This window comes from Serratia sp. TMDUHS_CL, from assembly GCF_037137105.1.
GTDB lineage: Bacteria > Pseudomonadota > Gammaproteobacteria > Enterobacterales > Enterobacteriaceae > Serratia > Serratia nevei.
Map to the genome: position 1 here is coordinate 511782 of NZ_JBBBDV010000003.1, position 56449 is coordinate 568230.

At 61.5% G+C, this 56449-nt stretch carries 50 protein-coding genes and 1 pseudogene (1 of these 51 running past the window's edge); 16 read left to right on the top strand and 35 right to left on the bottom strand.

Annotated features, from left to right (window positions below; all coding sequences use genetic code 11):
* Positions 1–2 precede the first annotated feature (2 nt).
* Together WCL58_RS09490 and pqqU are read right to left on the bottom strand one after the other, a co-directional pair.
* Complete coding sequence (locus WCL58_RS09490; RefSeq protein ID WP_336850978.1) at positions 3–2375, bottom strand: glucose/quinate/shikimate family membrane-bound PQQ-dependent dehydrogenase; 2373 nt, start codon at positions 2373–2375, stop codon at positions 3–5.
* Between the two features lie 147 nt (positions 2376–2522).
* A complete protein-coding gene (pqqU, locus tag WCL58_RS09495; RefSeq protein WP_336850979.1) occupies positions 2523–4667 on the bottom strand; it encodes a TonB-dependent receptor PqqU in 2145 nt (714 codons plus the stop codon).
* Between the two features lie 527 nt (positions 4668–5194).
* On the opposite strand from pqqU, the gene WCL58_RS09500 reads away from it, so the two are divergent.
* Both WCL58_RS09500 and WCL58_RS09505 read left to right on the top strand, forming a co-directional pair.
* Positions 5195–15211: a non-ribosomal peptide synthetase gene (locus tag WCL58_RS09500; RefSeq protein ID WP_336850981.1), complete on the top strand. Its 10017-nt coding sequence runs from the start codon at positions 5195–5197 to the stop codon at positions 15209–15211.
* A gap of 130 nt (positions 15212–15341) precedes the next feature.
* Positions 15342–16331 carry an aldo/keto reductase gene (locus WCL58_RS09505; protein ID WP_070914598.1) on the top strand — a complete coding sequence of 330 codons (990 nt, stop codon included), beginning with the start codon at positions 15342–15344 and terminating at the stop codon, positions 16329–16331.
* Here WCL58_RS09505 and WCL58_RS09510 read toward each other — a convergent pair.
* Positions 16328–17221 carry a LysR family transcriptional regulator gene (locus WCL58_RS09510; RefSeq protein WP_070914715.1) on the bottom strand — a complete coding sequence of 298 codons (894 nt, stop codon included), beginning with the start codon at positions 17219–17221 and terminating at the stop codon, positions 16328–16330. The genes WCL58_RS09505 and WCL58_RS09510 overlap by 4 nt on opposite strands.
* 167 nt (positions 17222–17388) lie before the next feature.
* Here WCL58_RS09510 and WCL58_RS09515 point away from each other — a divergent pair, with 167 nt between their 5' ends.
* Complete coding sequence (locus WCL58_RS09515) at positions 17389–17784, top strand: (R)-mandelonitrile lyase (protein WP_336850982.1); 396 nt, start codon at positions 17389–17391, stop codon at positions 17782–17784.
* A gap of 6 nt (positions 17785–17790) precedes the next feature.
* Here the strand turns inward: WCL58_RS09515 and WCL58_RS09520 are convergent, their stop codons facing one another.
* The 3 genes from WCL58_RS09520 to gabD form a co-directional block, all read right to left on the bottom strand.
* Complete coding sequence (locus WCL58_RS09520) at positions 17791–18159, bottom strand: glyoxalase superfamily protein (protein WP_164550840.1); 369 nt, start codon at positions 18157–18159, stop codon at positions 17791–17793.
* Positions 18160–18181: 22 nt separating this feature from the next.
* On the bottom strand, positions 18182–18595 hold the full coding sequence (locus WCL58_RS09525; protein WP_336850983.1) for a GyrI-like domain-containing protein: 414 nt from the start codon (positions 18593–18595) through the stop codon (positions 18182–18184).
* A 101-nt stretch (positions 18596–18696) separates the two neighbouring features.
* Complete coding sequence (gene gabD, locus WCL58_RS09530; RefSeq protein WP_193159244.1) at positions 18697–20172, bottom strand: NADP-dependent succinate-semialdehyde dehydrogenase; 1476 nt, start codon at positions 20170–20172, stop codon at positions 18697–18699.
* Positions 20173–20383: 211 nt separating this feature from the next.
* Here gabD and WCL58_RS09535 point away from each other — a divergent pair, with 211 nt between their 5' ends.
* Entirely contained in the window at positions 20384–20599 is a 216-nt protein-coding gene (locus WCL58_RS09535) for a glycogen synthesis protein (protein WP_049201387.1), read from the top strand.
* 38 nt (positions 20600–20637) lie between these two features.
* Here the strand turns inward: WCL58_RS09535 and WCL58_RS09540 are convergent, their stop codons facing one another.
* Together WCL58_RS09540 and WCL58_RS09545 are read right to left on the bottom strand one after the other, a co-directional pair.
* On the bottom strand, positions 20638–21552 hold the full coding sequence (locus WCL58_RS09540; protein WP_336850986.1) for a pyridoxamine 5'-phosphate oxidase family protein: 915 nt from the start codon (positions 21550–21552) through the stop codon (positions 20638–20640).
* 4 nt (positions 21553–21556) lie between these two features.
* Positions 21557–22174 carry a glutathione S-transferase family protein gene (locus WCL58_RS09545; RefSeq protein ID WP_336850988.1) on the bottom strand — a complete coding sequence of 206 codons (618 nt, stop codon included), beginning with the start codon at positions 22172–22174 and terminating at the stop codon, positions 21557–21559.
* Between the two features lie 98 nt (positions 22175–22272).
* Here WCL58_RS09545 and WCL58_RS09550 point away from each other — a divergent pair, with 98 nt between their 5' ends.
* The 5 genes from WCL58_RS09550 (at position 22273) to WCL58_RS09570 (ending at position 27165) form a co-directional block, all read left to right on the top strand.
* A complete protein-coding gene (locus WCL58_RS09550) occupies positions 22273–23184 on the top strand; it encodes a LysR family transcriptional regulator (protein WP_047730355.1) in 912 nt (303 codons plus the stop codon).
* Positions 23185–23331: 147 nt separating this feature from the next.
* Positions 23332–24129 carry an alpha/beta hydrolase gene (locus WCL58_RS09555; protein WP_336850989.1) on the top strand — a complete coding sequence of 266 codons (798 nt, stop codon included), beginning with the start codon at positions 23332–23334 and terminating at the stop codon, positions 24127–24129.
* Between the two features lies 1 nt (position 24130).
* Positions 24131–24502 carry a RidA family protein gene (locus tag WCL58_RS09560; RefSeq protein WP_060420560.1) on the top strand — a complete coding sequence of 124 codons (372 nt, stop codon included), beginning with the start codon at positions 24131–24133 and terminating at the stop codon, positions 24500–24502.
* Positions 24503–24559: 57 nt separating this feature from the next.
* Entirely contained in the window at positions 24560–25747 is a 1188-nt protein-coding gene (locus WCL58_RS09565) for an amino acid aminotransferase (protein WP_180547416.1), read from the top strand.
* 20 nt (positions 25748–25767) lie between these two features.
* Complete coding sequence (locus tag WCL58_RS09570) at positions 25768–27165, top strand: amino acid permease (protein ID WP_087763114.1); 1398 nt, start codon at positions 25768–25770, stop codon at positions 27163–27165.
* Positions 27166–27202: 37 nt separating this feature from the next.
* On the opposite strand, the gene paaY is transcribed toward WCL58_RS09570, so the two are convergent.
* The 13 genes from paaY to paaA form a co-directional block, all read right to left on the bottom strand.
* On the bottom strand, positions 27203–27799 hold the full coding sequence (gene paaY / locus WCL58_RS09575) for a phenylacetic acid degradation protein PaaY (protein WP_336850991.1): 597 nt from the start codon (positions 27797–27799) through the stop codon (positions 27203–27205).
* Positions 27800–27811: 12 nt separating this feature from the next.
* Entirely contained in the window at positions 27812–28750 is a 939-nt protein-coding gene (gene paaX, locus WCL58_RS09580; protein WP_060439657.1) for a phenylacetic acid degradation operon negative regulatory protein PaaX, read from the bottom strand.
* 79 nt (positions 28751–28829) lie between these two features.
* Positions 28830–30137, bottom strand: coding sequence for a phenylacetate--CoA ligase PaaK (gene paaK / locus WCL58_RS09585; RefSeq protein WP_049201370.1), 1308 nt, complete (start codon positions 30135–30137; stop codon positions 28830–28832).
* A gap of 15 nt (positions 30138–30152) precedes the next feature.
* Complete coding sequence (gene pcaF / locus WCL58_RS09590) at positions 30153–31358, bottom strand: 3-oxoadipyl-CoA thiolase (protein ID WP_060439659.1); 1206 nt, start codon at positions 31356–31358, stop codon at positions 30153–30155.
* Positions 31355–31795 (bottom strand): hydroxyphenylacetyl-CoA thioesterase PaaI, encoded by a 441-nt coding sequence (gene paaI, locus WCL58_RS09595; protein WP_060439661.1) that lies wholly within the window; start codon positions 31793–31795, stop codon positions 31355–31357. Before paaI ends, pcaF begins: the two co-directional genes overlap by 4 nt.
* Positions 31792–33321, bottom strand: coding sequence for a 3-hydroxyacyl-CoA dehydrogenase (locus tag WCL58_RS09600; protein ID WP_336850996.1), 1530 nt, complete (start codon positions 33319–33321; stop codon positions 31792–31794). The genes paaI and WCL58_RS09600 overlap by 4 nt, the downstream gene beginning before the upstream one ends.
* Positions 33322–33323: 2 nt before the next feature.
* Entirely contained in the window at positions 33324–34115 is a 792-nt protein-coding gene (paaG, locus tag WCL58_RS09605; protein WP_033635102.1) for a 2-(1,2-epoxy-1,2-dihydrophenyl)acetyl-CoA isomerase PaaG, read from the bottom strand.
* A 3-nt stretch (positions 34116–34118) separates the two neighbouring features.
* Positions 34119–34892, bottom strand: a complete 774-nt coding sequence (paaF, locus tag WCL58_RS09610; RefSeq protein WP_060439667.1) for a 2,3-dehydroadipyl-CoA hydratase PaaF — start codon at positions 34890–34892, stop codon at positions 34119–34121.
* A gap of 8 nt (positions 34893–34900) precedes the next feature.
* Complete coding sequence (gene paaE, locus WCL58_RS09615; protein ID WP_336850998.1) at positions 34901–35959, bottom strand: 1,2-phenylacetyl-CoA epoxidase subunit PaaE; 1059 nt, start codon at positions 35957–35959, stop codon at positions 34901–34903.
* 13 nt (positions 35960–35972) lie between these two features.
* Positions 35973–36470, bottom strand: a complete 498-nt coding sequence (gene paaD / locus WCL58_RS09620) for a 1,2-phenylacetyl-CoA epoxidase subunit PaaD (protein WP_033653577.1) — start codon at positions 36468–36470, stop codon at positions 35973–35975.
* A 9-nt stretch (positions 36471–36479) separates the two neighbouring features.
* Entirely contained in the window at positions 36480–37238 is a 759-nt protein-coding gene (gene paaC, locus WCL58_RS09625) for a 1,2-phenylacetyl-CoA epoxidase subunit PaaC (RefSeq protein WP_197756353.1), read from the bottom strand.
* 8 nt (positions 37239–37246) lie between these two features.
* Positions 37247–37534 carry a 1,2-phenylacetyl-CoA epoxidase subunit PaaB gene (paaB, locus tag WCL58_RS09630; RefSeq protein WP_004935173.1) on the bottom strand — a complete coding sequence of 96 codons (288 nt, stop codon included), beginning with the start codon at positions 37532–37534 and terminating at the stop codon, positions 37247–37249.
* Positions 37535–37555: 21 nt separating this feature from the next.
* Positions 37556–38494: a 1,2-phenylacetyl-CoA epoxidase subunit PaaA gene (gene paaA / locus WCL58_RS09635; protein ID WP_336851000.1), complete on the bottom strand. Its 939-nt coding sequence runs from the start codon at positions 38492–38494 to the stop codon at positions 37556–37558.
* Positions 38495–38811: 317 nt separating this feature from the next.
* Here paaA and paaZ point away from each other — a divergent pair, with 317 nt between their 5' ends.
* The gene (gene paaZ / locus WCL58_RS09640) at positions 38812–40878 is read left to right on the top strand and encodes a phenylacetic acid degradation bifunctional protein PaaZ (protein WP_070914604.1); all 2067 of its coding nucleotides are present in this window, start codon (positions 38812–38814) and stop codon (positions 40876–40878) included.
* Between the two features lie 43 nt (positions 40879–40921).
* On the opposite strand, the gene WCL58_RS09645 is transcribed toward paaZ, so the two are convergent.
* Both WCL58_RS09645 and WCL58_RS09650 read right to left on the bottom strand, forming a co-directional pair.
* Entirely contained in the window at positions 40922–41815 is an 894-nt protein-coding gene (locus WCL58_RS09645; protein ID WP_060420598.1) for a Kdo hydroxylase family protein, read from the bottom strand.
* A 494-nt stretch (positions 41816–42309) separates the two neighbouring features.
* On the bottom strand, positions 42310–43863 hold the full coding sequence (locus WCL58_RS09650; RefSeq protein ID WP_060420601.1) for a sensor domain-containing diguanylate cyclase: 1554 nt from the start codon (positions 43861–43863) through the stop codon (positions 42310–42312).
* Positions 43864–44023: 160 nt separating this feature from the next.
* Here WCL58_RS09650 and WCL58_RS09655 point away from each other — a divergent pair, with 160 nt between their 5' ends.
* Positions 44024–44218, top strand: a complete 195-nt coding sequence (locus WCL58_RS09655; protein ID WP_159318155.1) for a hypothetical protein — start codon at positions 44024–44026, stop codon at positions 44216–44218.
* A gap of 15 nt (positions 44219–44233) precedes the next feature.
* On the opposite strand, the gene yjdN is transcribed toward WCL58_RS09655, so the two are convergent.
* Both yjdN and WCL58_RS09665 read right to left on the bottom strand, forming a co-directional pair.
* Positions 44234–44653: a VOC family metalloprotein YjdN gene (yjdN, locus tag WCL58_RS09660; protein WP_336851001.1), complete on the bottom strand. Its 420-nt coding sequence runs from the start codon at positions 44651–44653 to the stop codon at positions 44234–44236.
* A gap of 177 nt (positions 44654–44830) precedes the next feature.
* Positions 44831–45751, bottom strand: a complete 921-nt coding sequence (locus tag WCL58_RS09665) for a Kdo(2)-lipid IV(A) acyltransferase (protein WP_336851002.1) — start codon at positions 45749–45751, stop codon at positions 44831–44833.
* A gap of 627 nt (positions 45752–46378) precedes the next feature.
* Here WCL58_RS09665 and WCL58_RS09670 point away from each other — a divergent pair.
* The 3 genes from WCL58_RS09670 to WCL58_RS09680 all read left to right on the top strand — a co-directional run bounded on the left by WCL58_RS09670 (position 46379) and on the right by WCL58_RS09680 (position 47327).
* Positions 46379–46576 carry a DUF883 family protein gene (locus WCL58_RS09670; protein ID WP_033635087.1) on the top strand — a complete coding sequence of 66 codons (198 nt, stop codon included), beginning with the start codon at positions 46379–46381 and terminating at the stop codon, positions 46574–46576.
* A gap of 14 nt (positions 46577–46590) precedes the next feature.
* Positions 46591–46839: a GlsB/YeaQ/YmgE family stress response membrane protein gene (locus WCL58_RS09675; RefSeq protein WP_019453501.1), complete on the top strand. Its 249-nt coding sequence runs from the start codon at positions 46591–46593 to the stop codon at positions 46837–46839.
* Positions 46840–46934: 95 nt separating this feature from the next.
* Positions 46935–47327 (top strand): YidB family protein, encoded by a 393-nt coding sequence (locus WCL58_RS09680; RefSeq protein WP_049201337.1) that lies wholly within the window; start codon positions 46935–46937, stop codon positions 47325–47327.
* A gap of 3 nt (positions 47328–47330) precedes the next feature.
* On the opposite strand, the gene WCL58_RS09685 is transcribed toward WCL58_RS09680, so the two are convergent.
* On the bottom strand, positions 47331–48263 hold the full coding sequence (locus WCL58_RS09685) for a LysR family transcriptional regulator (RefSeq protein ID WP_336851003.1): 933 nt from the start codon (positions 48261–48263) through the stop codon (positions 47331–47333).
* A gap of 110 nt (positions 48264–48373) precedes the next feature.
* On the opposite strand from WCL58_RS09685, the pseudogene WCL58_RS09690 reads away from it, so the two are divergent.
* Positions 48374–48718 (top strand): annotated as a pseudogene (locus tag WCL58_RS09690) (NAD-dependent epimerase/dehydratase family protein); the annotation flags it as partial.
* A gap of 30 nt (positions 48719–48748) precedes the next feature.
* Here the strand turns inward: WCL58_RS09690 and WCL58_RS09695 are convergent.
* From WCL58_RS09695 to WCL58_RS09735, 9 genes are all read right to left on the bottom strand, one after another.
* A complete protein-coding gene (locus tag WCL58_RS09695) occupies positions 48749–50020 on the bottom strand; it encodes a site-specific integrase (RefSeq protein ID WP_336851004.1) in 1272 nt (423 codons plus the stop codon).
* The gene (locus tag WCL58_RS09700) at positions 49993–50178 is read right to left on the bottom strand and encodes an excisionase (RefSeq protein ID WP_202669732.1); all 186 of its coding nucleotides are present in this window, start codon (positions 50176–50178) and stop codon (positions 49993–49995) included. The genes WCL58_RS09695 and WCL58_RS09700 overlap by 28 nt, the downstream gene beginning before the upstream one ends.
* A gap of 70 nt (positions 50179–50248) precedes the next feature.
* On the bottom strand, positions 50249–50434 hold the full coding sequence (locus WCL58_RS09705) for a hypothetical protein (RefSeq protein ID WP_336851006.1): 186 nt from the start codon (positions 50432–50434) through the stop codon (positions 50249–50251).
* Positions 50428–51546 (bottom strand): recombinase RecT, encoded by a 1119-nt coding sequence (locus tag WCL58_RS09710; RefSeq protein ID WP_060432085.1) that lies wholly within the window; start codon positions 51544–51546, stop codon positions 50428–50430. Before WCL58_RS09710 ends, WCL58_RS09705 begins: the two co-directional genes overlap by 7 nt.
* Positions 51547–51557: 11 nt before the next feature.
* Positions 51558–54779, bottom strand: a complete 3222-nt coding sequence (locus tag WCL58_RS09715) for a PD-(D/E)XK nuclease-like domain-containing protein (protein WP_336851009.1) — start codon at positions 54777–54779, stop codon at positions 51558–51560.
* A gap of 160 nt (positions 54780–54939) precedes the next feature.
* Complete coding sequence (locus WCL58_RS09720; RefSeq protein WP_336851011.1) at positions 54940–55167, bottom strand: hypothetical protein; 228 nt, start codon at positions 55165–55167, stop codon at positions 54940–54942.
* Positions 55168–55297: 130 nt separating this feature from the next.
* Positions 55298–55603 carry a hypothetical protein gene (locus WCL58_RS09725; protein ID WP_336851012.1) on the bottom strand — a complete coding sequence of 102 codons (306 nt, stop codon included), beginning with the start codon at positions 55601–55603 and terminating at the stop codon, positions 55298–55300.
* A gap of 77 nt (positions 55604–55680) precedes the next feature.
* Complete coding sequence (gene kil / locus WCL58_RS09730) at positions 55681–55815, bottom strand: host cell division inhibitory peptide Kil (RefSeq protein WP_197790940.1); 135 nt, start codon at positions 55813–55815, stop codon at positions 55681–55683.
* Positions 55816–55840: 25 nt separating this feature from the next.
* Positions 55841–56170, bottom strand: a complete 330-nt coding sequence (locus WCL58_RS09735) for a hypothetical protein (protein WP_336851014.1) — start codon at positions 56168–56170, stop codon at positions 55841–55843.
* A gap of 248 nt (positions 56171–56418) precedes the next feature.
* Between WCL58_RS09735 and WCL58_RS09740 the strand changes: the two genes are divergently transcribed.
* Positions 56419–56449: the 5' portion of a DUF2622 domain-containing protein gene (locus WCL58_RS09740; protein ID WP_180554871.1), read on the top strand. The gene runs 254 nt beyond the window's last position; the window shows 31 of its 285 coding nt (coding positions 1–31); its start codon is at positions 56419–56421; the stop codon falls past the right edge of the window.

Here is a 56449-nt window from a genome sequence, read left to right on the forward strand (position 1 = left end):
GGTTACTTCTGATCGGGCAGCGCGTAAGCGACCACATAGTCGCCCAGCTTGGTGCCGAAGGAACCGTGGCCGCCGGCGTAGATCAGGACGTACTGCTTACCGTTGACCTCATAGGTCATCGGCGTCGCCTGGCCGCCGGCCGGCAAGCGCGCTTCCCACAGTTTCTCACCGTTGGTCACGCTGAAGGCGCGCAGGTAGTTGTCTGCGGTGGCGCCGATGAAGAACACGTTACCGGCGGTGGTCACCGGGCCGCCCAGCATCGGCATGCCCATTTTGAACGGCAGTGGCAGCGGGGAGCTGTCGCGCACGGTGCCGATGCGTTTTTTCCACACGATGTCGTTGGTTTTCAGATCAACGGCGGAAATGTAACCCCAGGCCGGCTGTTTGCACGGCAGGCCGAACGGTGACAGGAACGGGTTCAGGGTAACGCCGAACGGCACGCCATACTGCGGCTGGATACCGGTTTCGGTACCGCTGCCGCCCTTGTCGCCTTCCGGCGGCTCAATCGGGTTGCCTGGGCCGCGTGGGATCAGTTTGGACACGAACGGCAGCGCGATTGGGTTGGCGATGGCGATTTCGCGATCGGTATCGACGGCCAGGCCGCCCCACTCGAACATGCCGAGGTTACCCGGGAACACCAGCGTGCCCTGCTCGGAAGGCGGGGTGAAGGTGCCTTCATAACGCAGGCTGTGGAACATCACGCGGCAGACCAGCTGGTCATAGATGGTCGCGCCCCACATGTCTGCACCGGTCAGTTTCTTCTCAGGACGGAAGGTCAGCTCGGAGAACGGCTGGGTCGGTGACAGGCGATCGCCTTTGGCCGGCCCCTGCGGTACCGGTTTCTCCGGCGCCGGCACCACCAGTTCGCCGTTGGTGCGGTTCAGCACGAAGATGTTGCCGGTTTTGGTCGGCACGTAGATGACCGGCACTTTTTTACCGCTCTTGTCGGTAATGTCCGCCAGGGTCGGCTGCGCCGGCACGTCCATGTCCCACAGGTCATGGTGAACCGTCTGATAGAACCAGACCAGCTTGCCGGTGGAGGCGTTCAGCGCCAACAGGCCGCTGGCGTAGCGCTCCATTTCCGGGGTGCGGTTGCCGCCCCAGATGTCCGGCGTGGCGACGCCCATCGGCAGATAGACGATATCCAGCTTGGCGTCATAGGCGGCCGGTGCCCAGGAGTTCGGCGAGTTCGGCACGAAGTGATGCTCGTCCGCCGGGATGGCGTTCGGATCTTTCGCGCCCGGATCGAAGGCCCACAGCAGCTTGCCGCTGTTGACGTCGAAGCCGCGGATCACGCCGGAAGGCTCACGGGTGGAGTAGTTGTCGGTCACGGCGCCGGCGACGACGATCACTTTATCGGTGATCACCGGCGGCGAAGTCGGCTCGTAGTGGCCCGGCGTCGCATACGGCATGTTGCTCTGCAGGTTTAGTTCGCCGTTGTTGGCGAAGTCCGGGCACGGTTTGCCGGTTTCGGCGTCCAGCGCGAACAGGCGGCCGTCGTTGACCGGCAGAATGATGCGGCGTGCGCACATCGCCGGTGCGGCGTTGCCGGCAGCGTCTGCGGCGGCAGCGGTTTCGTGGTAAGACACGCCACGGCAGGTGATGTGCTGGAAGGTCGGGTTGTACTTCAGCTGCGGATCAAACTTCCATTTTTCTTTACCGGTGGCGGCATCCAGCGCAAACAGCTTCTGGTGCGGCGTACACATGTAAAGGGTATCGCGGATCTTGATCGGCGTGACTTCGTTGGTGATTTCACCCGGATCGTTGGCGGTCTTCAGATCGCCGGTCTGGAAACGCCAAACCTCTTGCAGCTGGCCAACGTTTTTGTCGTTGATCTGGCTCAGCGGCGAGTAACGGGTGCCTTCCTGGGTGCGGCCATAGGCCGGCCAGTCGGCGCCGGTGGTGTCTTTAGGCTGTACCTGCGCGGCGTCGAGGGTGCCGTTGATCTCTTGCGGATCGTTGAACACGGCATAGGCCAGCGCAATGACGGTGATGACCAGCGCCGCGCTCAGCGCACCGTAGGCGAACTTGCCGTTGGCCACCAGCTTACGGTAGATAAACGGCAGTACCAGCCACAGGCCGAAGAAGAAGGTGACGTCCAGACGCGGCGTCAACGCCCAGAAGTCCGGGCCGACTTCCCACAAGGCCCAAACGGTGGTGCCCAACAGGAACACGGCATACAGCAGCAGCGCGGTGGCGCGGCGGCGGAACAGCAGCCAAGAGGTCGCCAGCAGCACCAGCCCGGCGATGATGTAATACAGCGAACCGCCCAACTTGGCCAGCCAAATGCCGCCGCCGAGCAGATAAAGCCCGCTCAGGGCGGCAAACAGCGCCGTTATGACGATAAGCGGCGATAGTGACGCTTTATTTTGCATAGCAATACCCTTACCAAAAATGAAAGTCCCCGATTTAGAGATTAAGCCAAATCGGAAAAAACACGCGGTTTCTCCCTAATATTTCAGCGGGAAGCCGCTAGGGTGACGTAAAACCCATCCCGTCTTTTAACCTTAAGGTGCTTTGCCTTATTCAAAGCGGTAAGACAAGGTGGCGCCGCCACCCCAGTTGCGACCCGGCGCCGGCTCGAAATAGCGGCCGTTGCCTTCGTTGACGATCACCGAACCGACGTAACGGCGATCGAACACGTTATCTACCCGGCTGAACACGTCCAGCGCCCAGCGGTTCCAGGTAAAGCGATAGCCGGCGTTTACGCCGGCCACGGTGTAAGAGGGGGCCTGCGCGCTGTTGGCGTCGTTGGCCTGAATGTCGCTCATGTAGCGCAGCTCCGCGCCGGCGTGCCAGCCTTCCGGCGGCGCAAAGGCCAGCGAAGCGTAGCCCATGTTGCGCGCGATGCCCGGCAGGCGATTGCCGGCGGGAATGGTCTGGGCCGGGGTACAAACGGCTTTGCCGCACATATCGCTGCGGTAGGTGGCGTCCAGCAGCGTCCAGGCCATATGCAGGCGCCAGTCCAGCGCAAACTCTTGATCCAGCGCCAGCTCCAGGCCGCGCCGCCGGGTTTTGCCGGCGTTGGCATAGCTGGTGCGTCCGCCGCTGCTTTCCGCTACCACCAGCTCGTTATCGGTATCGGTCTGGAACAGGGCCGCGCTCACCAGGCCGTTGCCGAGGCGCAGTTTGCTGCCCAGTTCGACGGTATCGCTGGTGGAAGGCTGTAGGCCGATGTTGAGGCCTGACTGGCCGTCGGGACGGTAGGAGAGCTCGTTGATGGTGGGGGTTTCAAAGCCGCGGCCGGCGGAGAGATAGACGTTCCACGCCGGATTGATCTTGTAGTTGAGCGAGCCCATCGGCAGCCACTGGTGGTAGCGTTTGCTGCCGCTGTCGTCGCCGTTGCGCGGCGTGATGTAGTAGTCGGTCGAGTCGAAGCTGACCGTGCTGTAGCGCAGGCCGGCGTCCAGCGTCCAGTGCGGCGTCAGTTGCCAGGAGGTTTGCAGGTAAGGATCCAGGTTCCAGATGCGGTTCTTCTCGTTGCGCCGCTGGTCGCCTTTCTCGCCGTAGTCCACTGTGCCGTCTCGCAGAATAAAGTTTTCGAACCCCTGGCGGCGTTCGGTCATGGTTTCATAATCCAGACCGCCGATCAGTGTTACCGGTAACGATGCGAGAGTATCCTCATGCTTCCAGCGAGTGTCAATGCCCTGATATTTTCTTTCCAGCACGATCACCCCGCCGGCGTGGGTGGGGTTGAGCTGCGGCCCCATCGGGATTGATTGGTATTGCGTGGTGTGGCGCTCGCCGTGGTAGGCGGTCAGGGTCAGTTCATCGCGCTCGCTCATCTGGCGTTGATAGCGCAGGCCGGCCTGGGTCTGGTCGAGCGATTTGCGGGTGTTGTATTGATCCGCGCGCGGCGCCTGGCGCGGGTTGGCCTTCCATTCCGCCTCGGTCAGGCCGCCCGGATCGCCGGCGTCAATCGAGACGCTGTTGAACATCAGCGTCAGGGTGCTGACGTCGTCCAGCCGCACGCCGAGCTTGCCGTTGCCGAGGTTTTTCCGCGCGGCGCTGTGATCGCGGTAGCCCTGGGTGGTAAAGCGGGTGCCGGAGATGGCGTAGTTGACGTCGCCGGCCTGGGTACCGTCGCCGGTAGCGCCGGTCGCTTTCACCCCGTAGCGCCAGGTGTTGTCGCTGCCGAAATAGCCGCCGGCTTCCAGCGTCGGCGGCTGGGTGCCGGTTATCGTATCAACATTGATAACCCCGCCCGAGGCGTTGCCGTACAGCGCGGAATAAGGGCCGCGCAGCACCTCGATGCGTTCGACGGAATTGATGTCGATATTGGAGGTTTGCCCCTGGCCGTCGGGCATGGTGGCGGGAATGCCGTCGACGTACATGCGCACCCCGCGCACGCCGAACATCGAACGGCTGCCGAACCCGCGTATCGACATCTGCAGATCCTGCGCATAGTTTTGCCGATTTTGGATCTGCAGGCCCGGCACGCTGCCGAGGTTTTCCGACAGGTTAATCTGCGGCGCGGCGTTGCGCAGGGTTTCGCCGTCGATCACGCTAACGGAGACCGGCGACCCCAGCTCGGTCAATCCGGCGGGTTGCGCCATCACCACCAGGGTGTCGCTGTCTTTTTGCTCCGCCGCCAGGGCCGAGCCGATACAGATCGGCTGCAGCAATAACAGGGTTGCCGGGGTCAAGGCGGGACGTTTTTTATTCATCAGATAATTCTGCCAATAATGCTGAAAGAGTTGCCCGCAAAGGGGCGAAAATAGCCATTTTTGACTCCCTGTACTGGCATTCAATGGGAAGGAAACTGCATCCTGCAAAGAGTATAGGATATTCCGACATCGTGCGCTTTGGAATAGCGCAGCAGAAAGAGGTGTGTTTTTAATTAAGAAAATTCTCTATTCAATAGTGATTTTCTGGGCGTTTTTAAATTACCATCACTTATCTTAAATATAATCCTATTTGTTTTTTTAATTTGTTTATTTCATTTATTTTATTAATGAATGTAATGTAGTCAATCCATTGGTAGAAAATAAAAATAAATCCTACTTGGTTGTTTTTTATGATGTTTATTTATTTGTATTTTTGTGGCTTTATTTTTTATAAAAATAAAATAATATTCGCACTTATGTTTTTAGCTTTTCAGCTAACAGCTCAATCGCATAACGACCACGCTATTTATTTAATGCATAAGTAGTGGTTGATATATTTTTGGAATATATTAAAAGGGAATTGCTTTATGAACGTGCTCATCGCTTCACCTTATACCCACACGTTTTGGAATGAGTACGTGCTCAATCCACACTCCTGCGAGTACAACCTGGTGCTGGATCAGACGATTGAGGGAGAGCTGGACGTCGGACGATTGCGCGCGGCGATCGACGGGGTTTGCCGGGACTATATTCTGTTTCACCACGTTTTGGATGACAGTTCCTCGCCACTGCGCTGGGTAAAGACGGCGAAAAAAATTGCGTTGGAAACGCTCGATGCCGATTGTGATATCGGTAAGTTAATCAACACGCCGTTCGATCTCCGGGAAGGGCCGCTGTGCCGCTTCTACCTGATTGAGCTGGCCCCTCAGCGCTATAACCTGATCATTGTCGTTCATCACATCCTGATCGACGGCCTGTCGGGGCAGGAGTTCTACAGCGCCGTTTCCGCCTATTACAATCGCGGCGCGGCGGTGGCGCCGCCGCAGGCGGATGAAACGGACATCTGCACATTGTACGAGCGTTATGAGGCGGATGTCGCGACGTTGAAGCACGAGTTCGGCTCTGCGTCATTCTGGGGCAACCTGCTGGCTGAATGCGCTCCGCGCGTGGCGTTGCCTTATCTTCCCGGCGCAGCCCCCGAAGCGCCCGGTGCCGGTGAAGTGCGCTTTAGGTTACCGTTCGCCGAGTGGCAGGCGCTGAAATCCGGCGTCAGGTATGCCAATCCTTTCCTGATATTCAAGACGCTGTGGGCGTTGCTGATCGCCCGGCAATCCGCGCAGGAAACGGTGCATATCGGTTATCCCGTCGCGCCGGAGGGCGGCGAGGCGCTGTTCTTCGGCGCACAGGTCAATACCGCCGTGTTCCCCTTGACCCTCGCCCCGGGGGCCACGTTCAATCAGCTGTACCGCGCGACGCTGGCCTACAGCAAAGCGCTCAAGGCGGCAGGCAAGCTGCGGCACAGCCAGTTGCCGGTTTATGACATGCTGAGCCTCAGCCCGGTGCGTCAGCTGAACGTCAACTTTACCCAGGCTTACCTGAAAGATGCGCCGCTGGCGCTCGACGGTTGTTGCATCGGCGTCAATCATCGCTTCAACGTCGATTTGGCCGGTTCGGAACTGCTGCTGGAGTATCAGCCTACCGAGCAGGCCTTTGAGTTTCGTCTGCGCTACCGCCCCGATCTGTTCGACGCGACCCAAATGACGGAGATGGCGGAGCAGTATCTCTGGCTGTTGCAGCGCGCGTTAACCGAACCGGACGCGCCGATTGCCGCTTGGCCGCAGCTGACGGCGCAGCAGGTTTTACGCTGCCGCGACGGCTGGGAGAGCGGGCCGGCAACGGCCGATGCGGAAGCGACGCTGCTCGAGGGCGTGGCCAGACAGGCGCGCCGTCACCCGGATCGCGTCGCCGTGACCGATGCCAAAGGATCGCTCAGCTACCGCCAGCTGGCGCAGCGCAGCGATCGTCTGGCGCTGCGGCTGCGGGCGGAGTATCAACGGCTGTGCGGCGTGGCCATGCCGCCGGAGACGCTGATCCCGCTGTATCTGCAGCGCAGCGCGGAGGCGGTGGTGGCGATGCTGGCCATCATGAAGGCAGGCGGTGCCTATGTGCCGCTGGATCCCGCCGCGCCGGCACAGCGGCTGGATTATATCCTGCAAGAGGTCAACAGCCCGATCGTCTTGACCGAAAACGCGTTGCAGGCTGCGGCGCAGCGATTGGCGCCAGGCGGTCTTTGCCTGTCGGCAGATGAATCGCTCGCCGACGCGGATGCCGCAGCCTTGCCGAGTGTGGACGCCCGGCAGTTGGCCTACGTGATTTACACCTCCGGCACTTCCGGGCGGCCAAAAGGCACGCTGTGCGAGCACCGGGGCGCGGCCAATATGGTGCGGGGCCACACGCAGCGTTTGCTGCGCAATGAGCCGGATGCGCTCAACTGCCTGCAGTTCGCGTCGCTGGCGTTTGACGCGCACGTCTTCGAAGTGTTCGTGGCTCTGGACAATGGTCACCGGCTGTTCATCGCGAGCGAAGCGCAGCGGCGGGATCCGGCGCAGTTGTGCGAACAGATGGCGGCCTGGGGCATCGAGGCCTGCTTCCTGCCGCCGGCGCTGCTTGGCACCTTGCCTGAACTTCCGGCTTCGGTGCGCTATCTCGCGACCGGCGGTGAGGCGACCGCGCAGGAAGCGCTCGACCATTACCTGGCCAGCGGCATGCAGGTCGCGAACATGTATGGCCCGACCGAAGCCTCGGTCAGCGCCAGCCTGAATATCTATCGCCGCAACGGCGCGCGCAATATCGGCCACGCTATCGCCAATATGCGTTGTTATGTGATTGACGAGAAAGATAATTTGTTACCGTTGGGCGTAGAAGGCGAGCTGTGCCTGGCCGGCGTGGGGTTGGCGCGGGGATACCTGAACCTGCCGGCGCTGACGGCGTCCACGTTCGTCGCCAACCCATTTGAACTGCGGGAACCGTACCGGCGCCTGTATCGCACCGGTGACAGAGTGCGGCGCTTGGCCGACGGCGGTCTGGAGTATCTCGGGCGGCACGATCAGCAAATCAAGATCAACGGCTATCGCATCGAATTGGGCGAAATAGAAATGCAGCTGCGTGCGCTGCCTGAGGTGGCCGAGGCGGTGGTGAGTCTGCGTCCCGGCACTACGGACCAGCTGGCGGCTTGGTATGTGCCGCAAGCTGGCGCGGAGCCGGAGGCCGGCGACATCTTGCAACGCCTGGCGGCGCAGCTGCCGCACTACATGTTGCCTTCGGCGATGCGGGCGCTGGCGGCGCTGCCGCTGACGGTGAGCCGCAAGGTCGATTACCGGGCATTGCCGGAACCGCTGCCGGTCGAGCCGCAAACGGCGTTTCGCCGGCCGGGCACGCCGCTGGAGACCCGTCTGTCGGCGCTGTTCAACCGGCTGCTGGGGGGCGATGTTGGCGTGGACGACAACTTCTTCCGCCTCGGCGGCAACTCCATTATGGCCATCAGGCTGTGCCACGAAGTGAATAAACTGCCGGGGGCAAAGATCTCGGTACTGACGTTGAATCAGCATCCGACGGTGGCCGCATTGAGCGAGCACATCGCCGCCCAACGGCAGGCGCCGCCGGATGAGCTGCCGATCCTCTCCGGCGGGCTGCGGGAGGCGCCGCTGTCGCTTCAGCAGTCGCGGCTGTGGTTTGTTCAGCAACTGTCGGTGAATGCCACGCATTATCTGTCGCCGGTGCTGCTGCGGCTGCCGCCGGATGTCGATGACGAACGCTTTGCGGCGTGTCTGCAGGCGATCGTCGAGCGCCACCAGATCTTGCGCAGCCTGATCCGCCAGAATGACCGGGGCGAAGCCAGTCAGTGGGTCAGCGACACCGTGCTGCCGGTACCTTTGCTGACGCTGAGCGCCGATGAATTTGACGCTGCGCTGGCGCAAGCCTGCAGCCAGCCGATGGATTTGACGCGCGAGCTGCCGCTGCGCGCCACGCGCTACCGTTACCGCGATGCGGCGGAGCGGGAAACGACCGTTTGCCTGTTGGTGTTCCATCACATCGTCTTTGACGGCTGGTCGCTTGAGGTGCTGTTGCAGGAATTGGACGCGCGCTATCGCGGGACGTGGCGTGAGGCGACAGAGCCGGCGTTGCAATACCTCGACTATGCGTGCTGGCAACAAGCGCCGGAAAATGTGCAGCGCCGGGCGGACGAATTGGCCTTTTGGCGGCAAGCACTGGCAGGTTGCCAGCAACTCGATCTGCCGTTGGACTTTTTGCGGCCGGCGGTCTTCGACGAGCGCGGTGACAACAGCGAAGTGCCGTTGCCGGCGGCGCTGGTGAAGGCGCTGGATGCGCTGGCGCGCAGAGAGGGGGTGACGCTGCATGCGGTGATGCTGGCGGGGTTCATGCTGCTGTTGTCCCGCTACAGCGGCCAGAACGATGTCATGGTCGGTACGCCGCTGGCGAACCGCCACCGCCCCGAACTGGAGAATCTGATTGGGTTCTTCGTCAATACGCTGCCTTTACGCCGGCGGCTCGATCCGCGTCATCGCGTCGCCGAGTTTGTGCGGCAGGTGGCGGCCACGACGCTGCAGGCGCAGCAGCATCAGACGCTGTCGCTGGAAGCGCTGGTGGACGATCTGGCGCTGCCGCGCGATTTTTCTCGCCATCCGCTGTTCCAGGTCATGTTCGCGCTGGAGAGCGAGGGCGGCGCGCAGGCGCGCCCGGACTGGCTGTCGGTGGTCGATCTGAGCGCTTATGAGCGCACCGCCAAGTTCGACCTGACGCTCACGCTGACGCCGCAGGGCGAGCAGATGCGTGCGCGCTTCAACTTCGCTTCGGCGTTGTTCAGCAAGGCGTCGATGGATCGGCTGGCCGGCTACTATCTCGCCGTATTGCAGCAGATGGCTCACCACGACGACTGGCCGCTGGAAAACATCCGCTTGCAACCGCAAAGCCAGGCGCTGCCAGCCGGATCCCCCTTCGGCTATGCGTTTGAACGCAGCCTGCAACAGGATTTCGTGCAGCATGCGCGGCGCAATCCGCAGGCCGTGGCGGTTGTCGACGAGCAGGGGGAGATGACTTACGGCGAGCTGCACGAGGCGGCGTTGACGCTGGCCACTCAGCTGCGCGTGCAAGGACGGGTGACCGGCGACGCCATCGCCGTCATCGCCGACAAAGGGCGCCGGCAGCCGGTAGCCCTGCTGGCGGCGCTGATGTGCGGTAAGGCGTTCTTGCCGATGGAGGCGGCATGGCCACCGCAGCGGCGGCTGAAAGTGATGGCGCAGGCCGGCATCAATACGCTGCTCAGCGATGCACCCTGGGCCTGCGCCGAGATCAACCTGATCGAACTGAATGCCGCAGGGCTGGCGGCGCAGCTGCCGCTGCCGGAACAGCGCCTGCCGGCGCTGGATGCCGGGCCTGACAGCCTGGCCTATATCATTTTCACCTCAGGATCGACCGGCACACCGAAGGGCGTGGCGATCGAACATCGCAGCGCGGTGAACATGCTGGAGGGCGTGCGGCGGTATTTCGGCCTCAACGAGCGGGATCGCAGCCTGGCCCTCAGCGCGTTGAGCTTCGATCTGGCGATCTTCGACATTTTCAGCCCGCTGAGCGCCGGCGGTGCGGTCGTGATGCCGGCCGAGCGGGACAGGAGCAATCCGCAGGCCTGGTATCAATTGATGATGGCCCATCGGGTGACGCAATGGCTGAGCGCACCGGCGCTGATGGAGCTGTTGCTGGATTACGTGAACGGCGCGGGGTTAACGGCAGGGCCGGCACCGGCGCTGCGGGCGGTGATGGTGGGGGGCGACTGGATCGCCACCTCGCTGCCGGAACGCTGCCTGGCCTGGGCGCCGCACGGCCGTTTTTGCAGCGCCGGCGGCGCGACGGAGGCGGCGATCTTCACCATGCTGTACGAGGTCCCGCGCGGTCAGAACATTCGGTCGGTCAGCATTCCTTACGGCAAACCGTTGCCGCACCAGCGTTGCTATATCCTGGACGCCGGGCGACGGCCCGCCGCGCCGGGGGGGCGAGGGGAAATCTATCTGGCGGGTGAGGGCTTGGCGCGCGGGTATTACGGCGATCCGCAACGCACCGCCGAGAGTTTCTTCTGGCATGACGAGCTGCAGGAGCGGGTGTACCGCACCGGCGACGCGGGCCGATGGCTGGAGGATGGCAACGTGGAGTTTATGGGGCGCCTCGATCAGCAGATCAAGCTGAACGGCTATCGCATCGAGCTGGGGGAGATAGAACATGCGGTGCTCGCCTATCCGGGCGTGACCGCCTGTTGCTGCGTGCTCGTCACGCAACCGCAGCCCTACCTGGCCGCGTACTACGTTGCCGATGAGACGATCGCCCCCCAAGCGCTGGCTCAGCACTTGAGTAGCCAACTGCCTCCGTACATGGTGCCGCAGGCGCTGATGCAGCTGGCGCAGCTGCCGCTGACCGAAAACGGCAAGATAGCCCGACAGGCCTTGCCGCAGCCGGAAAGGGCGGTGCGTGAGTTCGTCGCGGCGCAGGGCGAATGGGAGAACGCCTGTCTGGCGGTGTGGCGCGATTTGCTGCAGCGGCAGGATATCGGCGTGGAGGACAACTTCTTCTCGCTGGGGGGCAACTCTCTTCTGGCTATTCAGGCCTGTTATCAGATCGGCCGGCGGCTGGCGCGTGAGGTAACGCTGAGCGAGCTGGGGCGGTTCCCGACGATCCGTTCGCTGTGTCGCGTGTTGCAGCAACAGGAGCAGGGCGCCGCGCCGGTGTCGATCCCGCCGCTGCGGCAACGCGAGTATCCGCTCTCTTCTTCACAGCTGCAGCTGTGGTTTATCGAGAATCTGAACGGCGGCGGCAATCTTTACCATGTGCCGATGCTGTTCCGTCTCGGCGACGAGGTGTGTCTGGCGGCTTACGAGCGCAGTTTACAGGCGGTCGTCGCCCGGCATCAGGTTTTACACAGCCTGATTGTCCAGATGCCATCCCAAAGGGCCGTATCCCGAGCCTGTGAACTGACGCTTTCGCTGGAGCGCGTGACGCTGGAGGCGGCGCACTGGCCGGACAGGCTGCGGCAGGATATCGACCGGCCGTTCGCGCTGGGGGCGGAATTGCCGATCAGGGCGGCCGTTTACCGGGTGGCGCAGCCGGATGGTGGGCGGGTGAATTACAGCCTGATTCTGGTGCATCACCTGGCGTTTGACGGCTGGTCGCAGCCGGTGCTGCTGCAGGAGCTGGACGTGCTGTATCAGGCGCAGCGGCAAGGGCGAGAGGCCGGGCTGGCGGCGTTGCCGTTGCACTATGGCGACTATGCCGTCTGGCAGCGGCGCTGGCTGGATTCCGTTCAGGCGGATGAGGCGAAAGCCTATTGGCGCCAAGCCCTGGCGGGGTGGCAGGCGCTGGAAATGCCGCTCGATTTCGTGCGGCCGGCTCGCTTCGATCATCGTGGCGCCAACCACGTCATCGCGCTGCCGGAGGCGCTGGTGGCGCAGGCGGCGCAGTTCGCCCGGCAGCAGGGCGTCACGCCGTTTGCGCTGTATCTTGCGGCCTTTAATTTGCTGCTCGGTTACTTCAGCGGCCAGCAAGACATTCTGGTCGGTACGCCGGTTGCCAACCGACCGGCGGCAGAGACCCGCTCAGCGATCGGATTCTTCGTCAACACGCTGCCGCTGCGCTCGCAAATAGACGATGCGGCGTCGCTGAACGATTATGTGCATCGCGTCTTTGACGGCGTGCTGCAGGCGCAGCGGTATCAGAATTTGCCGTTGGATCAGCTGATCGAACTGCTGCAGGTGCCGCGCGATCTGTCGCGCCATCCGCTGTTCCAGGCGCTGTTCGCGCTGGAGGAGGTGGGGGCCGCGCCGGCCTGGCTGGCGCCGCAGGATCTGCTGGCGCACTACCAGGCGGCCAAATTCGATTTGACGCTGAGCATCCAGTCGGCGCCGCAGGGCGGGCGGGCGATCTTCAACTATGCCACCGCCTTGTTTGCACCGGCTACGCTGGCGCTGCTGGGGGAGTATTATCTGACGATCCTCACGCAGATCGTCAATCACGGGGAGCTGCGCGTCAGCCAGTTGGCGCTGATCTCGGAGAGTGAAATGGCGCGGCAGCGCGCCTTCCATCAATCCTGTCCGCCGGCCTACGATTTCGAACGCGCCATCCATCATGACTTCATCCGTCAGGCTGAGCGCGATCCGCAGCGGGTGGCAATCGTCGATGAATGGGGCGAGCTGAGCTACGGTGAGCTGTATCGGCGGGCGCTGACGCTGTCGTTGCAGCTGCGTGAGCACGCGGACATGCGCGCCGAGACCATCGCAGTGATGGTGGACAAAGGGCGGGCGCAAATCATTGCGGTGCTGGCGATCCTGATGGCCGGCAAGGCCTATTTGCCGCTGGACGGCGCCTGGCCGGAACGCCGCCGCCTGGATATCGTCGCGCAGTCGCAGACCCGGGTGATTCTGAGCAGCCGGGAGTGGGGGGCCAGTGGCGAGGCCAGGCTGTTGACGATCGATCCGCAGGGGGCCGTCATGGAGTTGCCGCCGGCTCCGCCGGGCGAGGCTGTTTTGCCGGCACCTTCCGCGCTGGCCTATGTGATCTTCACCTCCGGCTCTACCGGCGCGCCGAAAGGGGTGGCGATAGAACATCGCGGCGCGGTGAACAGCATCATCGATACGTTGCACCAGCTGGAACTCGGCGCGGACGATCGCGGGTTGGCGCTCAGCGCGTTGAGTTTCGACATTTCGGTGTTCGATATTTTCGGCCTGCTGTCGGTGGGGGGCGCCATAGTGATGCCGTCCGAAACCGAACGCTACCAGCCTGAGGCCTGGCATCGGCTGTTGATGACCCAGGGCGTAACCTTCTGGAACTCCGCGCCTTCAGTGATGACGCTGCTGGTGGAGCAGTTGGAGTCCGCCGCGTCGCAGGCGCAGTGGCCGCAGCTGCGCAATGTGGTGCTGGTGGGCGAGGTGATCTCCCGCCAACTGCCGGCGCGTATTCGCCAATGGCGGCCAGGGTGCCGGATCGTCAGCGCCGGGGGCGCGACCGAGAGCTCCATTTGGTCGATCCTGTACGACATCCCGGAAACGCCGATCCTGGCGCCCAGCGTGCCTTACGGCCAGGCGATGGCGCATCAGCGCTTTTACGTGCTGGATCGCCATCAGCGCGTACTGCCGCCTTGCTTGCCGGGAGAGCAATACATCGGTGGGGCCGGCGTGGCGCGCGGCTATTACCGCAATCCGTCGCTGACCGAAGAGAAGTTCATCTACCATCCGGAACTGGGGGAGCGGCTTTATCGCACCGGCGACGCCGGCCGCTATTTGCCGGACGGCAACCTGGAGTTCCTCGGCCGTATGGATTTTCAGGTGAAAATCAACGGCTACCGCGTTGAGCTGGGAGAGGTCGAGCAATGTGCGCTGGCGTTCGGCGCGATCAAATCCTGCTGCGCGGTCGTGCTGTCGGAGGCGCATCGGCAGCGCCTGGCGCTGTATTACGTCAGCGAGGCGCCGCTGGATGAATCGGCTCTGCTGGCCTTTATGAGCGGGCAACTGCCGTTGTACATGCTGCCTGCGGCGCTGATGCGGCTGGACGCTCTGCCATATAACTCCAGCGGCAAACTGGATCGCAAGGCGTTGCCTGCGCCGGCGGCGAGCGAACCGCAGGCCTATGTCGCTCCCGCGAACGAGCTGGAACAGCAGCTGTGCGCGCTGTGGCAGGCGGCGCTGCAGTGCGGGCAGGTCGGCATGACGGACGATTTCTTCCTGCTGGGCGGCACCTCGATCAAGGCCATTTCCCTGTGTGTCGGCATGGGGGAACTGATGGCCGCGCCGGTGCCGGTGGTGCAGCTGTTGCAAAGCCGCACCCTGAAAAACCTGCTGGCCGCCAACGAACGCCGCCTGGTCTTGCCGCTTAACCGTTGGGCAGAGGGCGCGCCCGTCGTATGGATGATCCACCCGGCGCTGGTGGGGGCGGAAGCGTTTCACGCTTTCGCTCAGCCGTTGCAGGGGCGATTCAACTGTTACGGCGTCGACAACCATAACCTTTACCATCAACCGGCCATCGACTCGCTCGGCGATCTGGCCGAACGGTATCTGAACGACATGATCGCCGCCGGCCTGCTGCAAGGCGCCGGGCCGGTGCGCATTCTCGGTTGGTCGCTGGGGGGCATCATTGCGCTGGAGATTGCCGCCCGCCTGGAAGCGCGCGGCTACCGTAACGTGCAACTGTATCTGCTGGACAGCTTCTACCGGCAGGCCACGGCGGAGTTGCCTTTGGAGCAGCTGTTGCCGGCGTTGGGCATCGAGGGCGAGGCGGCGACACGCGCCATGGCCGCAGGGCAGGCGGAGCGACGGCTGTCTGAGGGGAGTCTGAGCCGCAGGCTGCAAACCACGAAGGTGACGTTGTTCAAGGCGATGGAGGGTAACCCGCAGTTGCCGGAAGCGGTCACGGCGCCGCTGCTGGCGGTGGAAGATAATGGGCTTGGCGCCGCCTGCGAGCGACTGCAGGTCATCCCGCTGGCTTGTCATCACCACAACATCCTGCTGTGTGAGGCGGAGATCGGGCAAGCGCTTAACGAGAGTCTCTGATTCATGAGCCTGGCTCATAAGCCCAAGCGTATTTCGCCCCATAGTCATGGCGGCGGTTGCGTTTTACAGTCATCACACCGGAGCGGCTCCGCGCCAGGCGGGGCCGGTATCAATCAGCGGGAGAGTGAAGATGCAAACACGCAAGTTGGGGCGCGAAGGGCTGGAAGTATCGGCGTTGGGGTTGGGCTGCATGGGGCTGAGTTTTGGCTACGGCCCGGCCACCGACAAACGGCAGGCGATCGAACTGATCCGCGCCGCGGTTGACGAGGGGGTGACGCTCTTCGATACCGCCGAGATTTATGGTCCGTTCACGAACGAGGAACTGCTGGGCGAAGCGCTGGCGCCGGTGCGCGATCGGGTCGTCATCGCCACCAAATTCGGTTTCGATCTACCGCAGCCGGCGGGGCAACAGGTGTTGAACAGCCGTCCGGAGCATATTCGCCGGGCGGTGGAGGGTTCGCTGAAGCGCTTGCGGATAGAGACGATCGATTTGTTGTATCAGCACCGCGTCGATCCCGAGGTGCCTATCGAGGAGGTGGCCGGTACGGTGCAGCAACTGATTCGCGAAGGGAAAGTAAAGTATTTCGGCCTGTCGGAAGCCGGTGCGCAAACCATTCGGCGAGCTCACGCGGTGCAGCCGGTCACGGCGCTGCAAAGCGAATATTCGCTGTGGTGGCGCGAGCCGGAGCGTGAAATCTTGCCGACGCTGGCAGAGCTGGGCATCGGTCTGGTGCCGTTCAGCCCGCTCGGCAAGGGCTTTCTCACCGGCGCCATTACCGAGAACACCTCTTTCGACAGCGGCGATTTTCGCAACGTGGTGCCGCGCTTCAGCGCCGAGGCGCGCCGGGCCAACCAGGCGCTGGTGGATGTGCTGGGGCAGATAGCGCAGCGCAAGGGCGTGACGCCGGCGCAGATCGCTCTGGCCTGGCTGCTGGCGCAGCAGCCGTGGATCGTGCCGATCCCGGGAACCACCAAGCGTCACCGGCTGGAAGAAAACCTCGCGGCGGCGGCGGTCGCGTTGGCGGCGGACGAACTGGGCGAGATTGAGCGCGCGCTCTGCGCGATCGACGTGATCGGCGATCGCTACCCGGCGCATCTGCAGAAAAACGTCGGGCGTTAAGCCCCGCGCCGCAGCGCCTCAATCAGCAGTGCAAAGGCGGTGGTGTGCTGCCTGCGGCTCGGATAATAGAGGTAATAGCCGGGAAACGGCGGGCACCAGTCGTCCAGCGCCATCTGCAACCGGCCGTCGGCCAGCGGCTCGGCGACGGTATCTTCCGGCACGAAGGCGATGCCGAGGCCGAGCTGCGCGGCGTCGATCCGCTGGCGCAGGCTGTTGAAGGTCAGTTGCCCCTCCACCCGCACTTTGATCTCCCGGCCATCGCGGGAAAATTCCCAGGCATACAGCCCGCCGAGGGTGGGGAGCCGCATATTGATGCAGCGATGGTTTTGCAGCGCTTGCGGCGTGGCAGGGAGGCCGTAACGGGAGAAATAGTCAGGGGAGGCGACGGGCACCATGCGCATGTCCGGCCCGATGCGCACCGCGACCATGTCCTTCGCCACCTGTTCTCCCAGCCGGATGCCGGCGTCGAAACGCCCGGCGACGATGTCGGTCAGGCTGTTGTCGACGGTGATTTCCACGTTGATATCCGGGTAATCGACGAGAAAAGTGCGCAGCACCGGCCACAGCACCGCATCCACCGCGTGTTCGCCGGCGGTGATGCGGATGTTGCCGGCGGGCCGATCGCGCATTTCACCCAGCGCGTTCAGCTCGCTTTCAATCTCCGCCAAGCGCGGGCCAATGCTGTTGAGCAGCCGCTCACCGGCTTCGGTGGGGGCGACGCTGCGGGTGGTGCGCGTGAGCAAGCGCAGCGCCAGGCGCTCTTCCAGCCCACGAATGGCGTGGCTGAGCGCCGATTGGGAAACCCCAAGCTGCGCCGCCGCTTTGGTGAAGCTGCGCTCCCTGGCCACCATCAGGAAAGCGATCAGATCGTTAAAGTTTTCTTTCAACATACCGGCACCGAAGAGGAAGGTGAGCGCACTGTCGCGCGTAGATTTATGAATTGAGCTCATAGCTCCTTGCGCATTTTACCCGCTAGTCGCCCTAAAAGCATGGCGCTATCTTGGCATCACTGAACGATCAGCGCCGGCGGTGAGAGCCGGCGCGGAGGACACGACAGATGAAAATACAACGCAGCGGTTCGATCCCTTCACAGCGCGGTTCGACAGAATATTTTACCGGGCAGGTACGCATCGACGCGCCGTTCGCCGGTGACGCGCCGGCCAGGGTGGGCGGCGCGACCGTCACCTTTGAACCCGGCGCCCGCACGGCCTGGCATACCCATCCGCTCGGCCAGACGCTGATCGTCACCCAGGGGCGCGGGTGGATCCAAATGTGGGGCGAGACCACGCAGGAAATGCACCCCGGCGATATCGTCTGGATCCCGGCAGGCGTCAAACACTGGCACGGCGCGACGCCGGACACCGCCATGACCCATATCGCCATCGCCGAAGCGGTGGACGGCAGCCCGGTGACCTGGCTGGAGGCGGTCAGCGAGGCGGAGTACCGGCAATAAGGCCGCTCAGGCCTCGTGGCTCTGCTCGCAAAACCGCAGGCGGTTGCCGAACGGATCGGTCAGGTTCAGCTCTTTGCCCCAGTCGACAACCTCCAACCCCGGCCGGGCATAGCGGTAGTTTTTGGCCGTGAGCTCCCGGTGCAGCGCGTCGATATCGTGCACCGGGATGAAAATAGCGGCGCCGGGCGTGCTGTCGCCATAGTGTTCGCTCAGGTGCAGCGTCAATCCGGCGCGGCTCACCTGCATGTACAGCGGCAGATCTTCGCTGAAACGGTGCTCCCACTCCAGCGTGAAGCCGAGAAAGTCCAGATAAAACTCTTTGGCCTTGTCGACCGCAAAAATGCGCAGGATCGGAATGGCAGGGGAGAAGGTGATCATCGTCGATCTCACTGTTACGTTAGCGGCAGCCGATATGGATATCGACCGCCTCGAGGCCGGTATAGGCTTCGAAGTCGGTCAGGAAGCGGCGTTCGATTTCCGGGTGTTGCTCGAAGTAGGCCCAGATGGCTTGCCAGCCTGCGATAACCGCCGCCGGCATGGCGCCACGGGCCTGGAACACCAGATAGCGGCCGGGTTGGATGTGCAAACCGCTCTCTGCCGCGCTGCCGGCGGTGACGTCAAACGGCCCGCCGGCGTCGGAGGCGTAGTTGGAGTAGACCCCATAGACCGGCGTGGCGGGCGAGGTGGCGAAAAAGTCTGACCACAGCGCCGGGATTTTTGCCGTCTCGGGCTGGGTTTCGTCCTGATTGGTGGTTCTGACCGTTTGGCCGGCGACGTAAAAGCCGGGTAGCTGTACCACGAGAGGTTGCATACTGGAAATTCCTTTTAACCGTTCGAACGAGAGGCCTAAAGGTAGCAAAGGCTTCCCGGATCCGCCAGACAGGGCCCCCGCAGACGCGGAGGCCGATCGCATCAAGCGCCCAAACCGCCAAGGCACAGGTATTTGATCTCGAGATAGTCCTCGATGCCGTATTTTGAGCCTTCGCGGCCCAAACCGGAGTGCTTCATGCCGCCGAACGGCGCCACCTCGGTGGAAATCAGCCCTTCGTTGATGCCGACGATGCCGTACTCCAGCGCTTCGGCCACGCGCATCACCCGGCCGATGTCGCGGCTGTAGAAGTAAGCGGCCAGGCCGAACGGTGTGTCGTTGGCCAGTTCGATGGCTTCCGCTTCCTGGTTGAAGCGGATCAGGGGTGCCACCGGGCCGAACGTCTCCTCGCGGAAGATTTTCGCCGTGCGCGGCACGTCGGTCAGGATGGTCGGGGTGAAGAAATTGCCGCCCAGCGCGTCAGGCTTGCCGCCCAGCAGCACCGAGGCACCGTGCTCGACGGCGTCGGCGATATGCTCGCGCACTTTCTCCACCGCGTCCGGGTTAATCAAGGGGCCGATGGTGACGCCGTCATCCAGGCCGTTGCCGACTTTCAGCTTGGCGACGGCGGCTTTCAGTTTGGCGGCGAAGGCGTCGTACACGCCGTCCTGCACCAGAAAACGGTTGGTGCAGACGCAGGTCTGGCCGGCGTTGCGGTATTTCGAGGCGACCGCGCCGGCCACGGCGGCGTCCAGATCGGCGTCGTCGAAGACGATAAACGGCGCGTTGCCGCCCAGCTCCATACTGGTTTTCTTGATGGTGGGCGCACACTGGGCCAGCAGCTGCGCGCCGACTTCGGTGCTGCCGGTGAAGGAGAGTTTACGCACGTCCGGGTTGGCGGTGAGCTCGCCGCCGATGCCTTTACTGGGGCCGGTGATCACGTTGCACACCCCGGCGGGCAGCCCGGCGCGCTCCGCCAGCACGGCGATCGCCAGCGCCGAGAACGGGGTCTGGCTGGCAGGACGGATCACCCCGGTACAGCCCGCCGCCCAGCCGGGGCCGGCTTTGCGGGTGATCATCGCCGCCGGAAAGTTCCACGGGGTGATGGCGGCGAACACGCCGATCGGCTCTTTCTGCACGATGATGCGGCGGCCCGTCTGGGGCTGCGGAATGGTGTCGCCGTAGACCCGCTTGCCTTCCTCGGCGAACCATTCGATAAAGGAGGCGGCATAGGCGATCTCACCGCGGCTTTCGGCCAGCGGTTTGCCCTGTTCCGCCGTCATGATGCGCGCCAGATCCTCCTGATTTTCCATCATCAGCTCAAACAGCCGCCGCAGTTTGCCGGCGCGCTCTTTGGCAGTCAGCGCACGCCAGGCGGGCAGCGCTTTTTTGGCGGCGGCGATGGCGCGTGCGGTTTCCTCGGCGCCGAAGGCCGGCACATGGCCAACCAGCTCGCCGTTGGCGGGGTTATGGATGGCGATCGCGTGGCCTGCTTTGGCCGGCAACCATTGCCCGTCGATGTAATTGGCCTCGCGGAACAGCGTGGGGTCCTTGAGGGTAGCGCTGATGCTGGTGCTCATTGGTCTCTTCCTTTGCTGAGTTCAACAGAATGGTCTATCCCATACGGCTACCCTTTACCCTAGCAAACTTTGCCGTCGCCGTTTGCCAGCGTGGCGACAAGATGAGCGTTTTCTTTATGCGCACCTTCTGTACAAAAAATATCCGCCGTCGGGTCGATACTGAAAGAGCAGGCATATGACCCTTTTCGATGTGATTAAAAGGAGTGTGCGAATGATGAAATCAGTGGACAGACATCTCGCGGCCTACGGCAGCGAAATGGATTTTTTGGCGTCGAGTATCGCCCTGATGGAATGGCAAGGGCGGCAGATTGACGCCGGGCAGGTGGCCGGCAATATGTCGGAACAGCAAAGCCGCCTGTTCTTTGCGCGGTTGAGTTATTTTCGTCAGCTTTATCAGGCCGCAGCGGCGGCCGAACACAGCCTGTAATTTCCCGATTCAGCCCCGCCGCAGCGGGGCTTTTCATTTCAGCGGTGCCACACTCCGGTCGCCAGCGTCGCCGGTGAATACTCCAGATCGCGTCCCCGCCACGGCAGCGCCGCCGCAAAACGCCAGGCGCGGTGAACGTCAAACCGCCAATAGCGTTCCGCCCCTTCAACGTCGGGATCCCCTTGCGCCTGCCAGAGGATCTGCGTTTTTCCTTGCAGGTGCAGCACGTCGCCGCGATCGAAATCGATGAACAGCAGCGCCGCCCGCGGTTCGGCCAGCAGGTTGCCCAACGTATTCATATAGCGGTTGCCGCGAAAGTCCGGCATCCACAGCGTGTCGCCTTCCAGATGGATAAAGCCGGGGCGCCCGCCGCGATGGGAAATATCGACGCCGCCCTGCGTCAGTTCCAGGAGCGCACCGCTGGCGACGAAGCTGGTGTCTGCGGTGCGGATCAGCGCCTGCGCCGCCGCATCGAGCGTCGCTAAATGCTCAACCGGCTGTGGCCGGCTCTCCACCGGGTAGAGTTCGCGGCGCTGAATGTACTGCGGGCAGTTGCCGAAGCTTTGGTGAACGACGATCTCCACCCGGTTTTTATCGGTGCGGCCGACGGTGCCGTTGGCGCGGTTGCGCCGCCGGTTGCTGAAGTCGAGCCCGAGCGCGCCGACCGGTTTGCCGGGCAGCAACAGCGCCTGGGCGGGATCGTCGCTGCGGCGCGGCGCGCTGATGCGCAGGTGCGTGTCGTCCGGCGTGCGTAAAAATCCGGGCGGGCCGCTGAACAGGGTGGCGATGGGCCAGCCCTGGTCGTCCAGCGTGGCGACGAACAGGTAGGGCAGTGCGGCGAAAAACGCGCGGTGCTGATCCGGCATCGCGGGGTAGATGCCACCGCTCACGCGATCGAAACCGGCCAGCGTCTGCGCGCGCAGCTCATCGGGGTGGAACCGTTGCGGGATCATGGCGTCAGCTCGCCGCCGGTGCCAGCAGGGCCGGCATGGCGAAGAAGCCGGGAAGCGCCGCGATGCTCGCCACCCAGTGCCGTATGGCGGGGTAAGGCGCCAGCGAAATGCCGCCTTCGGCCGCGACCGCCACATAGCTGTAGCAGGCCAGATCGGCGATGGTCGCCTGTTCACTGGCCAGATAGCCGCGCTCGCTCAGGTGCTGTTCCATCTGCGGCAGAAAACGATCGCTGATTGCCCGCGCCGCCTGGTAATCCTCCGGCACCGCGAACTGGGCAATCAATCGGCAGGAGGCCGGGCCGTAGCGGACTTCGCCGGCGGCTTTGGAAAGCCAGGCCTGCACCCGCGCCGCCGCCGCCGGCTGTTCAGGCAGCCAGTGGCTGTCCGGCGCATAGCGTTTCGCCAGATAAACCAGAATGGCGTTGCTGTCGGCCAGCGTCAGATCGCCGTCCTGCAAGACCGGGATCTGGCCAAACGGGTTGAGCCGGCGAAAGGCCGCGCTCTGCCGCACCTCCGCCGAGGCTTCTACCCATTCATAAGGCAGCGCCAGCATGCGCAGCAGCAACGCCACGCGGTGAACGTGGCCGGAAAGCGGGGTGCCGTAGAGGGTGATGGTGGACATGGCGTTTCTCCTCAGTGTTTTTTTTCAGCATACTCTTGCGGTGAATGAGCGGAATCCGGCAATGTGGAAATTGATAATTTCACTTATCGGAAGAGTCTATGGATCGGTTAGACGAGTTGGCCATCTTCGTGGCGGTGGTGCAGCAGGGCAGCCTGGCGGCCGCCGGGCGCAAACTGCGGCGCTCGGCGCCGGCGATCACCCGGGCGATCGCCGCGCTGGAACAGCGGTTCGGCACCCGGCTGGTGGAGCGCACCACCCGGCGGCTGGCGCCCACCGAGGCGGGCGTGCGGTTGCTGGAGCGCGCGCAACAGCTGCTGCAGGATTATCAGGCGGTGGTGCAGGATACCGCCGAAGCGCAGCTGAGCGGCTTGCTGCGCGTCACTTCGCCGGTGCAGTTCGGCCGCCGCTACGTGGCGCCGGTGGTGATGGCGTTTCTCGATGACTACCCGCAGATGCAGATCGAAATGGTGTTGAACGATCGCAATCTCGATCTGATTGACGAAGGGCTGGATATCGCGGTGCGCATCGGCCATCTGCAGGACTCTTCGCGCGTGGCACGGCGGCTGGGGCAGGTAAGCCGGGTGACGGTCGCCAGCCCGGCTTACCTGGCGCGCTGCGGCGAGCCGCGCTCACCGGCGCAGCTGGCGGAGCATGCCACCATCGTCGGCACTCAGCGGCCGTCGCTGCGTGAATGGCGCTTCGGCCCGCAGGAAAACGGCGAGCGGGTGCGCTTGGCCCCCCGACTGTTGCTCAACGATGTGGAAGCGCAACTGCTGGCGGTGCGCGCCGGCAAAGGCATCGCCCGCCTGCTCTCGTATCAGGTGGCGGACGATGTGGCCGCCGGTACGCTGGTGCGGCTGCTGGCGGACCATGAACCGTTGCCGATGCCGGTACAGCTGGTGGCACAGCAGGCGCAGCGCATGCCGCTGAAGGTACGCGCCTTCTGGGATTATGCGTTTGAGCGGCTAAGCGCATTGCCGCAAATTCAGCCGGACGGGCGGGGAAAATAAGCGCAAAAAGTTTCATGGGTTAAACTTTTTCGCTGCCGGTGTTGTTTTATTTTACCGGGCGCGCATTGCTGATAGACCCGTCTTGACAATAATGTTGCCGGTGCTAATAGTTAATTCATATTTTAAATAATAAACGAAGTTTAATATATGAAACAACTTGCGGGGAGCTATGACAACGGCGCTGCGGTGGATAATGAAGACGCTATTTTGGCTTCATTTCAGACCCGCAGTGCGGCTATTTATCATCAGACGAAACATGAAAAGAATATTGCGTATGGCGAAAGCGAACGCGAGACGATGGATTGGCTCTATTCTGCAAAGCAGCACCAGGGGACGTTAATTTTTATTCACGGCGGCTATTGGCAATTCTGCGATAAGGCGGATTTCGCCTTTATCGCTGCCGGGCCGTTGGCGTTGGGTTTTGACGTGGTGCTGGTGGAATATGCGCTGGCGCCGGCGGTTAATCTTGACGCTATTTGTCGCCAGGTGGGGGCGGCGCTTGATGCTATTCGGCGCCGTCTGCCGCCGCACTATGCCCATCCGGTGCATCTGTGCGGCCATTCCGCCGGCGGGCATCTGGCGGCGCTTTGGCAGCAGCATGCGTTGGTGGAGGCGGTCTTTCCCATCAGCGGCCTGTTCGAACTGGCGCCGCTGCAAGAGAGCTATGTCAATCGGGCGCTGCAGCTGACCGCGCGGCAGATTGAAACGCTAAGCCCGGCGCGCCACCCGCCGACGCGCAGTAAGCCGCTCACGCTGTATTACGGCGCGGCTGAGCTGCCGGAGCTGATCGGTCAGTCGCAACACTATCACGCGGCGCTGCGCCAACGCGGGTTGCCGGCCGAACTGGTCGCGGTGCCCGGCGCCAATCATTTCACCATTCTGGATGCGTTGTTCGCCGCCGACGGCGCGCTGCTTCGCCAACTTGACCACCACGGGAACCACTGATATGCGCGAGATCGTAGAGACCGGGCTGCCGGACATCGGCCAGCCTTTTTCCTGGGCCACCCGGGGCGGCGGCATGCTGTTTACCGCCCATGGCCCGGTGCGGGCGGACGGCAGCATCGAGACCGGCGCGCCGGAGCAACAGATTGCGTTAACCTTCGATAACCTGGCGCAGACGTTGAAGGCGGCGGGCAGCCACAGCGATAAGGTACTGCAGGTGATCGTTTATCTCACCGACGTCAACGACGTTAAATTGCTCGATGATATTTACCGGAAATACTTTAATTATCCTTATCCCAATCGTTCCACGGTTATTGTCGAAAAACTGGTGGTGCCGGGAATGAAAATAGAAATCACCGTCAGCGCCATCGCCTGATTTAATTTTTATTAAGTCTGTCTTCATATTAATTCAATAACGAGTTAAGGATGCGTCATGTTTAAACAGATTGCACCTTCTGCAGCCGATCCTATTATGTCGCTGATGGAAGCCTATTTGCAGGACCCCAATCCGAAAAAAGTGAATTTAGGCATTGGACTCTATTACGACCGGCAGGGGAATATTCCGCTGATGCAGGCGGTGGAGGCCGCCGAGCAGCGGTTGCTGGCGCTGCGTCGCCCGCACGGTTATCCGCCGATCGAAGGTTCGCCGCAGTTCGCTCGCCAGGTGCAGGCGCTGCTGTTCGGCGAGCAACAGGCGGTCGAGATCGCCACAGTGCAGACCGTCGGCGGCTCCGGTGCGCTAAAGTTGGCGGCGGATTTTTTGCGCCACTTTCTGGCGCGCGGTGACATTTGGGTGTCCGATCCCACCTGGGCCAATCACTGGGCGATATTTGAAGGCGCCGGGCTGCGGGTGAATACCTATCCCTACTTTGACGAAGCGGCGGGCGGCCTGCGTTTCGCCGCCATGCTCGACGCGCTGGACAGCCTGCCGCCCGGCAGCGTAGTCCTGTTGCATCCTTGCTGCCATAACCCGACCGGCACCGATCTGACGGCGGAGCAGTGGCGCGCCACGCTCGCCGTGCTGCAGCGGCGTAAGCTGCTGCCGCTGTTCGATATCGCCTATCAGGGCTTCGGCGACGGGCTGGAGGAGGATTGCTTTGCGTTGCGCGAAGCGCTGAAAACCGATCTGCCGTTTTTGGTCTGCAACTCGTTTTCCAAAAACGTGGCGCTGTACGGCCAGCGGCTGGGCGCGCTGTCGGTGCGCTGCGCCGATGCGGAAAACGCCGCCAACGTCAAAGGTGCGTTAAAAACGCTGATCCGCCGCAGCTACTCCTGCCCGCCGACGCACGGCAGCCAGATCGTGGAGACCCTGCTCGGCGACGCCGAACTCGGTGAGCTTTGGCGCAATGAGCTGGCGGAAATGCGCGTGCGCATCAAGCAGATGCGTGAGCAGCTGGCCGCCGGCCTGGCGCGGGGCGGCTCTTCGCTGGATCACCGGCGCATACGCGATCAGCGCGGCATGTTCAGCTATACCGGCCTGAACGAAGCGCAGCTGCAGACCCTGCGGCAGCGCTACGCCATCTATCTGGTTTCGCCCGGCCGCATGTGCCTGCCGGGGCTCAACCCCGGCAATATCGACTACGTGACCGCCGCCATTCTCGACGTCACCCGTACCGCCTAACTTCGCTCGGGAACACAGCCATGCCACAGATGAATGATTTTGAGCATATCGCCCGCCGTCAGGGCGGGTTGAACAAGCATCTTACCGCCGGGCAGATGTCGATGCTGGCGATCGGCGGCGCCATCGGCACCGGGCTGTTTCTCGGCAGCGCCTACGCCATTCAGATGGCGGGGCCGTCGGTATTGCTGAGCTACCTGATCGGCGGCGTTATTGCGCTACTGTTGATGGGCAGCCTGGCGGAAATGACCTCCGAACACCCGACGCCCGGCTCGTTCGGCGACTACGCCGAATTCTATCTTGGCCCGCTGTTCGGTTTTCTGGTGCGTTATTCCTACTGGTCTTGCGTGGTGCTGGCGGTGGGCACCGAAGTTACCGCCATCGGCATGTACATGCAGTTCTGGTTCCCGGCGACGCCGACCTGGCCGTGGGTGCTGCTGTTCTCGGCGGCGGTGATCGTCATCAATGTGATCGGCGTGAAGTCGTTCGGCCAGGTGGAATACGCGCTATCCACCGTCAAAGTGACGGCGATCGTGGCGTTCATTCTGATCGGCATCGGCATTCTGGCGTTCTCGGGCAACCCGGCCTACGGCCTGCGCAACCTGACCGCCGGCGGCTTCATGCCGTTTGGCGTCAAGGGCATGTGGTTCGCGGTGATCGTGTCCATCTTCAGCTACCTGAGCATTGAAATGATCGCGGTGGCCGCCGGCGAGGCGAAAAATCCGGTGATTGCGGTGAAGGCGGCGTTCAAGGGCACCATCGTGCGATTGTTCATCTTCTACATGCTGTCGATCGCCCTGATGCTGGCCATCGTGCCCTGGCGGCAGTCCGGCACCGGCGAAAGCCCGTTCCTGATGGCGATGAACGTGATCCATCTGCCCGCCGCCGCCGGTATTTTCAACTTTATCGTGCTGGTGGCGGCGCTGTCGGCGATGAACAGCCAGCTGTATATCACCACCCGCATGATGTTCTCGCTGTCGCGCGCCGGGCAGGCGCCGGCGGCGTTGGGGCGCGTCAGCCGGCGCGGCATTCCGGTCAATGCGCTGGCGATGTCGTGCATCGGCATCGTGGTGTCTATCGTGCTGAGCCTGGTGGCACCGGAAACGTCGTTCGCCGCCATGATGTCTATTTCGGTGTATGGCGCCTGCTTTACCTGGCTGATGATTTTCGTCACCCACCTGTTCTTCCGCCGCCGGCACCGGCAGACCCACCTGAAGTTCCGTATGTGGGGGTTCCCCTATACCACCTTGCTGGGCGCCGGGCTGATGGCGGCGCTGATGATCTCGACGGCGTTTACCGAATTTTTCCGCATGACGCTGTGGTTCGGTATTCCGTTCACCTTGCTGCTGGTGGTGGCTTATCACGTCCAGAGCCGCCGCGCGGCCGTGCCGTCGCCGTTCAAGGCGCCGGAGGTGGAGTAATAAGGGAAGGGGCTGAGGCGTGCCTCAGCCCCGGGGATTACAGCTGGCTTTTCGGGATCAGGTGGTCGCCGAAGCTCAGGCGTTGGCGGCCCGGTTCGATTTCGGTCAGCGGCGCCACTTCGTGCAGCGAGGATTTGCAGCGCTGTACCAGATCCTGATACTCGCGGGTGCCGGCGATCTTCCAGGCCAGCTCCTGTTCGGTCAGATCGCGCAGCACGCGTGCCGGGCTGCCGACCACCAGCTTGTTGGCTTCGATCACCGCCGCGGCTTTGACGAACGCCATCGCACCGACGATGGTGTTCTCGCCGATCTCCGCGCCGTCCATCACCACCGCGTTCATGCCCACCATCGCATTGCGGCGAATGCGGCAGCCGTGCAGGATGGCGCCGTGGCCGATATGGCCATCTTCTTCCACCACCGTGTCCTGCTGCGGGAAGCCGTGCATCACGCAGTTATCCTGAATGTTGGCGCCGTCACAGATCACCAGGCGGCCAAAATCGCCGCGCAGGCTGGCATTCGGGCCGATGTACACGTGCTTGCCGACGATCACGTCGCCGATCAGCACCGCCGTCGGGTGCACGTAACTGCTGGGGTCGACGACCGGCGTCAGGCCGTCAATGTGATACACAGGCATAGCGTGAGTTCCTTAAAATGTAGGGTCGCGCGGCAGGCCGCCGAAGCGCCGATAGTAGCCGGCGGCCGGCGCGGGCAGGGCGCCGATGGTGGTTTCCGCCAGCGCGCTGACGTACTCCGTCGCGGCGCGATCGACCTGCTGATAAAGATTGATGCACAGGTTGCGGGCGATCTGGCCCTCCCACTGCGCGGGCAGCAGCGCGTCCGGCAGCAGCGGATCTTTCAACACCACGCGACGGAAGAAGTGAATCAATAATAGCTTAATCTGGAAACAGCGCAGCGGCGTCAGCGCCGCCGGGTCGACTTCGCGCAGCAGCGCCATCAGCGGCCGGAAGGAGACGATAAATTCGTGATAGCCAGCCGCCACCTCGTTTAGCGACCAGCAGTCGGCCACCAAGTTCTGCAGGGTTTGCTCGGAGCGGTTATAGGGATAATCGGCGCGGAAGTAAATCACCTGCTCGCTGGCGTTCAGCTCGCCGAGCAGCGCCGTCACGTCGGTTTGCGCATGGGTGGGGGCGGCCATCAGGTTGCTGGCGATTTGCCCGAACCCGAGCCAGCCCAGCTCTTTTTTCAGCCGCGCGCGCTCGTTTTTTTCGGCGCTTTCCAGCAGCAACAGCTCCCACTTGCCGTCCCAGGCGGGCTGCTCGCGCAGATAGATTTTCGATTCGGCGTGGCGGAACTGGCGCATCCCTTGCTCGGTCACGCGGTAGAAGCTGCGGCGGCCTATTTTCTCCACCGCCAGCCAACCCTCTTTCTGCAGGCGGAACACCGAGGTGCGCACGAAGCGATCGCCGAAGCCGAAGGCTTCCAGCAGCGCGCTCAGGCTGCCGAGCCACACTTCGCCGCCGCGGTGGCTGAGCGCGTCGCCGTACAGCGAAATGATCAGCGAGGTGCCGCTGATCGGCTGCGCGTCGACGGCATGGCGAATGAACTCATCCAGTTTATGTTCCATATTTTTCCATGGGTTAGCCTTCGATGAGCCATAACATTACGCCTAATTTGGGGCGGCGTCATCCGTGACGCCGTGCGCCTCAGCGCGGCCGCAAATCGACCACGCGCTGCGCTTTGCCTTCCGAGCGCGGAATATCGCCGCAGTTGGCGATGCTGACGTCGGTGCTGACGCCCACGATCGATTTGATGTGGTGGCGCAGCTGGTGGCAGATGTCGCAACGCTGCTGGTGGCTGAGGCTGAGCGCCGATTCTTTCAGTTCGACGCGCACCGCCAGCGTGTCCAGGTGCCCGCTGCGGCTGACCTGCAGCTGGTAGTGCGGCGACAGCTGCTCGAACTGCATGATCTGCTCTTCCACCTGCGACGGGAAGACGTTGACGCCGCGGATGATCAGCATGTCGTCGGAGCGGCCGGTGATCTTGCCCATGCGGCGCATCTGGCGCGCGTCGCCCGGCAGCAGCCGGGTGAGATCGCGGGTGCGGTAGCGGATCACCGGCAGCGCTTCTTTGGTCAGGGTGGTGAACACCAGTTCGCCGTGTTCGCCGTCCGGCAGGGCGATGCCGGTTTCCGGGCAGATGATCTCCGGCAGGAAGTGGTCTTCCCAAATGGTAGGGCCGCCGCCGCTCTCCAGACACTCCATCGCCACGCCCGGCCCCATCACTTCCGACAGGCCGTAAATATCCAGCGCCTTGATGCCCATGCGGGTTTCGATTTCGTGGCGCAGGGCTTCGGTCCAGGGTTCAGCACCGAACACGCCGAGCCGCAGCGAGCAGCCGCGCGCGTCGCCGCCCATCTTGCGCTCCAGCTCGTCGATCAGCGTCAGGCAATAGGACGGCGTCACCATGATGATGTCGGGTTTGAAATCGAGGATCAGCTGTGCCTGGCGTTCCGTCTGGCCGCCGGACATCGGGATCACCGTCGCGCCGAGCCGCTCTGCGCCGTAGTGCGCGCCCAGGCCGCCGGTGAACAGGCCGTAACCGTAGGCGACGTGCACCTTATCTTTGGCGGTGGCGCCGCCGGCGCGCAGACAGCGGGCGACGATATCGGCCCAGTTATCGATGTCGCGCTGGGTGTAACCCACTACCGTCGGGCGGCCGGTGGTGCCCGAGGAGGCGTGGATGCGCACCACCTGTTCCATCGGCACCGCGAAGGTGTCGAACGGGTAGTTGTCGCGCAGATCCTGCTTGGTGGTGTAGGGGAAGCGCGCCAGATCGCTCAGCTGTTTGAGATCGTCGGGGTGCACGCCGGCTTGGTCAAATTTGCGTTTGTACATCGGCACATTGTCGTAGGCGTGGTGCAGCGTCCACTTCAGACGCGTCAGCTGCAACGCTTCAATCTCATCGCGCGAGGCGAATTCGATCGTTTCGAGGGGCTGTGGATTTATTGTCATGGTTAGCCTCAGGGGTCAGACACGCTCAATGATCATGGCGATGCCTTGGCCGACGCCGATGCACATGGTGCAAAGCGCGTAGCGGCCGGCTCGCCGTTCCAGTTCAAACAGGGCGGCCAGCGCCAGGCGCGCGCCGCTCATGCCCAGCGGATGCCCCAGGGCGATCGCGCCGCCGTTGGGGTTGACCTGCGGGGCATCGTCCGGCAGGCCAAGCTGGCGCATCACCGCCAACGCCTGGGCGGCGAACGCTTCGTTCAGTTCGATAACGTCCATCTGCGCCAGGCTCAGCCCGGCGATTTCCAGCACCTTGCGGGTGGCCGGCAGCGGGCCGATGCCCATCAGCCGCGGCTCCACGCCGCAAGTGGCGGTGGCAACGATGCGCGCGCGCGGCGTCAGCCCCTGGCGCGCCGCCATCGCTTCGGAGGCGACGATCAGGGCCGCCGCACCGTCGTTCAGGCCCGAGGCGTTGCCGGCGGTGACGCTGCCGGGCTGACGGAACGGGGTTTTCAGCGCCTGCAGCTGATCAAAGGTGGTGTCGGCGCGCGGGTGTTCATCCTGGCTGAACAGCATCACCGCGCCTTTTTTGCCGGTGAGGCTGACCGGGGCTATCTCCTGCGCCAAGTGGCCCAGCGCCTGCGCCCGGGCGGCGCGCTGCTGGCTGCGCAGCGCAAAGGCGTCCTGATCGGCACGGCTGATGTTGAACTGCGCCGCGACGTTTTCGGCGGTCTCCGGCATTGAATCGGTGCCGAACTCGGCCTGCATCCGCGGATTGACGAAGCGCCAGCCGAGGGTGGTGTCGTACAGCTGCGCCTGGCGGCTGAAGGCGCTGTCGGCCTTGCCCATCACCAGCGGCGCGCGGGTCATCGATTCCGCACCGCCCGCCAGCAGCAGCCCGGCGTCACCGGCCTTGATGCTGCGCGCCGCCATCGCCAGCGCATCCAGGCCCGAACCGCACAGGCGGTTCACCGTGGTGCCGGACACGCCGACCGGCACGCCGGCCAGCAGCAGCGCCATGCGTGCCAGGTTGCGGTTGTCTTCCCCGGCCTGGTTGGCGCAGCCGAGGATCACGTCGTCCAGCTGCGCCCAATCGACCTGCGGATGGCGTTCCAACAGCACGCGCAGCGGCAGGGCGGCGAGGTCGTCGGCGCGCACCTGGGCCAGCGCGCCGCCATAGCGGCCGATCGGGGTACGCACGCCGTCGCAGATAAATGCCTGATTCATGCCTGATCTCCTAAAATGCTGTGGCCGAGGCGGTGCGCGCGGCCGCGGAACCAGGCGACGGTTTTGCCCCGTTGGTTAACGATTTCGACGTCATACAGCCCGGTGGCTTTGCCCTGATGGCGCATCTCCGCGCTGGCGGTGAGGCGATCGCCGGCCAGCGCCGGGCGGACGAAGTCGATGCTGCAGCCGGAGGCCACCGCCGCCAGCCCCTGGCTGTTGCAGGCGTAGGCGAAGGCGGTGTCCGCCAGGCTGAACAGCTGGCCGCCGTGGCAGGTCTGGTGGCCGTTGAGCATCTGCGGGCCGACGGTCATGCTGACCTGAGCGTACCCGGCGTCGACGGCATCGATGTGCATCCCCATCGCCTGAGCGCAGGTATCTTGTTGGAACATCTGTTCGGCGCAGCGCTGAGCCAGCGCGAGCGGCGTATTGGCGTTCATCGTTCGGCTCCTGAGAAAGAGGCGGGGGAAGCGTAGCGGCGCAGCAGCGGCATCGGGCGATAGCGCGCTTCGCCGTAATAGCGTTGCAGGTTTTCCAGCGTCGCCAGAATGTGGCGCCAGCCGAGCGCGGCGCCCCAGGCAAGCGGCCCGCGCGGATAGTTGACGCCGCGCAGCATCGCCAGATCGGTATCTTCGGCGTTTGCGACGCCTTTGTTCACCACGTCGAGCGCTTCGTTGGCCAGCATGGCCAGGGTGCGCATCGTCAGCAGGCCGGGGTAATCCGGCAACGGAATGACCTGCTTGCCGAGGGACTGCAGCAGGCGAATCGCTTTGGCATTGTGTTGCGCATCGTTTTGCGCCGCGCAGCTGATGGCGATGGCGGAGGCATGCGCATAGTCGGCACAGAGATCGAACAGCACCACGGGCGTTCCACGTTCGTCGGCCAGTTGGCCGGCGGCTTTACCATTGGTTAACATCAGTGTAACGTCGTCGATCGTGACGTGTGGGCTGGTCTGGCCAGGTTGTTTGATCGCCCCCGCATTTTCGCTTAACAGCTGCGCCAAATCGGCCAGCGAAGACCAGTCGCCGTGCAGCGTAACGCGTTGCGGCAGTGCGCCCTGCGCCGGTGGAGCAAAAGCGATCTCGGCGGTGGGGATCTGCGTGTCGTAGCGGTAGAAACCGCGGCCGGATTTACGGCCGAGGTGCCCGGCGGCCACCAACTCCTGCTGCACCAGTGAGGGCGTGAAGCGCGGATCCTGATAGAAGGCCTGATACACCGATTCGGTCACGGCGTAATTGACGTCCTGGCCGATCAGATCGGTCAACTGCAGCGGGCCCATGGCGAAACCGCCGGCGTCGCGCAATACCGCATCCAGCGTGGCGGCGTCGGCCACCTGTTCCTCCAGCGCGCGCAGGGTTTCGGCATAGAACGGCCGCGCCACGCGGTTGACGATAAATCCCGGCGTCGAGCGGCACACGACGCTCTGCTTACCCCAGCGCTGTGCCAGGGCCTGCAGCGCGGCGAGGGTCTCGGCGCCGGTCTCCAGGCCGCTGACGATCTCCACCAGCTTCATCAGCGGCGCCGGGTTGAAGAAGTGCAGCCCGGCCATGCGGGCCGGGTGTTGCAGTGCCCCGGCGATGGCGGTGATCGACAGCGAAGAGGTATTGCTGGCGAACAGCGTCGTGGGTGCGCAGAGCGCCTCCAGATCGCGGAACAGGCCCTGTTTGATCGCCAGATTTTCCGCCACCGCTTCAATCACCAGCGTGCAGTCGGCCAACTGCTCGAACGAGTCGGCGCATTCGAGGCGCGCCAGCAGGGCTTCGGTGGGCGTGGCGTCGGCCTTGCCGTCGTCGACCCGCTGGCGCAGGCGGCGAGCGAGATCGTCGATCGCGCGCTGGGCGGCGGCGGGCGCGATATCGAACAGCCGCACCGGGTGGCCGGCGGCGGCGGCCACCTGGGCGATGCCGATGCCCATGGTGCCGGCGCCGATCACCGCCACCTGGCCGTTAAGAAGGGGCGCGTTCATGGCTATTTCCCGCTGAAGTTTGGCGTGCGTTTGGCAAAGAACGCGCTGACGCCTTCGCGATAGTCGTCGCTGCGGCCGCCCAAGCGCTGCAGGTCGCGCTCCAGATCGAGCTGCTGATCGAGGCTGTTGGTGGCCGAGCTGTAGAGGGCTTTCTTGATCAGCCCCAGGCCGTAGGTCGGCTGGGTGGCCAGATGGCGCGCCAGCGTTTGCGTGCGGTCGGCCAATTCATCCGCCGGCACTACCTGCCAGATCATGCCCCACGCCAGCGCCTGTTGGGCGCTGATTTTGTCACCCAGCATGGCCATGCCCATCGCGCGGGCGTGGCCGGCCAGCCGCGGCAGGAACCAGCTGCCGCCGGAGTCAGGCACCAGCCCCAGACGGCAGAACGACTGAATGAAGCTGGCATTGTCGGCGGCGATGACGATATCGCACGCCAGGGCCAGCGCGGCGCCGGCGCCGGCCGCCACGCCGTTGACCGCGCACACCACCGGCTTCGGCAGGGCGGTCAGGCGACGGATCAGGGGGTTGTAGAAACGTTCGACCGACAGGCCGAGATCCGGCGCCTGTTGATCGGCGCTGACGTTGCGATCGTTGAGATCCTGCCCGGCGCAGAAACCGCGCCCGGCGCCGGCGATCAGCAGGCAGCGCACGCTGTCGTCGCGCTCGGCTTGCGTCAGCGCTTCACTCAGCTGGCGATGCATCTCGTCGTTAAAGCTGTTGAGCCGATCCGGCCGGTTGAGGGTCAGCGTCAACACGCCGGCGTCGAGATGGCTGAGAATCAATGCGTTATCCATAAATCAGCGCCCCTGATAGTTTGGCGTACGTTTTTCGAAAAAGGCGGCGATGCCTTCGCGGCGATCGTCGGTGGCGGCCAGGGTGACGAACTGCTGACGCTCCATCGTCAGCCCCTGGCTAAGGCCGATTTCCTCGGCCTGTTTCAGCGCCTGTTTGGCGGCGCGCAGCGCCAGCGGCGCCTGACGGCTGATGCGATCGGCAATCTGCTGCGTGCGTTCCAGCGTCAGGGCATCGACGCACACTTCGCTGATAAGGCCGGCCTGCAACGCGGTGCAGGCGTCGATGGGCTCGCCGGTCAGCACCATCTGGCTGGCGCGCGACTTGCCGACGCAGCGGATCAGACGCTGGGTGCCCCCGGCGCCCGGCATCAGGCCGAGGGTGATCTCCGGCAGGCCGAAGCGGGCGCTTTCGCCGCCGATGACGATGTCGCAGGCCAGCGCCAGCTCGCAGCCGGCGCCCAGGGCATAACCGTTCACCGCCGCCAGCAGCGGCTTGCTGAACTGCGCCAGCCGCTGCCACAGCTGCGGACGGCGATCCGCCAGCGCGGCCGGCAGATCCTGCTGTTGCAGTTCGCGCAGATCGGCGCCGGCGGCGAAGAAGCGCGCCGCACCGGCGATCACTACGGCGCCCACGCCGCTGTCGGCGTCGGCCTGCTCCAGGCGAGCAACCAGCTGTTCCAGGCACGGCGTGCTCAGGGCGTTGCGCGCCTCCGGGCGATGCAGCGTCAGCGTGACCACGCGGTGCTGCTGCTGATGCAAAATAAAGGGGGTGTCCATCGCGGCTCCTAGACGTCGAAGTCCAATACCACGCCGTCGCCTTTCGGCCACGACTGGCAGCTCAATACGTAGCCTGCCGCCAGCTGATCCGGCTCCAGGCTGTAGTTGACGCCCATCTCCACCTGGCCGGCCTTCAGACGGCACTTGCAGGTGGCGCATACGCCGCCTTTGCAGGCGTAGGGCAGGTCGGCGCCCTGGCGCAGCGCGGCGTCGAGAATGCTGTCGTCCTGTCCGCCGACCTCGATATCCAATCGGCGGCCGTCGAGCAGGATCGCCACTCGGGTGGCGTTGCGATCGCCGCTGCTTCGCGGGCGGGCGACCAGGCCGCTGGTGTTGAAGCGTTCGCTGTGGATGTGGTTGGCCGGGACGCCGGCCTGTTCCAGCACGGTTTGCGCGTCGTCCATCATCGATTCCGGCCCGCAGATAAACGCGTGGTCATAGTCGCGGAAATCCAGCAGCGCGCTGCCGATCGCCGTCAGGCGTTCACGGTCGATGCGGCCGCTGAGCAGCGGGCTGTCGAGACTTTCCTGGCTGAACAGATACAGCTGCTGAAAACGCTGCGGGTAGCGGTTTTTCAGATCCGACAGCGCCTCTTTGAACATCATCGAACGGCTGTTGCGGTTGCCGTAGATCAGGGTGAAGCTGCTGCCCGGTTCGAGCAGCAGCGTCGCCTTGATGATCGACAGCATCGGCGTGATGCCGGAGCCGGCGGCGATCGCCAGGTAGTTGCCGTGGCGCTCTGCCTGCGGCTGGTAGCCGAAGCGCCCCTGAGGCACCATCACCTCCAGCGCGTCGCCGACCTTCAGCATGCGGTTGACGAAGCCGGAGAAGCGCCCCTGGTCAATCGCCTTCACGCCGATCTGCAGCAGGCCTTCCTGCGGCGAACTGCAGATCGAGTAGCAACGCCGCAGCTCTTCGCCGTTGACCAACGCCTTGAGCGTCAGGTGCTGGCCGGGGGTATAGCGGTATTGGTTTTGCAGCTCTTCGGGCACCCGCAGGGTGATGGCTACGGCGTCCGGCGTTTCGCGCTCGATGGCGGCGACGTTCAGGCGATGAAAGACCGTCATGGTGTCAGCGCTCCTATATGCATTTGAAATAATCGAACGGTTCCCGGCAGTCGCAGCAGCGGTACAGCGCTTTACAGGCGGTGGAGCCGAACTCGCTGATCTTCTCGCTGTGGGTGCTGCCGCAGCGCGGGCAGGCTACCGGGCCGTGGGCGTGCGGCCGATCGCAGGTGTGGCCCTGCGGTGGCGCTACGCCGTATTGCCGCAGCCGCTCGCGGGCGTCGGCGTTCATCCAGTCGGTGGTCCAGGCCGGGCTGAGGCGAATGTCCACCTGCACCGGGCTGAAGCCGGCGGCCGCCAGCCGCTGCTCGATGGCGTTGAGCAAAAATTCGGTGGCCGGGCAGCCGGAATAGGTTGGGGTGAAGGTCACGCGCCAGCCCGCGCCGTCGCGCGCTACGTCGCGCACCATGCCCAAATCGGTGATCGACAGCACCGGCAGTTCGGGATCGCTGATCTGCTGCAGGCAGTGCCAAATCTGCGGGATTTCGGCGGGTTGCAAACGGGTGACGTTCATCGTGGCCTCCTACCATTGACCGTTTGGATAGGCGCGCTGCAGGAACTGCATTTCCGCCAGCAGCGGGCCGAGGTGTTCGCTGTGCCGGCCTTGCTTGCCGCCGTGCCGGAACGCCTGCTCGGCAGGCAGCGCCAGCGTCGCCTGGCGCAGCGTCTCTTCCACCTGCGCTTGCCAGGGGGCCTGCAGTTCGCGCGGATCGACGGCGATGCCTTGTTCTGCCAGTTCCAGCTCCAGCGCGTCGGCGTGGAACAGCTCGGCGGTGAACCGCCACAGGTTATCCAGCGATTGCTGGATCTTGCGGTGGCTGACGTCGTTGCCGTCGCCCAGGCGGATCATCCAGCCGTGGCTGAAGCGCAGGTGATAATCGGCCTCCTTCAATGACTTGGCGGCGATGGCGGCGATCTGCGCATCGCGGCTGCGGCTCAGCGCCTGGTGCAGCTGTACGTGGTAGGCATCGAGCAGGAACTGACGCACCAGCGTGTCGTTGAAACCGCCGTTCGGCTGCTCCGCCAACAGCAGGTTATGAAACTGGCGCTCGTCGCGGCCGAAGGCCAGGCTGTCTTCGCTGCAGAGCGGGCCGGCCAGTTCGGCGGCGTAACCCAGAAAGTTGCGCGCCTGGCCGAGCAGATCGAGCCCGATGTTGGCCAACGCCAGATCGATTTCCAGCTCGGGCGCGTGGCCGCACCAGGCGCACAGGCGCTGGGCGAGGATCAGAGGCGTGTCGCCCTGGCGGAGCAAATAGCTGATGCGCGGATCGTTAACCGTCATGGTCGCCTCTACATGTTCTTGATGCCGTCGGGAATGGTGTAAAACGTCGGATGACGGTAGATCTTGTCTTCGGACGGATCGAAGAACGCGCCGCGATCTTCCGGCTGCGAGGCGATCAGATGGCGCGACTGCACCACCCAGATCGAGCAGCCTTCGTTGCGGCGCGTATAGGCGTCGCGGGCATTTTCCAGCGCCATTTGGTCGTCGGCGGCGTGCAGGCTGCCGACGTGGCGATGCGCCAGCCCTTGTTTGCTGCGGATAAACACTTCATACAGCGGCCATTCAACGTGGCTCATGATCTCGGTTCCTTATGTTGGCTATGCGGCGGAGGCGGCGTTTTTCGCGGCGTGGGCCATGGCGCCGTCGCGTACCCAGGAGCCGTCTTCCCAGGCGCGGCGTTTGGCCTGAAGGCGTTCGTGGTTGCATTGACCGCGCCCTTTGATCACCTCATGCAGTTCGCTCCAGTCGATCTCGCCGAAGCGATAGTGGCCGGCGGCCTCGTCCCAGGTAAGGCTCGGGTCCGGCGCCGTCATGCCCAGCGCCTCAAGCTGCGGCACGGTGTTGTCGACGAATTTCTGCCGCAGCTCATCGTTGCTGTGGCGTTTGATTTTCCACGCCATGCTCTGGGCGCTGTGGGGGGAGTCGGCGTCGCTCGGGCCAAACATCATCAGCACCGGCCACCAGAAGCGATCGATAGCGTCCTGCAACATGGCGCGCTGCGTGTCGCTGCCGTTGGCCATCGCCATCACCGCCTCGTAGCCCTGGCGCTGGTGGAAGCTTTCCTCTTTGCAGATTTTCACCATCGCCCGCGCATAGGGGCCGTAGGACGCGCGGCACAGCGCCACCTGGTTGACGATGGCGGCGCCGTCGACCAGCCAGCCGATCACGCCGATATCCGCCCAGTTGAGCGTGGGGTAATTGAAGATAGAGGAGTACTTCATCTTGCCGTCGAGCATCTTTTGGTAGATGTCCTGGCGCGAACAGCCGAGGGTCTCGGCGGCGCTGTAGAGGTACAGACCGTGGCCGGCTTCGTCCTGCACCTTGGCCAGCAGCACCGCCTTGCGGCGCAGCGTGGGGGCGCGCGTCAGCCAGTTGGCTTCCGGCAGCATGCCGATGACTTCCGAGTGGGCGTGTTGGCCAATCTGCCGAATCAGGTTCTGACGGTAGGCGTCCGGCATCCAGTCTTTGGCCTCAATGGCGATGTCCGCCGCGATCTTGTCGTCGAAATGCTGCTGATACTGTGCGTCAGTTGTCATGCTTGCCTCTTGGTGATTCGTATTTTTCACATTAAACATAAAAATGTGAATCACTTTAACTAACCATAAGGCTACAAACTGATAACAAAAAGATCAAACGTAATTCATGTGGTTTTGCGAGGTTACTCACAAGGTTATTTGTTATTTTGTTGATTTTATTTGATAAATAAAGTGATTGATTCCTTGTTTATAGCAGGTTAAATGCCCTGAAAGCGTCTTTTGTTTTCTTTTTGTTAAAATTTGGTTTGGCGCGGACTGGCATTTATGTGATACGTAATTAAGCTATAGGGTGAAAATTTATGAATTTTGGAGGGCACATGCAGCAGTTACACAGTTATCTTTCTGGCGCCTGGGTGTACGGGCAGGGAGAGGGGCGCGAGATCCGCCACGCCGTGACCGGCGAGGCGCTGTACCAGGTTTGCTCCGACGGCCTGCCGTTGGCGGCGAGCCTGAGCTATGCGCGCAGCCACGGCGGCCCGGCGCTGGCGAACATGACATTCCAGCAGCGCGCCCAGATGCTGAAAGCGGTGGCGAAACACCTGTTGGCGCACAAAGAGGCGCTGTATCAGATTTCCTATCAAACCGGCGCGACGCGCAGCGACGGCTGGGTTGATATTGAGGGCGGTATCGCCACGCTGTTCGCCTATGCCGGCATGGCCGGCCGCGATCTGCCGGACGATACCCTGTGGCCGGAAGACGAGCTGATCCCATTGTCGAAACAGGCGCAGTTCGCCGCCCGCCACGTGCTGACCTCGCGCCCCGGCGTGGCGCTGCACATCAACGCCTTCAACTTCCCGTGCTGGGGCATGCTGGAAAAACTGGCGCCGACCTGGCTGGCGGGCATGCCGGCCATCATCAAGCCGGCCACCGCTACCGCGCAGCTGACGCAGGCGATGGTCAGGCTGATTGTCGACAGCGGGCTGGTGCCGGAAGGGGCGCTGCAGCTGGTTTGCGGCGGCGTCGGCGACATGTTTGCGCATCTGGATTATCAGGATGCGGTGACTTTCACCGGTTCGGCGCAGACCGGACAGCGGCTGCGGGCACACCCGCGCCTGCTGGAGAAATCGATCGCGTTCACCATGGAGGCGGATTCGCTCAACTGCTGCGTGCTGGCAGAAGACGTGACGCCGGAGATGCCGGAGTTTGCGCTGTTCATCAAAGAAGTGTGCCGTGAAATGACCGCCAAGGCGGGGCAGAAATGCACCGCGATCCGCCGCATCATCGTGCCGGCGGCGCAGGTGGCGGCCGTGCGTCAGGCCTTGTTGCAGCGCCTGGCGGGGGTGACGGTGGGCGATCCGCAGCTGGAACAGGTGCGCATGGGGGCGTTGGTCAGCCACGAGCAGCGTGATGATGTGCAAAGCAAGGTGGATTTCCTGCTGCGCAACGGCTGCGAACCACTCTGTGGCGCGGCGCAGGATAAGCTGGAAGTCCTCGGTGACGGTGCGCGCGGCGGGGCGTTTTATCCGCCGACCCTGCTGTATTGCGCCGATCCGCTCACCCATCAGGCGGTGCACGGCACTGAGGCCTTCGGCCCGGTGGCGACGCTGATGCCGTATGCGGATACCGAGCAGGCGATCGCGTTGGCGTTGCTGGGGCAGGGCAGCCTGGCGGGATCGCTGGTGACTGCCGATCCGGCATTGGCCAAGCGCTTCATTCGCGCGGCGGCCTGCGCCCACGGCCGCATGTTGATTTTGGATGAGCAGGCGGCGGCGGAGTCCACCGGCCACGGTTCGCCGTTGCCGATGCTGGTGCACGGCGGCCCGGGGCGCGCCGGCGGCGGTGAAGAGCTGGGCGGGCTGCGCGCGGTGAAGCACTATATGCAGCGCACGGCGATCCAGGGCAGCCCGGCGATGCTGGCGGCCATCGGCGGCGAATGGGTGCGCGGCGCGCCGGTCGTCGAGCATCCGGTGCATCCGTTCCGGAAATACTTCGAGCAGCTGCAGCTGGGCGACAGCCTGTTGACCGCGCGCCGCACCGTGACCGAAGCGGATATCGTCAACTTCGCCTGCCTGAGCGGCGACCATTTCTACGCGCACATGGACAAGATCGGCGCCGCCGACTCGCTGTTCGGCGAACGGGTGGCGCACGGTTACTTTGTGGTGTCCGCCGCGGCCGGGCTGTTTGTTGACGCCGCCGTCGGGCCGGTGATCGCCAACTACGGCATGGAGAATCTGCGCTTTATCGAGCCGGTGAAGATCGGCGATACCATTCAGGTGCGGTTGACCTGCAAAAAGAAAATCCGCAAGCCGCAGAAAACCGCCGAAGATCGCCCGCACGGCGTAGTGGTGTGGGATGTGCAGGTGTTGAATCAGGAACAGCAGCCGGTGGCGCTGTACAGCATTCTGACGCTGGTGGCGCGCCAACAGGGGGATTTCGAGGCGTGATGCGCGTTTGCCGCCGCCGGTAACGCCGACGGCGGCAAATCAGTCAGATCAACGGCTGGCCGCGCAGCTGTTCCAACACTTTCAGCGGTGAACGTTGCGGATCCTGCATTTTATTCACCGGCAGCAGGAAGGTCTGTTCCAGCATAAACTGGCCGCCCATCGCGGCGTGCGGCGTTTGGTCCGAGAAGCAAATCCAGCTGCTGCCCGGCGGGAACGCCAGCGCCAGCTGTGGGCCACGCTGCTGATAATCGCCATCGGCCTTCATGGCGTCATGCAACTGCAGCATCAGGTGGTCATAATGGCTGCGGCGGGTTTTGGTGATGCGCACCTGGTGCTGCAGCCAGCTGCTTAACGCAGAATAGCGGGCCAGACGCGGCATAAAGCGTTCAGCCAGCTCAGGGAACGGCTCGCCGACCCGCCATTGGCGATGTTCACCGTGCGGATTGATGTTGGTGAAAATGCGCAGAATGCGTTCGCCGTAGTTCGGGCGCGACGGGAAAGCGTCGACGTGCAGCCGGCTGTCGTCTTTGCGCCAGGAGCTATTGGCGCGCCAGGCGGAGACCGGATGCAAACGCAGGCTGCCGGTTGGGTGGTGCAGCGCCTCCTGATACTCGGGCAACAGCCCGGCGATCAGCTGACGGCACGACTGGTAATAGCGCTCCAGCAGTTGCTGAACCTGCTGCCGGCGTTCCGCGACGGCGACGCCGGTCAGCTTGCCGGACAGCGGCTGATAGCTGATGTTCTTGCGCTTCGGATCGACCAACGCCGGATCCAGCAGCGGCATTTCCTGCTCAGACAGGGTGAAGGCCAGCTCGGGCAGAAACAGCACCTTGCCCTGTTCCAGTTCGCTGACCGCGCTGGAGGCTTCTTGCGCCGCCCATTGTCGCAACGGCAGCGTCAGAACGGCCCGTTCACGCGTAATATCGCCAGTAGGCATGAGATCTCCTTGCAAATCTATATCGCTTTATTCCCGTCTTTCAGGTTGCCGCGTGGTTGGCTGCACTGGCTTGCGCAGTGGCTGGCTGGAGCGGCGCCAGAAATTTTTGCGCCGGTCGCCCAATTGCAACGTGAAATTTGCGGGTTCTATTATGGATGTATCAGCAGGGCGCAGTGCGCCGAAGCGTGCGATGGCTTCCTGATATATAGAATAGTCCTGATAAGAGTATCACCGGCAACGCCAATAAATAGTAAACGGGGGCTAAACCGGGCCTGGCGTAGGCACGAATAATCAAAAATGGCACGAATGGGTTGTTGAATGGCGCAATTCTTATCTTATTGAATTATATTGTAAATTAATATCCTGCTTATTTATTGGCGTTATTTCATTCAGAGAGCGGGGCGAGTCGGTGAAATAATGTTGCGGAGGGAAACTATTTCATTTTTGCCGGGTGAATAAATCGGGCCGCCAAATTTTGGTGACCCGATGATTGCTTAAGCGCCGTAAATGCAGTTTTTGCCTTTTTTCTTGGCCTGATACAGCGCGCTGTCCGCCTCATTGATAAAGCTGATCGGCGTATCGTTGTACATATGCGGCACTTTGGCGCAGATGCCGATGCTGATGGTAACGATGCCGTGCGGGTTGCCCTGATGCGGAATTTTCAGATCGCGCACCGCCTGGATGACGCGTTCGGCGAAAATCAGCGCGCCCTGCACGTCGGTATCCGGCAGGATAATCCCCATCTCTTCGCCGCCGTAGCGCGCCAGAATGTCGTTGCTGCGGCACGCCAGCCCCTTCAGCGTTTGGCCGATTTGCTGCAGGCACTGGTCGCCGGCGACGTGGCCATAGCTGTCGTTGTACTGCTTGAAGTAGTCGATATCCAGCATCAGCAGCGCCACGCTGCGGTAGTTGCGCGAAGCCCGCGCCAGCTCGTTCTTCAGCGCGATATCAAACTGGCGGCGATTGGCCAGACCGGTCAGGCCGTCCAGCAGCGCCAACTCTTCGAGCATCTGGTTGATGCTGGTCAGCTGATCGCGGGTGCGCATCAGCTCGGCTTCGGTTTGCATGCTGTGCTTGATTTGCCGCAGCAGCACCATGCCCATCGCCAACAGGATCATCAGCAGAGAGAGGCCGCCGGCGGCAAACAGGCCGGCGTCGGTGCGCCAGTCCGCCAGCGCGTCGCGCTTCGACAGCCCGGCGGCGATCACCAGCGGAAAGCGATTGACCCGCGAATAGCCGTAGATGCGCTCCACTTTGTCGTACAGCGAGGTGATGGTGGCGTTGCCGAACTCCGAATGCGGTAAAATTTCGCTGAACAACACGCCCTTGGCGATGTTTTTACCGATCGAGGCCGCTGAGTAAGGGCGACGGTAAAGGATGGTGCCGTCCGCCAGCAGCAGGTTCAACGAGGCGTCGGTGTTGAGGGCGAAGCTGTCGTAAAACTGGCGGAAATAATCGACGTACAGCGTCGCCAGCACCACGCCGCCAAAGCTGCCGTCCGGGTTGTTGAAGCGCCGTGATACGGGGATGATCAGATCGCCGCTAGTGCGGCTGCGGATCACCTTGCCGATGTACAGACCGCCGCCGTCGCGGTTTTGATGGTATTTGAAGTAATCACGATCGGCGTTGTTGGCGTTCTTGATGAACTTGCCCGAGGAGGTCGCCAGCCAGCGGCCGCGCGCATCGTAGATAAACAGCCCATGCAGCTGCGGCAGATTGCCGACCTGCGTCTGCATGACGCGCTGCAGCCGCGTCAGCTGCGATGGGCCCAGCCCGTCGTTCTGGAGACGTTCGGTCAGATCGAGCAGATTGCCGTCCACCTGCATGAAGGTATCGTCGGCGTGCTGCGCCAGCGAGCGGGCGAGGTTGGCGGATTCATGCTCGGCGCTGCGCAGATCGCGCTGGTGCGCGTTCCAGATTTGCCAGCTGTTAAAGAGGATCAGCGTGGCGGCAACGATGATGACAAACACGCCGGCCTGAAATAATAATGGGGAGCTTTTAACGCTGCGCGGCGGCACGGCATCCTGTATGGGTTGCTGCTGAGTCATGTCACCCTTGTGGTTTGATTACTATTCAATTTGAGTTAAGAGCAATCCTATATTTTATGCATAAATGCGCCAGACCTCTAGCCCTTAACGAGGCGATACGGAGAAAGGCATGCCGCAATCTGCCTCTGTGGCGGTGTGAAGACTACGGAGTAAAGAGTCAATGTCGGATTACATCATGATCGCTTTACTGACGCTGGCGGTGTATTACCCCCTTACGCTGGGGGCGCTGGCGGGGATGATGTACATCGCCTGGCGGCGCCGCCGATCGCCCTATTGGCGGTTGGGGTTGGTGCTGTTGACGCTGCTGTTCGTGCTGTTCGCCAAGGCGGCGTATGACTGGCACCGCTATAGCTAGCGGCGCCATGGCGGGTTATTCGACGTTGATCATCCAGTTGACGCCAAATTTATCGGTCAGCATGCCGAAGCCTTTGGCCCAAAAGGTGGCCTGGTAAGGCATCGTCACCTGGCCGCCCTGCGCCAGATTATCGAACAGCTTGCGCCCTTGCTCCGCATCGCTGGGGTTCAGCGACAGCGAGAAGCCTTTATGGGAAGCGCCGCCGCTGTCGTCCTGCGGGCAGCCGTCGGAGGCCATCAGCACGCCGTCGCCGATCAGCAGGCGCGCATGCATGATCGCCTCCGGGTTGACGTCCTGTGGCCCGCCTTGCCGAGCCTCTTCGGGCATTTCTTTGTAACGCATGACCATTTCAATTTTGGCATTCAACTGCTGCACGTAGAAGTTAATCGCTTGCTCACAGTTACCGCTGAAAAACAGATAGGGTTGTACCAGCATGACATTGACCTCGGTTGTGACCCGACAGGCAACGACCGGCCCGCGGGCAGGAAGAAATGGTTGCTGGCGGCAATGATTGCCGTCGGTGACTTATTAGTGTAGTTCCCTTGGCGAAGAATGCTTGTGCGAGGCGAGCGCGCCTTCGCCAGCGGTGTGGCGGGCGAAGGCACGAGGGCGTTAATACAGCGAAGGTTCGCCGGGCGGACGGGTTTTAAACCGGCGGTGCAGCCACATGTACTGATCGGGTGCCAGCAGCACCTGTTCTTCCACCACGCGGTTCATCATGGCCGCCGCGCGCGTTTCATCGTCCAGCGGGAAGTCCTTCAGCGGCGACTGTACGATCAGCTCATAGCCCTGCGCATGCGGCAGTCGGCGCGGCACGAAAGGCACGATCGACGGCCGCCCCATGCGCGCCAGGATAAAGGTACCGGTTGTCGTGGCGGCGTTTTCAACGGCGAAGAACGGCGCGAACACGCTGCTTTGCGGGCCGTAATCGTGATCCGGCGCGTACCACAGGATTTCCCCCTGTTTCAGGTTGCGGATCATGCCTTTGATATCTTTACGATCGATCATGAACTTATTCGAGCGCAGCCGGCCGCGGGTCTGGACCCACTCCATCAGCTTGTTGTTATGCGGGCGATGCACGCCGATACCGGGATTTTGCATGCCGAAAATGCGCGCGCCCAGTTCCAGCGTCAGGAAATGCAGGCCGATCAGCAGAACGCCTTTGCCGTCCTGGCGTGCCAGCTGCATGTTTTCCATGCCGCTCACCTTGAACCAGCGGGCGATGCGCCAGTCGGGCCAGAACCAGGCCATGCCGACTTCGAACAGGCCCATGCCGACGGACTCAAAATTTTTGACGATCAGCGCCTCGCGCTCGGCGGCGGGCATTGCGGGGAAGCAGAGTGCTAAATTGCGGCGCGCTATTTTTACCCGGCGTTTCATCAGGCGCATGGCTATTCTGCCGAGGCCGTGTCCAAGCCGATATATGAGCGGGTAGGGCAGTAACACCAAGAGATAGAGCATTCCTAGCCCTATCCACAGCAACCAATAACGAGGGCGCAAGAATTCGCGCTCAAAGCGTTGGTTTGAAAGCATTTTTCCTGTTCTTCCTTTTCTTTCCCAATGGGACCTTAACCCAAATTGTTATACGGCGAATGATAGAACATTTGGTGCTAAATAGGGTTTTCCATTAATGCTTTTTTTTGCGCTTTATTTAGCAACGCACGGATAACGGGGCAAGTTAGGATTTTTACCGAGGAAAAGGAGGATATTTACCGCTATTTCAACCGGCTGACGCAATTGAAAAATAAAGACACAATTAAGCGCATCGCAAAAGTGACAACCGCTATGTAACCTTAGAGAAACAGTAACGCGGCGGAACCGTCCCAAACGGCGGCCAGCGCGTACAGTAGTGCGAGAATCAGGATGAACGGGGCATTGAACATGGGCGTTTCCTCCCGGAGATTTGTTTAAAGTTTAGTCTGTCGAGATGACAGTAGGATGAAATTAGATCGTTTTTTGTACGGTGAAATTCAGACGGACGGAAATGGGTAAACCGCTGATTTTTTACTATAGTCATAGTGTGAAGTTGTGCGTTTGTCGCCGTAAGCCCTGCATTGAGCGGCAGCGGGCAGATTGCCCGGAGCAAGATCGCGGGGCGGGCGGTGCCGGGCGTGAAACATGTGACGCAATTCTCAGAGGGTTGGTCTGTAAGGATTTGACATGTCATATGAAAATGACGATCTAAACGGTGTTGAGCAACCGAGCGACTACGTGAAAACCACCGCCTGCGAAGTGCGCAGCGGTGTAAAAGCGGCGCTCGAGCAATCATGTGCCTGCATCAAGGATAATCCTTGGGCGGGGATAGGCGCCGGCGCCGTCGTGGGCCTGGTAATAGGATTTCTGTTAGGCAAAAGGTAATAGGGAGAGTAAAGATGGGCATCATTTCCTGGATCATTTTTGGTTTAATCGCCGGTATCCTGGCCAAATGGATTATGCCGGGCAAAGACGGCGGCGGGTTTATTATGACCGTGGTACTGGGGGTCGTGGGCGCCGTGGTCGGCGGCTATATCAGCACCTTCTTCGGTATGGGGCGCGTTGACGGCTTTAACCTGGGCAGCTTTGTGGTGGCGGTAATCGGTGCCCTGGTGGTGCTTTTTGTCTACAGGAAGATCAAAGGCTAAGCAGCCGTTGCTCAACAGGGTCGCCGCGGCGGCCCTTTTTCGTGAAATCAATCCGGCGGTGCGGCGCGGGCCGTATCGGCTGAAAGGGGAATATCATGGGTCTGTTCGATAGCGTATTGGGTAACATTCTGGGCGGCGGCGCCAACGGTGGCAAAGGCATCGATTACATCGCCATTATGCAGTGGGTTGAGCAACAAGGTGGCCTGCAGGCCATTTTGGACAAGTTCCGTCAGGGGCAGTTCGGCGATATCGTCGGCTCCTGGCTCGGCAATGGCGAAAACCAACCGATTACCGGCGATCACGTACAGCAGGCGTTGGGTAGCGATGCGATTAATCAGCTGGCTGAAAAGCTGGGTGTCGATCCGGCTCAGGCCTCCAGCACCATTGCACAGTTCTTGCCAACGGTCGCGGATGCCGCTTCGCCAAATGGCGAAGTGCAGCAAGACAGCAACGAACTGGGCGACATGGTCGGCAAACTGTTCAAATAAGGCTTATGCTCCCGGCGTCTGGCCGGGGGCATTCACTCCGCTAATTCCCTCGATCGCCGTCAACGCCTGTTGCAGATGCGCCACACAGGCGCGCACTTTCTCCGGAATAAATCGTAATGCGGGATAGACCGCGTGCAGCGCCATGGGCGGATAGCGGTATTCCGGCAATACGGGCACCAGCGCCCCTGTCGCCAGCTGCTCGCCGATCAACGGCCGCTGAGCGCCGCCGATACCAAGCCCTGCCTCGATGGCCGTCAGCAGCGATAGCGTATTGTTGGCGCGGAACGTGGGCTGCAGCGCCACTATTTCGGGGCCGTGCGGGCCGATCAGGGTGAGCGTATCCCCGTCGTTCAATCCGCTGTAGCGAATGTGCGCATGTTTTGCCAGCTCCGCCGGCGAGCGTGGCGCGCCATGCTCTGCCAGATACGCCGGTGACGCCACCAGCAGGCGTTGCAGTTCGCCCAGCCGTTTCGCCACCATGCCGGGCGCGTGCAGTTCGCCGAAGCGTAGCGCCACGTCGATGCCTTCGCCGATCACGTCGGCGCGCCGATCGTCCAGCAGCAGCTCGATGGTGAGGTCCGGATGGCGCTGCTGGAAAGCGATGGCCAGCGGCGTGACGTGCCGCTGGCCGAATCCGGTCGGTGCGTGAAGGCGCAGGTTGCCCTGCAGCCGGTGGCGCTGGCCGTGCAGCGCCTCTTCCGCTTCGTCGACCGCCGCCAGAATCGCTTTGAGGCGTTGATAATAACCGCTGCCGGCCTCGGTCAGGGAGACTGCCCGGGTGCTGCGAAACAGCAGCTGCGCCCCCAGCTCCTGCTCCAGACCGGCGATTTGCTGACTGACCGCCGGCTGCGTCAAGCGCAGATCGCGAGCGGCGGCCGACAGGCTGCCCAGCTCCGCCACCCGCACAAAGGTTTTCATTGCGTTCAGCTTATCCATAGCGATTTTGCCTATAAATATTTCTTATTAGTGTTAGTGGAAAGTCTCGTCTACCGCAAGCAGTGCTAATCAATAACACTCGGGGCATCGACAACCCGAGGAGTGACAAGATGAATGCAAAGCGGCAAGCGTTAGTGATCGGCGCCAATGGCGTGATAGGGCGCCGTTTGATTGAGGAACTGACCGGCCAGGGCTGGCCCGTGGTGGGCGTCTCGCGCCGGGGTGGGCAACCGGCGCCTGGTGTGCGCCACCTGCAGGTGGATCTGCTGGATGCGGTGGCGACGCGCGACGCGCTGCGGCCGCTGAGCGCGATTAGCCACGTCTTCTATGCCGCCTATCAGGATGCGCCGGATTGGGCGGGCCTGGTGGCGCCCAATCTGCAGATGTTGCAACACGTCGTCGAGGGGCTGGAGCCGATCGCGCCGGCGCTGGAGCATATCAGCCTGATGCAGGGCTGATGTGTTTTCCGGCTTTAAATCATAGGGTTATTTTGCACCCTGCAATACTTGGGGCGTTTTTGGGGCGTTATCGTCGTGACCTTTCTCTGAAAGCGCTTCCCAAATCCGTGCGTTTTCCGCCTCGCTTTCGTTGTCCATCCAGCGGCCGTAAATTTTAACGAGCATGGTGTAATCTGCATGCCCCATCTGTTTTGCGATGAATGCCACATTGCCATGAGCTGTGAGGTTCCAGCACGCGTACGTGTGGCGCAATTGGTAGAACGTTCTGTAGCGTACGCCCGCGCGCCGTAGTAATGCCTGCCACATATCATTAAAGCTGGTGGCTAAAAAAAGCTGGCCGAAACCTGAGTTTTTCGCCGTTGTTTCAGGCAGAAACACAGGGCGCAGCATCAGCGGCTGTGGCTTCTTGCCGCGCTGCCTCATCGTGAATTCCTGCGCTGGCATCATTGCGGTGTATTGTCGCTGGTTCTGCAGAGCAGCGATCGCTGGCGGTGAAAGCAGGATCATCCGCGTCTTATTCGTTTTTGGCAGTTTTAGCTCGTCATCAGACAGGGCGCGGGAAATGGTAGCCTTGCCTTTGATAAGATCGATATCTTCCCATGCAAGCGCAGCTAACTCGCCTGGCCGAATGCCGGTATAGATTGAGAACGTGATGATGTTCCGATGGATTTCATTATTACAGGCAGCAACCGCCCGCTGAAATTCGTCTAAATCAAACGGATCCGGCTCCGTGCCGCTGTCCTGCGCGGGGGCGAGTTCCGCTAATAAATTATGTTTGGTGTATTTGTTTTTCTCGAGAAATTGCACAAAACCCCGAAACACATTCATGTAGTGATTGGCTGTGCTGGCTGCTCGGGTGGCCAAGAGTTCAGCCCGCAAATTCATGAAGTCCTCAGGGAAGAGGGAATCCATCAGTCTGTCGACGCCAATGATCGCCAGGCATTGATCGAAAGCCACGCTGTAACGGCGCTGACTGGAGGTTGCTAAATCTGTGTATTTCATTTTTTGGTACTCCTTGCATAGCTCGCCAATGCGCGCGCCAATGCCTTTTAACCTGTTGGCCTGTTCCTTGGCTCGTTCCGAATTTGGGAAATGTGCGGCATAGTTAAACGTGCCGGTCTTTATCTCGTGCCGGATCGCTGCCAGCTTGCCGGCGGCAAATTTGACATTGGTCTTTGTCGGGGGCAGGCCCAGGGATTCCCGGCATCGCTGCCCTTTGTGTGAAAAGGTCAGGCGCAAAGATTTTCCGTGCACGGCAACGCCACGCGGCATCACTGGATCGGTTTGCTTTCCACCCATCTGTCGTACTCCTCCATATTGATATGCCTTTTGTTGTCCGGCGCACGGCGCCAAAGTTTCCCTTCCGGCCACTTCCCTTTCTGCATCTTGTCATATAGCGCGGTTTCGCTGTAACCCGTTAATTCTGATGCACGTTTTATTAGAACCCACTTATTCATTGGTTATGCTCCTGCGCACAACCGGCCACGATCTTACTCGTGGCCCGCGTTGTGTTTTGATTTTCGAAAATCATTTCTCAGTGCTGTAAACGCCGTCGCAGTACAGAACGGCGCGCGGGCGGCGCAATTGGATTACTTCCCTCATTCGCTCGCACTGGTCGAAGCTCGAGTAAATTCGCTCAGATACCGGCAGCGCGTCGCACGCATCGTGGCCGCACGGGCTTACCAGCAGGAGGAAGCCGATAAGTGTCAGCATGCCGCCTCCTGCGCCGGCGACAGATCATCGATCGCCTGCTGATAGCGCTGAACCTCATCAGCGCTCAGGAACCGCGCAGAGCGATGCAGAAGGGCGCCGAGCTCTGCCCGTTCCTGGCTTGTGGTGCCGCCGTTCTTGCCGGCCGCATCGATCGACGCACCCAGGCCGGCAATCGCGTTAAGGCGGTGGTGTTGCAGTACGATTTTGTTTTTCAGCTCGGTGTACAGGGTGATCCCCAGCTGCGCTTTCATATCTTCAACTGAGGCGCGGAGGTCTGTCGCCTGAGCAGTGGTGGTGATCTTGTCGATGCTGCCGCGAATATCTTCAGCAATCTTTTCTGGTGCTGAATTTTCTGTAACTGCCTCGGGCGCCTTATCTGCCGCCTTTATCAGTTGCCCGGTGCTTACGCGGGTATCCGGCGTGACGTCTTTTTCTTTATGCCAAACCATCTCTTGCCCGCGCTCGAGCATTTCCATGATCTCGGAGTTATTCGGCAGCCGCCGGCCAAGACGGTGCATGACGGATTTGCGAGACATTGACTCGTACCAGTTAACCCACGGCCCGCTGTCACTGTTCCTGCTTGCGGCGCGGACTTTCTCGATATCCTCGATATTCATCACTTCAAACTGCAGCTCGCCGGTGCGCATCTTCGCGTAGGCGAACGCACCTATCATCTCGCCACGGTCGAGCATGTTAGGTTCATAGAAAATGTGTTCGCCGTTCTCGTCCATCCAGACGCGGAATTTATCGTTTTTGTACAATACGCGGGTGGCGATGATAGATACCTCGCCAGACTGGCGTACCCGCTTCATTACGCCATCGATCATTGGCAGGTACTGTGCGCGGCGGACCCGTTGACCATTTGGGAGCTTGGTTTTGTAAACGACGAGCGCAGCTTCGCGTCCGTCTGGAATGAGTCCGTCTTTTGCACAAGACGAAAGGGCGTTGATGACGCTCTGGCGATCGGCATCGAACAGATCTGGATTCGTTGATAACGCCACTGCCGCGGCGTTGGTGAATTTTTCAAAGCTGACGTGGCTCGGCAAAATCGCTTTTGCCGGTGCCAGCTGTTCCGCCAGGTCTTTCTGGATCATCGCAAGTTGGTTGCTCATTGGTATGCTCCTTAGGCTACGCGCAGCGCTTCCATGCGGCGCTGGTCAAAGTCGTTAATGTCGTCCACGATTTCTTCTGTGATCGGTTCTGGCCACACGCCGGTATCCTGTGCCTGTTTGATATCCCGCAGGGTTTTGCGGTACTCAAGGCGGCCGAGCTCGAGCAGGTCAGCGGAGGCCTCAACGATGGCGATCCAGTGGTAGTGCTCATCTTTGTTGACGAAGATCCAGAAGAACTGATCCAGCGCCGCAACATCGCAATACATGCCCGCGCTCAGGTGGTAATCGCGCTCGATGATTTCACGGTGCAAGCGGGCGCGCAGGGCGCTTTGCTTGACATTACCCATGCTGACGGTTTTCAGGTCGTAGCCGATACGCAGGCCCACGGCCTCAATCTCAAGATCGGGACGTACGCGCAGTTCGAGGCCGGTTTCTTCATCGATACCGAAATAGCTGACCTCAACCGCGCGTTGTGGGTTCTGCAGCAACTGCCCGACAGATGGGTGGGTGAACAGGGCGCGCTGAATTGCCTTGGCGTGTTTCATCTGCGCCTGCGTGATCGGCTGGCGCTGGTCGTTCCCATTTTTCCAGGCGCTGATCACTTCGTCGGCGAATACCGCAGTTGGCAAAATCGTTTTGATACGCGCGGCCATATCCTCTTTGCTGCCGCTGATCGGCAACGGCGCCGGAATCGCGCGCTCTTTCTCGACAAACTCCGGATCGATGGTCGCCAACTGTTCCAGCAGTGCGTCGCGGCCGCCGGTGGTTTTCAACGGCGCCGGCAGGGTGGCGTTGTACTCTTTGATGCAGGCTTTCATCGCCGTGGCGGTGATTTTTGCGTCCTCTGGGATGCTCTGAAATTCCGGCGGCAGCAGCATGTAGAACTGGCCGATTTCGTCAGCGTTGCCGCCCAGCGCATACGGCGCTTGCAGGGTGGCGTTATGCTTCTCGATCACGGCGCGCAGCGTATCGGCGTCGGTCTGTTTCGGCAGGGTGGCGTTGTGCTGTTCGATAAATGCGCGCATCGATGCTGTATCTGTGAATGCCCCCTCGGGGATCACAGGCTCAACGCTGAATTCCTCGTCCAGCTTTTCAGGTTCTAGCGCCAGCGCGTGAACCAACGAGCCGAACGTCAGCGCATCGGTGCGCTCGCGCTGTATGGTTTTGATAACGTGGCGGCCGTGGTAATACATCAGGCTGATCCGCGCGTCCTTTGCCATCGTGCTGCTGATGCCGTTGGCGCTGTGATAGACCTCGTTCGGAATATCCAGATAACGGCCGGGCTCGAAGTATGCAGGGGCTGCCGGTTCTTCCCGGCGCGGTGCGTCGACGACTGGCGCCGCAGTATCGACGTTCTCACCTGACAATTCCGCTGTTTCGCCTGACACTTCGGCCGTTTCCGTTGACGAATCCAGGAATTCGCGAACATCGTCGCCGGTTGTGGCGCCTGCGGCGTCGACCTTGGCCAGTGGCGATGCGGCGAACATTTCGGCCGGATCATAGCTAAAGTGCCCGCCACCCATGCTGCTGAGCTCTCCGGGTTGCTGCTGCGCGACTTCCGTTTTTACGCCCTCATTTGAGGCGCCATCCCGCTCGGGCGCTGGATTTTCCTGCTGCAGCGCGCCGCTGGCGCTTGCGTCGGTGGCTGCGACCATTTCCTGATATTTTCTCTCTGATTCCCGGCGCGCTTCCTGCAGATAGAACTCCACGCGAGAATCGATATAAGCAACGCGCGGATCCTTTTTATCCTGCCAATTTTCCAGAACGTCGCAGGTGAGGTGATGAACATCATCGGCAACCAGCTGGTTGAATGGATCGCACGTTTCAATCTCTTTGGCCAGCAGCCGCGCGATGTAGCTGTGTGATATGCCTTCACCGACGGCTGCGGTCAATTCTGCGACGTCGCTTTCATCCATAACACCAGTCGTTCCAGCCAGCGCCGCACGTATTTCAGCCCGCAGCCATGCGCAGCGTTCTGTCTCGAACTCTGCGACCACTTCATCTTTTTCACCCGCATTTGAGGCCGCTTGTTGCGCTTCGGCGCCAGTTTGTTGCACGGTCTCTGTGTTTTGTTGCGCCGGTTTAGCGTCGACCTCAATCAGATTGGCGTTGATATAGCTGCGCAGCGCACCGGGGGTAACGTGCAGGTTTTCTTTGGCACCGCGGACCAGCGCAACAATCGCCTGTCGGGAGAACTGCAAAACGCCAGGCGTGGCGCTGAGCTGCTCATTCCATACTTTGAGCGCCTCGTCGTTGCGCTTTTTCATTTCGTTCACAGCGCGGATGATGGCGCCCGGGGGGTTGGAAATATCGAAATCAGACGGATACAGCGCGCAGCCGATCACGGTTTCCAGCATCTGCAGGGAGTCGATCGGCGTGCCGGCTGCCGGCTCGGCGCCGTTTGTGAGGATCGCACCGGATGCGGTGCGCAATGGCTCATCAGGCGCGGTTTCGGCAGGCTTGGCGCCGCCGGCCGCTGAGGTTTGCCATTTCGTGATAACGCCCGCGCGCTGTTCTACCGTAGCGTCGAGGTATTCGGTGGCGAATTGGCACAGTTTGCCCAGCTCCGGCACCTTGCCGAACGGTGGCCAGATGGCTTTCATGCCCGAGATCGCAGTGATCGGCATTTCCGGGTAGGTGTGTGCGAACTGTTTAAGGCTGGTCAGTGCCAGAATGACGTTTTGCGGGTAGCGCTGCGCATCGTCCATCACCAGAGCTTTTGCCGCGGCCAATTGCTCGTCGTTCAGCTTCAGGCAGTTATTGCCGTAAAGCCACGCCGCGGCGATCACGGTGTGCTTGTCGAGGCTCGATGCGAAGTATTCACCTGCTGTTTTCTGCTGCTCCTGCACCACCTGCGTTTTTTCAGTGGTCCTGCTGTTTTCTGCTGCGCCTGCACCACCCGCAGGTTTTGTCATGTAGGGATACAATTTCGGGAATGCCACGGACGGATCGAGCGTGTCGCGCGGTACACAGGTTTTGCTGGCGTCGCTTTCCAGCGCCCAGGTCATCCAGAATGTTTCGCTGAATTCGCCCTCTGCGGGCAGCTCGTCCACGACTGGAAAATCGATGCGCACCGGCGCGAAGTAGTCGGCTTTTGAATGGCCAGCTTCCATGAAGAGAAAATCACGTTTTGTCTCCGCGTGATCGTCAGACTTCGCCTCAAAGTACGTAAAAAGATGGTTTTTCCCAGATTTCTGTTTTGCCCTGTAAAGATAGGCTGCAACATTTTGCATTGTGTAGTTCTCCTAGGTTTAGGTACAATGCCAGCCGATCAGTGATCTGCTTCGGTTGGTCATTGGTTATGCTCCGGTTATTGGGGGTGGTTCCCCGGTAACCCGTCGCCGGGACGTAAAGCCGGTAGACTGGCCCGCCTTGTGCGGGCCTTTTTACTTTCTAATCGCAATAACTGCGGTTGCAGTGTGGGCAGTAAATAACATGGGTGTTTTTTGCTTCGTCCAGCGAAATACCGGTTTCATACCCACGCAATCCGTGTTGCTGGTAAATATCTTTTTTGCAACGAAAACAAATTCCATCGTATGGCGCGAAATGTGGAACGTGTTTATTGTTGCAATATTCCACCTGTGCCTTTCGTGCCGCGACAGGGAAAAATAACTTTTCCATAAATAACCTCTCGTGGTGATTGATATTGAAATGCGCCCTGCGAATTGACGCCCCGGAAGGGAAACGCTTGACGCATTTCAATATTCTAAAAAGCCCCGCCAGCAACGGCGGGGAAGACTACACACAGCAATCAATCATCGCTTGCGAGCATGGCTAGCAACGCCAGCAGGAGCAGCTTTTTCGGGGATGGTCGCCCCTTGATGCTGAACTCTGTGGCGTACTCACTGCCTACGTTAAAATGCGTACGCACCGCAGCATCAATGGCACATTTCGGGCAATCAAAATCACCAGCATCACTCCCGCTAGGAGTAACGAGGGAGTGCGGTTTTTCTTTGTTATCGGTATTAACGATAAAGCCAATAGTTTCACCCTCGCTTAATACTTCAACGATGTTTTTGTGCAAAAGATTCATTTTGATTTCTACGGTCTTAATCATGGTCATGCTCCGTTTTTTGGTAATGGGATCCCGTGTCCGAGTTAATCGGCCAGAATAGGAATCGAGAAGTTGCTGTGTTATTTAGCGGAGATCTTTCCGCCTATGGCAAAGAAATATTGCCGGATTGCCTGTCGCCACATATTTTTATCACCGATAAATTGCGCGATGGCGGCCTTGCTCTGTGCTGCTGCTAACCTGTGTTGCTGGGTCATGATAAACAGCTCCTAATAACGTTAACTACATCACAAAACCTGTAACCACTATCATATCGATACCAAAATCTTTTATGTAGATAGGGTCATATCGTTCTATTGCTGGGAAATTCCATTTTGCTACATCATTCGGGCCTATTCCGCACCAAGCGGTATTTTCAGCAATCGCAGAATCTTTGCTGCCCAATCTTGCATCAACGCGAGACAGTGCTTTTTCAATTTCTTCATTGTCGACAGCGTTGGTGTAGTTGCCATGACAGAGTTTCAAGTCAGCAAGTTCGCTTTCATTAGCATCGACAATAAAAAGGTCTGTCGATTCTGGGATGTTTTCATAGATGATCAGTACTCTTGTCACTGTATTGCCCTCCACGGCATGTTCATTGGTAATGCTCTATGTGGTTGCCGGTCTTCCCCGGCTGCCAGGTTTTTCCTCTGGCTACTAAGCTCCTGTACTGATAGCCAAAGGTCTTGAATAGGTGCCCGTCTTTCCGGGCTGTCAGGTTATGCTCTACCGGCCTTTCCCGGTGGTCAGCTTGCTTTACTTCTCCACCTCAGGCGGCGGTGGTATCCTTACGGTTCTCACACCATAAGTAAGGAAATGATATGTCCCGGTTTGTTGTTCGCATCGAGCTCC

Coding starts and splice junctions, on each gene's coding strand:
- WCL58_RS09490 (WP_336850978.1), bottom strand. CDS start 2,375: ATGCAAAATAAAGCGTCACTATCGCCGCTTATCGTCATAACGGCGCTG.
- pqqU (WP_336850979.1), bottom strand. CDS start 4,667: ATGAATAAAAAACGTCCCGCCTTGACCCCGGCAACCCTGTTATTGCTG.
- WCL58_RS09500 (WP_336850981.1), top strand. CDS start 5,195: ATGAACGTGCTCATCGCTTCACCTTATACCCACACGTTTTGGAATGAG.
- WCL58_RS09505 (WP_070914598.1), top strand. CDS start 15,342: ATGCAAACACGCAAGTTGGGGCGCGAAGGGCTGGAAGTATCGGCGTTG.
- WCL58_RS09510 (WP_070914715.1), bottom strand. CDS start 17,221: ATGTTGAAAGAAAACTTTAACGATCTGATCGCTTTCCTGATGGTGGCC.
- WCL58_RS09515 (WP_336850982.1), top strand. CDS start 17,389: ATGAAAATACAACGCAGCGGTTCGATCCCTTCACAGCGCGGTTCGACA.
- WCL58_RS09525 (WP_336850983.1), bottom strand. CDS start 18,595: ATGCAACCTCTCGTGGTACAGCTACCCGGCTTTTACGTCGCCGGCCAA.
- gabD (WP_193159244.1), bottom strand. CDS start 20,172: ATGAGCACCAGCATCAGCGCTACCCTCAAGGACCCCACGCTGTTCCGC.
- WCL58_RS09535 (WP_049201387.1), top strand. CDS start 20,384: ATGATGAAATCAGTGGACAGACATCTCGCGGCCTACGGCAGCGAAATG.
- WCL58_RS09540 (WP_336850986.1), bottom strand. CDS start 21,552: ATGATCCCGCAACGGTTCCACCCCGATGAGCTGCGCGCGCAGACGCTG.
- WCL58_RS09545 (WP_336850988.1), bottom strand. CDS start 22,174: ATGTCCACCATCACCCTCTACGGCACCCCGCTTTCCGGCCACGTTCAC.
- WCL58_RS09550 (WP_047730355.1), top strand. CDS start 22,273: ATGGATCGGTTAGACGAGTTGGCCATCTTCGTGGCGGTGGTGCAGCAG.
- WCL58_RS09555 (WP_336850989.1), top strand. CDS start 23,332: ATGAAACAACTTGCGGGGAGCTATGACAACGGCGCTGCGGTGGATAAT.
- WCL58_RS09560 (WP_060420560.1), top strand. CDS start 24,131: ATGCGCGAGATCGTAGAGACCGGGCTGCCGGACATCGGCCAGCCTTTT.
- WCL58_RS09565 (WP_180547416.1), top strand. CDS start 24,560: ATGTTTAAACAGATTGCACCTTCTGCAGCCGATCCTATTATGTCGCTG.
- WCL58_RS09570 (WP_087763114.1), top strand. CDS start 25,768: ATGCCACAGATGAATGATTTTGAGCATATCGCCCGCCGTCAGGGCGGG.
- paaY (WP_336850991.1), bottom strand. CDS start 27,799: ATGCCTGTGTATCACATTGACGGCCTGACGCCGGTCGTCGACCCCAGC.
- paaX (WP_060439657.1), bottom strand. CDS start 28,750: ATGGAACATAAACTGGATGAGTTCATTCGCCATGCCGTCGACGCGCAG.
- paaK (WP_049201370.1), bottom strand. CDS start 30,137: ATGACAATAAATCCACAGCCCCTCGAAACGATCGAATTCGCCTCGCGC.
- pcaF (WP_060439659.1), bottom strand. CDS start 31,358: ATGAATCAGGCATTTATCTGCGACGGCGTGCGTACCCCGATCGGCCGC.
- paaI (WP_060439661.1), bottom strand. CDS start 31,795: ATGAACGCCAATACGCCGCTCGCGCTGGCTCAGCGCTGCGCCGAACAG.
- WCL58_RS09600 (WP_336850996.1), bottom strand. CDS start 33,321: ATGAACGCGCCCCTTCTTAACGGCCAGGTGGCGGTGATCGGCGCCGGC.
- paaG (WP_033635102.1), bottom strand. CDS start 34,115: ATGGATAACGCATTGATTCTCAGCCATCTCGACGCCGGCGTGTTGACG.
- paaF (WP_060439667.1), bottom strand. CDS start 34,892: ATGGACACCCCCTTTATTTTGCATCAGCAGCAGCACCGCGTGGTCACG.
- paaE (WP_336850998.1), bottom strand. CDS start 35,959: ATGACGGTCTTTCATCGCCTGAACGTCGCCGCCATCGAGCGCGAAACG.
- paaD (WP_033653577.1), bottom strand. CDS start 36,470: ATGAACGTCACCCGTTTGCAACCCGCCGAAATCCCGCAGATTTGGCAC.
- paaC (WP_197756353.1), bottom strand. CDS start 37,238: ATGACGGTTAACGATCCGCGCATCAGCTATTTGCTCCGCCAGGGCGAC.
- paaB (WP_004935173.1), bottom strand. CDS start 37,534: ATGAGCCACGTTGAATGGCCGCTGTATGAAGTGTTTATCCGCAGCAAA.
- paaA (WP_336851000.1), bottom strand. CDS start 38,494: ATGACAACTGACGCACAGTATCAGCAGCATTTCGACGACAAGATCGCG.
- paaZ (WP_070914604.1), top strand. CDS start 38,812: ATGCAGCAGTTACACAGTTATCTTTCTGGCGCCTGGGTGTACGGGCAG.
- WCL58_RS09645 (WP_060420598.1), bottom strand. CDS start 41,815: ATGCCTACTGGCGATATTACGCGTGAACGGGCCGTTCTGACGCTGCCG.
- WCL58_RS09650 (WP_060420601.1), bottom strand. CDS start 43,863: ATGACTCAGCAGCAACCCATACAGGATGCCGTGCCGCCGCGCAGCGTT.
- WCL58_RS09655 (WP_159318155.1), top strand. CDS start 44,024: ATGTCGGATTACATCATGATCGCTTTACTGACGCTGGCGGTGTATTAC.
- yjdN (WP_336851001.1), bottom strand. CDS start 44,653: ATGCTGGTACAACCCTATCTGTTTTTCAGCGGTAACTGTGAGCAAGCG.
- WCL58_RS09665 (WP_336851002.1), bottom strand. CDS start 45,751: ATGCTTTCAAACCAACGCTTTGAGCGCGAATTCTTGCGCCCTCGTTAT.
- WCL58_RS09670 (WP_033635087.1), top strand. CDS start 46,379: ATGTCATATGAAAATGACGATCTAAACGGTGTTGAGCAACCGAGCGAC.
- WCL58_RS09675 (WP_019453501.1), top strand. CDS start 46,591: ATGGGCATCATTTCCTGGATCATTTTTGGTTTAATCGCCGGTATCCTG.
- WCL58_RS09680 (WP_049201337.1), top strand. CDS start 46,935: ATGGGTCTGTTCGATAGCGTATTGGGTAACATTCTGGGCGGCGGCGCC.
- WCL58_RS09685 (WP_336851003.1), bottom strand. CDS start 48,263: ATGGATAAGCTGAACGCAATGAAAACCTTTGTGCGGGTGGCGGAGCTG.
- WCL58_RS09695 (WP_336851004.1), bottom strand. CDS start 50,020: ATGGGTGGAAAGCAAACCGATCCAGTGATGCCGCGTGGCGTTGCCGTG.
- WCL58_RS09700 (WP_202669732.1), bottom strand. CDS start 50,178: ATGAATAAGTGGGTTCTAATAAAACGTGCATCAGAATTAACGGGTTAC.
- WCL58_RS09705 (WP_336851006.1), bottom strand. CDS start 50,434: ATGCTGACACTTATCGGCTTCCTCCTGCTGGTAAGCCCGTGCGGCCAC.
- WCL58_RS09710 (WP_060432085.1), bottom strand. CDS start 51,546: ATGAGCAACCAACTTGCGATGATCCAGAAAGACCTGGCGGAACAGCTG.
- WCL58_RS09715 (WP_336851009.1), bottom strand. CDS start 54,779: ATGCAAAATGTTGCAGCCTATCTTTACAGGGCAAAACAGAAATCTGGG.
- WCL58_RS09720 (WP_336851011.1), bottom strand. CDS start 55,167: ATGGAAAAGTTATTTTTCCCTGTCGCGGCACGAAAGGCACAGGTGGAA.
- WCL58_RS09725 (WP_336851012.1), bottom strand. CDS start 55,603: ATGATTAAGACCGTAGAAATCAAAATGAATCTTTTGCACAAAAACATC.
- kil (WP_197790940.1), bottom strand. CDS start 55,815: ATGACCCAGCAACACAGGTTAGCAGCAGCACAGAGCAAGGCCGCCATC.